This is a genomic window from Mycobacterium sp. (genome assembly GCF_965229105.1).
Classification (GTDB): Bacteria; Actinomycetota; Actinomycetes; order Mycobacteriales; family Mycobacteriaceae; genus Mycobacterium.
Genome location: NZ_OZ245858.1, coordinates 6,054,269 through 6,110,133 on the forward strand (window position 1 = coordinate 6,054,269; position 55,865 = coordinate 6,110,133).

The following is a 55,865-nucleotide window of genomic DNA, read 5'->3' on the forward strand; positions in this document are numbered from 1 at the left end:
GGGGTTCGAGGATCTGACCGATATCACCTATCACCGCCAGGTCGCCGAGGGCGTGCGGCAGCCGACCGTGCGCATCGCGTTCGACCGGCCCGAGGTGCGTAACGCGTTTCGCCCGCACACCGTCGACGAGCTGTACCGCGCACTCGATCACGCCAGGATGAGCCCCGACGTCGGCGTGGTCCTGCTGACCGGTAACGGTCCGTCGGCCAAGGACGGCGGGTGGGCGTTCTGTTCGGGAGGAGATCAGCGCATCCGGGGGCGCAGCGGGTATCAATACGCCGCCGGAGAATCGGCCGAAACCGTCGACCCGGCCCGCGCCGGCCGGTTGCACATCCTGGAGGTGCAACGGCTGATCCGATTCATGCCGAAGGTGGTGATCTGCCTGGTCAACGGGTGGGCCGCCGGGGGTGGGCATTCGTTGCATGTGGTGTGCGATCTGACGTTGGCCAGCCGCGAGCACGCCCGGTTCAAGCAAACCGATGCCGATGTCGGCAGCTTCGACGGCGGCTACGGCAGCGCTTATCTGGCCAAGCAGGTCGGGCAGAAGTTCGCCCGCGAGATCTTCTTCCTCGGCAAGCCCTACAGCGCTGAGCAGATGCATCAGATGGGTGCCGTCAACGAGGTCGTCGATCACGCCGATCTGGAGAAGGTCGGCCTGGAGTGGGCGGCGTTGATCAACGGGAAGTCCCCGCAGGCCCAGCGCATGCTCAAGTATGCGTTCAACCTGCTCGACGACGGCCTGGTCGGGCAGCAGATGTTCGCCGGGGAGGCCACCCGGTTGGCGTATATGACCGATGAGGCCGTCGAGGGCCGCGACGCGTTCCTGGAGAAACGGGACCCAGACTGGAGCCCGTACCCCCGCTACTTCTAGGGATTTGGGCGCGCTAAGCCGCGGTGACCGCGGGTTTCCGCGCCCGAATCACAGGGACCTAAACTCCGTGGGTGAGTAGTAACCCCTTGCGACGCAAGCTGGCCGAGGCCATCTCGCTGACCGCGATGCGCCCGCCACTGAGTCTCGCTTCATTGTCTATCGGCACCAACATCGACCTGCGCGGTAAACGCATCCTGGTCACCGGCGCCTCGTCGGGGATCGGTGAGGCCGGCGCCGAACAGTTGGCCGCCGCCGGAGCGACGGTGATCGTCGTGGCCCGGCGGGTCGACCTGTTGGACGCACTCGTGGAGCGCATCAGCGCGGGTGGTGGCGACGCGCAGGCCGTCCCGTGCGACCTCGCCGACCTCGATGCCATCGACGAGTTGGTGGAAACCGTTGGGGCGGTGGATATTCTGATCAACAACGCCGGTCGCTCGATTCGCAGACCGGCCGCGGAATCGCTGGACCGCTGGCATGACGTCGAGCGCACCATGACGCTGAACTACTACTCACCGCTGCGGCTGATCCGCGGCTTTGCGCCCGCGATGATCGAACGCGGTGACGGCCACATCATCAACGTCGCGACCTGGGGCGTGATGACCGAGGCCGCTCCCCTGTTTGCGGCGTACAACTCGTCGAAGGCCGCGCTGTCGGCGTTCAGCAGGGCGATCGAGACCGAGTGGTCGCGCTACGGGGTGCACTCCACCACGCTGTACTACCCGCTGGTGTCGACGCCGATGATCGTCCCGACGAAGGCCTATGACGGCATGCCCGCATTGACACCGGCCGAGGCGGGCGAATGGATGGTCACCGCGGCCCGGACCCGGCCGGTGCGAATCGCGCCGCGGGTGGCGGTCACCGCCCGCGCCCTCGACCTCGTCGCCCCCGGTTGGCTCAACGGAATCATGAAACGGCAGAACGTTCAGCCGAACCGCTGACCCGCTTCGCCGAGATCGACGACATGGTGCCGAGCACTCGCACAAAATGACCCAAAGGTACGTTTGGGCGATGGAAATCCTGGCCAGCCGGGTGCTGTTCCGGCCGGCGGACTACCAACGTTCGCTGACCTTCTACCGCGACGACATCGGCTTGGCCATCGCCCGCGAATACGAGGGCGGCACGGTGTTCTACGCCGGCCAGTCACTGATCGAGCTTGCCGGTCACGGCGCACCTGCCGCGGGCGCCCCGCCGTTCCCCGGCGCACTGTGGCTACAGGTCCGCGACCTCTACCAAATCCAGGCCGAACTTTGCGGCCGCGGGGTTGCCATCGCACGCGAAGCCCGGCGGGAACCGTGGGGTCTGCACGAGATGCACATCACCGATCCGGACGGCGTGAACCTCATTTTTGTTCAGGTCCCTGAGATGCATCCATTACGGCACGACACCAGAGGTTAACAACAGGCGAACATCGCACGGCGAATGCAAGTTCACCTGCGAATTCTTTGTCCATTGGTTTTACAGAAGACCTCACGAACCGCCACAATTCTCGGCGTGGACCTTCAGCTTTTCCTCCTGATCATTGTCGTCGTCACGGCGCTCGCCTTCGACTTCACCAACGGCTTTCATGACACCGGAAACGCCATGGCGACGTCGATTGCCAGCGGCGCCCTTGGCCCTAAGACTGCGGTGACGCTTTCGGCGTCGCTGAACCTCGTCGGCGCCTTCCTGTCCACCGCGGTCGCCGCGACAATCGCCAAGGGCTTGGTCGACGCCGGCCTGGTCACTTTGGAGATCGTGTTCGCCGGCCTGGTCGGCGGCATCGTCTGGAACCTGCTGACCTGGCTCCTGGGCATCCCGTCCAGCTCCTCGCATGCGTTGATCGGCGGCATCGTCGGCGCCATGCTCGCCGCGGTCGGTGGCCACGGCGTGATCTGGAAGGGCCTGGTCTCCACGGTCCTCATCCCCGCCGCACTGGCGCCCTTCATCGCCGGCCTGGTCGCCACCGTCGGCACCTGGCTGGTGTACCGATTCGTCCGCGGCGTTCCCGAAGCCCGCACCGACAAGGGTTTCCGCTACGGACAGATCGGCTCCGCCTCGCTGGTCTCACTGGCCCACGGCACGAACGACGCGCAAAAGACGATGGGCGTGATCTTCCTGGCGCTGATCTCCTACGGCGCCGCCAGCAAGACCGACACACTGCCCCCGTTCTGGGTGATCCTGTCCTGCGCGGCCGCGATCGCCGCCGGCACCTATCTGGGCGGCTGGCGCGTCATCCGCACCCTGGGCAAGGGCCTGGTCGAGATCAAGTCCCCGCAGGGCATGGCTGCCGAAACCTCTTCGGCCGCAATCATTCTGCTGTCCAGCCACTTCGGCTACTCGCTGTCCACCACCCACGTCGCCACCGGCTCGATCCTGGGCAGCGGCGTCGGCAAGCCCGGCGCCGAGGTCCGCTGGGGCGTGGCAGGCCGGATGGCGGCCGCCTGGCTGATCACCCTGCCGTCGGCTGCGCTCGTCGGTGCCATCACGTACTGGATCACACACTTCATCGGCGGTTTCGCCGGTGCGACCGTCGGGTTCCTGATGCTGGTCGCCGCCGCCGGTGCCATCTACCTGCAGTCGCGCAAGGCACCGATCAACCACAACAACGTCAATGACGAATGGGAAGGCAGCCTGACGGCCGGCACGAGCGATACAGCCGCCCCGAAGACCGCCAAAACCACCGTTTAACGATCGACGACCTAGACAGACTGAAAGGCCTTACATCGTGAACGGCTGGATCAACCCCACCGCCATCTTCCAGATTATCGTCGTCGGGCTCATCCTCGGCGCCGGACTGCCCTCCCTGTTCTCCCTCGGAGTGCGGCTCAATGCCGAAGGTGTCGGTGTCGTCTCCCATGGCGGCGCCACCAAGAAGAACCCGGCATTGCTCGCGCTGAGCTATGTGTTGTTCGCCCTCGTGCTCGCTGCGGTCATCATCGGTGTGTTGTTCATCGCCCGTGATTTCATCGGCCAGCACACGGGTATGTACATCCTCGGCGCGAAGCACAAGTAAAATCGCGACCCTGCAAGTCTCCAGGCTGACTGGACCGCCCCCGTGGGGAAGTTGAAGGCGTGAACGGATTTATCAGCAAGATCGTTTCGTGGGTTACCGCCGGTTACCCGGAAGGCGTGCCCGGCCCTGACCGGGTGCCGCTGTTTGCACTGCTGTCCCGGCGACTGAGCAACGACGAAATCCAAGTTGTGGTGCAGGAACTCATCGACCGCCACGAGATCGATGATGTGGACATCGGGGTGCTGATCACCCAGATGACCGACGAGCTGCCGACACCAGAGGATGTCGAGCGCGTTCGGGTGACGCTGGCTGCGCACGGTTGGCCGCTGGACGATCCCCGCGACAGCGAGGCAGCCGAATAACGGTCCTGCGCACGCTCGTCGTCCCGCCGGGTCCCTCGGCGCTGTCGATGTTGGCTGCGCTGGAAGGTGTGCTGGATGGGCGTGAGGCCGCGGTCCTTCCGGTGCCTGGCCACGATCCGCGCCAATCCGAGCTACTGACAACGGCTTTGCGGGTCGGCGAGCCCATCGACGACGATGTGGCGGTTGTCGTGTCGACGTCGGGGACCACAGGTACCCCTAAGGGCGCAATGCTGACCGCCCCGGCCCTGATCGCGAGCGCATCGGCCACCCATGACCGCCTCGGCGGACCTGGCTCGTGGCTGTTGGCGCTGCCGCCCTACCACATTGCCGGTGTGCAGGTCCTGATCCGCAGCGTGCTGGCCGGGACGGTTCCCGTCGAACTGGACGTCTCGGCCGGCTTCAACATCGCCGCACTGCCCGCTGCGGTGCAGGCCATGGGCTCAGGGCGTCGCTACGCCTCGCTGGTGGCCGCCCAACTTGCCAAGGCGCTGTTCGATCCCGCTGCGACGGCGGCGCTGGCCGAGCTGGACGCGGTACTCATCGGGGGCGGGCCCGCTCCCCTACCGGTCTTGGAAGGTGCTGCCGCCGCCGGTATTTCGGTGGTCCGCACCTACGGCATGAGCGAGACTGCCGGCGGATGCGTGTACGACGGGTTACCGCTTGACGGTGTGACGGTACGGATCGACCCCGACGGGCGAATTGTGCTCGGTGGCGCCCCACTGGCGAAGGGGTACCGCAATCCGCCCGACCAGGACCCGTTCGCCGAGGCGGGCTGGTTTCACACCGACGATGCTGGTGTGCTTGATGATTCGGGGGTGTTACAGGTGTTGGGCCGACTCGACGAGGCGATCAGCACCGGCGGGCTGACCGTGTTGCCGCAGCCCGTGGAGGCGGTACTGGCCACCCATCCCGCCGTGGCCGACTGCGCGATTTTCGGCCTGCCCGACGACCGGTTGGGCCAGCGGGTGGTCGCGGCGATAGCCGTCGCCCCCGGCGCGGTGGCCCCCACCCTGGCCGAACTCCGCGAACACGTCGCGGCGTCATTGGATCCGACGGCCGCACCGCGTGAGCTGCACATCGTCGACGAACTCCCCCGCCGCGGGATCGGCAAGCTGGATCGGCGCAGGCTGGTCGAGCACTACGGAGGCTGAATTTTGCGGCCCGCGTGGCGCAGAATGAAGCGATGCGGCATGAAGTCAGCAATGTCGAAGACCTCCGCGCCATCGTCGGCCACCCGGCCAAAATGGTGGCCGAGAAAGTGGTGGACACCCTGGCGCCGATCCATCAGGACTGGCTGCGGCACTCGCCGCTGGGCTTCGTCGCCACCACCGATGCCGATGGCCGACTTGATGTGTCACCCAAGGGCGATCCGTCCGGGCGGTTCGTGCACGTCATCGACGAGACCACCATCGCGATCCCCGAGCGACCGGGCAACAAGCGGGTCGACGGGTTCCTCAACATTTTGCAACGCCCGCACGTCGGCACGCTGTTCGTGATCCCTGGGCGCGGTGACACGCTGCGCGTGAACGGACGCGCGACCGTGTTGTCCGACGCCGACTACTTCGACGAGATGACGGTCAAAGGGAAGCGGCCGATCCTGGCCCTGGAGATCGCGGTCGAGGAAGTGTTTTTCCACTGCCCCAAGGCTTTTCTGCGATCCGACACCTGGCAGCCCGACACCTGGAACCCCACCGCGCTGCCGAGCGTCGCGCAGATGATCCACGCGATCGACCAGGGACTGAGCCTGGCCGAATGGGAACGTGAGCTCAGTGAGGAGAAAATCCGCAGCCAGCTGTACTGACCGGTTCTCAAAGATCGTGGCGGATCGCGACCTCTATAAGGGCAGGTTTGCAGAATTCTCATCACGATGGCGGAAGTGTTTTTCTCACCTCTGTGGCGGATCCGACAACGAGACGGTTGTATAAGACGTCCGGTTGCGCAGGTCGGGGTGACTTTTTCCTGTGCCAGGTCGTGGGTGAATGTTGCTGCTTGGTCGTCGTTGCTCATAGTGACTGTCCCCACCCTGTTCTCACACCGTTAATTGCAGAATGGCCAGATGTCAGTCGCTGTTCAACAGGAGGAAGAACTTCGGTCGGCGAGCAGATCGGACAGATACCGTCGGCCGGCGATTTGCGCGGTCAGTCCGTCCCCGCCGTACTGCTCGATGCAGATCGGCCCGGTGTACCCGTACTCCAGCGCCATTGTGAGGAGCAGGCGATAGTCGAGGTCGCCGTCGGCCAATTGCGTCGGCCACGCCAGGAACGGCCCATCTGGGTATCCTTCGGTCCGTCGATAGTTCTTGACGTGCCAATAGTTCAGGTGCGGCAGGCACACGCTGAACGACTCGAGCCAGCTCTCAGTCAGCCGCCGCGGAACGCGGTACAAGTTGGCCAGGTCGGCATTTATTCCCAGTGCCTGCGAACCGACGTCCTCGACAAGCCTGGCGGCCAATGCACCGCTGCCGAGCAGTGTGTCCTCGTAGAGTTCAAGCGACAGTTGGACATTGACGTCGGCGGCATGTCGGGACAGGTCGCGGAGCCGCGCAATGGCCACTGTCCACACCTCGGGATCCTCGGGGTCGTCGCGCGGACAAGGCACCGACCAGAACGCCCATTCCCTTTGCAGTGGCGTCAGGGGACGGTGAAAGCCGATCGACAACACCGGCGCGTCGGACGCGGCGGCGACGTCGAGTGCGCGATGGGTGTAAGCCAGGTTGGCATCGCCGTCAATCGGGTCGATGACACTGCGCCTAATGGCAGACATTCCGGCAAGCTGCAGTCCAGCTTCTTTCACGCTCTGCCCGAATAAGGCGCCCTGTTCGGCGGACAGGTCACCGAACGGTATCCACGAGTCGACGACGTCGACCCATTCGAATCCGCCACGGGCCAGTGCCGCCAGTCCACGATGCCAGGTATGAGAGTCCGCGACCGCGACCGACGGTAAGGGCAGCGTGCTGCCCGCAATGACGGGACCTGTTGGTGCTTGAGTCATGAGGCTCCTCTCAACTGGTATGACAGGCTAGACCAATATATGGCCGGCGCGCTAGACTTATCCTGACTCCCCGTCCGCGCCCCATACGGACGATCCACGCCGAGGATGGCGCAAAGTCCCAGTTCAGCTGGGCAAGAAGGAGACGAATAACGTGACTTCGACTACCACCACGCCGTCGATCAACGACTATCTGACGCGCACGCCACAGTCACGCGAGCTTTTTGTCCATGCCAATCTGGTAATACCGGGCGGGGTTTCCCGCGCAACGCTGGCCTACCAGCCCTACCCGTTCTATGCGGCTACGGCAGCTGGCGCCGTGATCACAGACGTCGACGGTAACGACTACCTCGACCTGATCAACAACTTCACCAGCCTCCCGCACGGTCATGGCCACGCCGGCACGACCGCAGCCGTCGTCGCCGAGCTGTCGACCTCGTCGGCCATCGGCACGGCTCATCCGCGCGAGGCGCAGTACGCGTCGGAACTGCAGCACCGGGTGCCCGCCATGCAGCGCCTGCACTTCACCACGACCGGATCGGAAGCGGTCGAGTTCGCGGTACGGGTCGCCCGGGCGAACACCGATCGCAGTCGGATCCTGAAATTTGAAGGCGCTTTTCACGGCTCGTACAACGAGCTCTACCAGGACATCGGGCAGCCGCCGCTGCCTTTGGCTTCCAGTGCGCCCGCACGCCCCGAGTCAGCGGGTCTGGAACCCACACACACGGTTACCGCCATCTACAACGACGTGGCGTCGGTCCGGGATGCTTTCGCACGCTGGGGAACTGAGATCGCCGGTGTCGTCATCGAACCCTTCCTCGGTAATTCTGCGCTCATCACGGCCGAGCGGGACTTCCTCGACGCCGTGTTCGAGTCTGCCCGTACGCACGGCGCACTGGTCGTCTTCGACGAGGTGCAGTCGCTGCGGGTGGGCTACCACGGCGCGCAAGGCCGATGGGGTTACGCCCCTGACCTCGTCGCGGTGGGAAAGATCATGGGCGGCGGCTATCCCCTCGCCGCGTTCGGTGGCCGTGCCGACCTGATGGAAGTGCTGTCCGGCGACGGACCGCGCGTGCTGCAGACGGGTACCTTCACTGCGTCGCCGGTGTTCCTCGCCGCGGGCCAAGCGGCGATGCGCGACCTCGGGCAGGCCGACTACGACATTCTCGAAACCCGCACCGAGCGGCTGCGCGTGGCCATCCGGGAGGAGTTCGGGCGTGCTGGTGTTCCCGTGCACGTCAACGGGATCGGTTCGATGTTCAATATCGCCATCACCTCCGAGCCGGTGACGTCGTATCGTGCCCACCGTCGCACGGATACTGCGAAGTTCGCCGACCTACGGCTCGAACTGTTGTTGCGCGGGGTGCTGGTAATGCCGCGAGGCACCGGTTGCCTATCCACCGCCGTCACCGACGATCACATCGACCACTCAATCGCCGCACTGCGCGAGGGCCTTGCGGCAATCAAGCGCTAACAGTCAGCGCGGCTCAAGTGCGATCGCGCGCACCGGCGACCCGTCGAGCCCGACCAGCGGCAGCGGCAGGCACACCAGCCACGTCTCGGCACGGAGGCTACCGAGGTTGACGAGGCACTCGGTGATCACCACCTCCGCGCCCAACAGCACCCGATGCACCTCGTGCAGATCTGTGAAACTCGGCGTCGGAGTGTCTAACCCGAGGAAGACGACACCAAGGTCGACCAGATAGCCGGCCGCGGCGACAGAAACCTCAGGGATGGCGGTCCAGTATTGCGCGGTACCCAAGTGCACGTCCCACCCGGTGCGGATCAGTACCCGACGAGTGCGGCGCAGAGACTCCTCGTAGGGTGCCAAGTGGTGCACTTCGATGACCGCGCCCGCCGAGGCCGGGTGGTCGATCACCAACGCCGGTCCGATGCAGCGACGCAGGTCGAGCGCATCCACTCCTGCGCCACCGACTACGAAGTGGCAGGGCGCGTCGAGATGCGTGCCGAGCTGGCTGAACATCTCGACACTCCACATCTCGATACCGGTGTCGTCGTACACCGAGGAGAACCGCGAGAAGCGCGCAGTTGGTTCTCCCGGAAAGGCGTCCATACCGTCGGCTATCGGCATGGTCAGATCGACAATGCGGCATGGCCCGGTGGGGCCCGACGTAACGAGTTGATCTTGCCCGAATGCATTCGAGGATGGCATCCTTGAACAATACGGGTCTGGTATTACCAGTCAAACCGACGAGAGGGAGCCTTGGTGGCCGAGAATACGGTGACCCAACGGTCGCGGATCGCCGACGATCTGCTGCGCGCGATTCGCGACGGGCAGTATCCGGTCGGCACCAAGCTGCCGTCGGAACGCCAACTCGCCGAACAATATTCGGTCAGCCGCCCAGTGATTCGTGAAGCTCTCGGCATGCTGTCTACCCTCGACGTCATCGAAACGCAGATGGGCCGGGGCGCTTTCGTCACCAACGCCGACGTCGAGATTGAGCCGACGCAGACCTTCGGACTGCTCGACATCGTCGATACCCGCGAGGTTATCGAAGCCGGCGCGTTGCGACTCGCCTCGGCCCGCGCCGACGACGGGGACCGGCGGAAGGTCGGCGCAGCGTTCCAGGCTCTCGAAGAGGCGGTGTTGGGTGGGAAAGAAACCACCGAGCCTGATATTGCCCTGCATCTGTCGATCGTCGAGGCCGCCCGCTCAGGAATGCTGTTGAAACTCTGGTCGGACATGACCGGGGAAATTGCCCAGACGGTTCGCATCAGCCCCCACGGCAAGGCCATGAGCAAGGATATCCTCGAAGACCACCGCCGCCTCGCCGCGGGCATCACCGCGGGCGAACTCGACGAGGCGCTGCACGCATGCTCCGGCTTATACAACGACCACCGACAGTTCCTGCGGTCACTTCTCGGCTGACCCTGCCTCACGCAGGAAAGGCGATAGTCGACATCGTCGCGTTCGCCGACTGCCGGGTGTCAACCCGGGTGTGCTGCACCACTATTGGCTGATCGCTGGTCACCACGATGCAATAGTCGACTCCCAGTTCGATAACTTCGGGATCGTCCAGGTCGTTGATCCGTTGGTGCAGCGCCCGTTTGGGGGCGATGGTCAGATGGAACGGGCCCGCAGGCTCGCGGTCGGTGAAGTAGAACGTCAGCTGTAGACAGGCCGGAGTGGGGTTGGCATTCAGCATGCAGAGGCTCTCGTGGCTGGTCATCGCCGGTGCCGGGCCGGTGCTCGTCGGCGGGATGAAGCCATCGCCAACGACCCAGCGGTACGCACCCACAGGGGTCCGTACCGCCAGATCATTCTCGGCTTTAGCCACGGTCACTTCGCGGGGTCGACGACCGGACCGGTGTGGTCTTCGGCGGTATCGGGCTCCAACTCGGCCATGCTGTCGCCGGCGCGCTTGAGCCAATCCTCATGCTTGAGCAGGCGCATCGCGATCAGGATGCCGACGCCGATGACGGCCCAGACACCGACGGCTACGGGTGCCCAGCCGATGGGCTTGGCCGGCAGCGGAACAAGTGAGAAGTACCCGACTGCCAGTAGCGAGACGGTGCTCACGATCGGCAGGATCACCTGAGTGAGGATGTTGCGGTCCGGTCGGCGCCAGAAAAATCGGATCACCCCGATGTTGCCGAGGCTGTAGACGAACACCATCACCACGGTCAGCGCAAGCCCGAAGAAGAAGAACTCGTTTTCCGGCCCAATGAGGGCGCCGACGCCGAGACCGACGATGACGACCAGAATCGCTTGCAGGACAACGGCGTTGATCGGCGTGCGGTACTTGGGGTGCAGTTTGGCGAAGGTCTTGGGCAACGAGCCTGATCGGGCCATGGCGTACCACATTCGCGTCGAGACATTGTTCGACGCCACTGCGACGGCCAGCACGGAGTTCACCAGTGCAAACAGCACAAGCACCCATCCCCCACCCCAGAACTTCTGGGCCAGGACCAGGGCCGGCGATTCGGTAGAGGAACCGAAACCGGCGGCATCGTTTACTCCCCATCCGACCTGCAGGCCCCAGGTCACGAAAACGAAGAACACGCCCGTGACGACGACCGCGGCGATCAGCGCGCGGGGAATGTTGCGGCGCGGGTTGACTGTTTCCTCGGCCGCCGGGGCGGCGCCTTCCCATCCGGTGATCGCGAAGATCGAGAAGATAATCCCCAGGAGCAGGGCGTTGGCTGACGGAGCATTCGTCGGCACCAGCGGCGCGGCGGAGAAGCCGCCGTCGCCGGGCACGATCATTCCCCAGACCGCAAGTGTGACCATGATCGCGATCTCGGCGCCCGCCAGGATCATCAACACCTTGGCGGACAGTTCGACGCCTCGCCAACCCATGAAGACCAGGAACACCGCACCCAGCAGAATGCCGAGCCACCAGGGAAACCCGAAGCCGAAGTGGGCCTTAAGGGTGTTGTCGAGGATATAGCCGAGCACGGCCAGGTTGAAGGCCGGTGCGACCGGTGTGTAGAACAGCCATAGCCAGGACACCAGGAAACCCAGCCGGGCACTGAGCGTCCGACTGATGTAGGTGTAATAGCCGCCGGCCGAGGGCATCTCGCGGGCCAGCTGACCAAGCGGGATGGCGGCGACCAGCATCAACAGGAACCCGACCAGGAACGCGAACGCCCCGGCCGTACCCGCGATGCTGACGATGAATGGCGTGGTCATCAAGGCACCGATCGCCGGCCCAATGAGGCCAACGCTCTGCACCGTCACCCCGACCACGGACACTGCGCCGGCTTTGAGCCCGCCGGCCTCCCCAGGGGAGACTATGTGCTCTGCGTCCCTTCCGGTGGACGGCGAGGTGAGATCTGAGGTCATCGACCCGTTCCCTTCCAACATCTTCGATAGTGGGTAATACGCGGTGGCCGCGTCAAACGGGACAATAACAATCAAACGGTCAACTGGCTAGACCAGTAATGCCAATTTAACACGACTCTATAGACCTCATCCGGGCGCTGCACGTCTTGAGCAGTGCTTTTAAGACTCCCCTTCTGGTATTACCAGTATTGCCGTAGAGTTGCGTCGAACGCCCCGCCCCACGATCGACACCGGAGGATTTGCTGTGATCGCCATCGACCTATCAGGACGCTCTGCGATCGTCACGGGGGCCGCCGCCGGCATCGGCGAGGCCATCGCCCGCAGCCTGTCAGACGCCGGTGCGCGGGTGATTGGCGTTGACCGCCAACCATTCTCGACGTACGCACCCAACGTCGAAATCGTCGGCGACATCACTGATGCGGCCATTCGCAAGCACGCCCTGAACAAGCTCGCCGAGCAGCCCCTGAATAACGCCATCTTGGTCAACAACGCAGGCATCCAGTACGAGGAGCGGTTGTCAGCCACCTCCGACGAACGCACCCGCGCCCTGTTTGACGTGAACGTCTTCGCGGCGCTGCGGATGACGATCGAGTTCGCCGAGCGCATCGACAAGGGTGTCATCGTGAACACCGCCTCCATCCTCGGCTTCACCGGTGACCCGTTCCTCGGTGTCTACAGCGTCTCCAAGGGCGCGGTAGTCAACCTGACCCGCACCAGTGCGCTCGAATACGCCGGCCGCATCCGCGTCAATGCGATCTGCCCCGGCGCCATTCGGACGCCGCTGACCACGCGAGCCTGGGAGAACGCCGACGACCCCAGGGAAGCCGAACGCCGAATGTCGGCGGTCTACCCGGCCGGCCGGATCGGTGAACCGGCAGAAGTGGGGCCACTCGCGGCGTTCCTCGCCAGCGACCTCGCCTCCTTCATCACCGGCAGCTTCTTCAACGTCGACGGCGGAATTCTCGCCGCAAACCCAGAATGGGCACTCGAACGCATTTGAGACGGCCAGGCCGCCATCCCGACCATCAAGAACTCCAACGATCCGGCGTAGATGACGGCGGCGAACACCGGAGCCCACCACCACGCCAGTCCGGCGTGTACGACCAACAGCCCCAACGCCATCCCCAGCGGGATGAACGCCAAGCCGATCGGCGCCGAGATCTCCAGCACCCTGCGCAACGAATGGTCGGGGGGCTCGGGGATGTCCGCGCGCGCCATGGGTGTCAGTTTCGTACGGGGCCGTCACCGAAACGTCAGCGGGTGCCCGGCCGGTGGGCAATAAGGTGGAAAGGCGTGACGCCCCTCAAAGCCCACCGCCGCGAACTCGTCGCCGTCCTGTTGGCCGTAATTCTGGTGGTGGCGGCGTTCGTGGTCCCGCATCTGCATCTGGGCATCGTCACCCCGCTGATCAACATGACGCCGCAGCAGATTCACGATTTCGCCAATACCGCGCCCATCTTCGGGTGGTGGAACGCCCATGCCGGCTGGGGCACCGGACCGGCAATCCTGATCGGCGTCGCCGCGGTTCTGTGGGGCCCCGTGGTGGCGCAGCGCCTGGGTTGGCGGGCGCTGACCCTGCTCACCTGGGCGACGTCTGGCGCCTGGGCGTTCTCGCTGGCCATGGTCGACGGCTGGCAACTCGGTTTCGCCGGCCGCCTCACTGCGCGGCACGAATATTTGCGCCAGGTGCCGACGATCACCGATATCCCGGCCGCACTGCAGAGCTTCTCCCGTCGCATCATCGACTTCCAGCCGGACTCCTGGATCACCCATGTCTCCGGCCATCCGCCAGGTGCCCTGCTGACGTTCGTCTGGCTGGACCGGATCGGGCTGGGCGGCGGCGCCTGGGCGGGCGCCTTTGTGGTGCTGGTCGGGTCCAGTGCGGCCGCTGCCATCATCGTGACGATCCGCGCCCTGGCCGATGAGGACACCGCCCGCCGGGCTGCCCCGTTCGTCGCGGTGGCGCCGACGGCCATCTGGATCGCGGTATCCGCCGACGGCTATTTCGCCGGGGTGGCCGCCTGGGGCATCGCGCTACTGGCGTTGGCGGTCAGCGCGACGGTGCGGTTCCCGGCTCTCGCGGCCGCCGCGGCGGGTCTGGTGCTGGGCTGGGCCATCTTTTTGAATTACGGCCTTGGGCTGATCGGGTTGCTCGCGGTGGCGGTGCTGGTGTGTGCCAGGAACTGGCGGGCCGCACTGCGGGTAGTGGCGGTGGCGGTGCCCGCCGCGTTGGCGGTGGTGGCGGTGTTCGCACTGGCCGGGTTCTGGTGGGTCGACGGTTACCATGCTGTGCAGCAGCGCTATTGGCAGGGCATCGCGGTCAACCGCCCGTTCCAGTACTGGAGCTGGGCGAACCTGGCGTCGGTGGTCTGCGCCATCGGACTCGGCAGTGTCGCGGGGATCGGACGGGTCTTCGATATCACCGCAATCCGGGCGCGGGCCGGGCTGAACCTGTTGGTGCTGGGCGCGCTCGCGGCCATCGTATGCGCCGATCTGTCCATGCTGAGCAAGGCAGAAACTGAACGGATCTGGCTGCCATTCATGATCTGGCTGACGGCCGCCCCTGCGCTACTCCCGCCGCGCTCACACCGGTGGTGGCTGGCCGTCAACGTGATCGGCGCCCTGGCGCTCAACCATTTCATCCTGACGAACTGGTAGCCAGCGGACGGCGAGCAGATACACCGGCACGCAGACCCAGACCAGCCCAAGCGAAATCCAGAGTCCCAGTGGATAATTACGGTCCAGCACGGTCATATTGTCGGCGTGCGCGCCCGGCCGACTGAACACCGGAATCGCCAGCAGTGCCAGTACGACGCTGCACAGCGCGGCCACCGCGATCGGTGGCCGCCACGTTAGCGGAATCAGCCGCCGCCCGGCAAAACCTGCGGCCGCGCTCAGGGGCGCGAAGACGAAATCGTGCAGGAGAACCCCGGCCGCGGCCCAGATCGCGATCCGGATGATCACCTCGGCCGGGTTATCCCAGAGCAACGTCAACCCGTAGAGGCCGAGAGCGACGCCGATCAGTCCCAGTGCGGCACGAATGACGGTCACGACACCACCTCGATGCGGGTCAGCCATTTGGTCTGCAGCACACCGGGTCTGGTGGGCGCGATCAGTCGGCACGGGTACCCGTGGTCGATATCCAGCGTCTCGCCGTTGACCTTGAGCGCGATGAGGGTTTGAGAATCCCTGGCATGGCGGGCCGGCAGCGTCGTTCGTGAATACGGCCCCGGCGGCTCGAGGGAGATCATCCTGACATCGGCACTATCCGAGCCGCCGACCGCGGCCACCAGGTCGGCCAGCACGATACCGGTCCACTCGGCGTTGACGCTCCAACCTTCGACGCACGCAATCGGCAGCGACCGGGTGCGCTGCGGCAGCGCGGCCAACTGCTCGACGGTGAATGTCTTGGTCACCGGGCCGTTGACCACGGTCAGCCGGTAGTCAGGCGAGCGCGCACTGCGCAGCACACCGGCGGCGAGCGCCGACCTGTTCACCGGCACTCCTTGCGGCCCGTCACCGGAGCGCGGCGCCAGCACCGATACCTTGCGCAGCCACGGAATCGTCTGGCCCGCAGTGACAACCGAGGCCAGGCCGACTGCCAGCCAGGTACCACGCAGCACCGTCCGTCTGCTCGGGCCAGGCCCGGCCGGTTGCTCTTCCAGCGGTTCACCCAGCGCCCGGCGAATGACCGGCAGTTTGACCGCGATGTGCACCACGACGGCACCGATCGCGACGTAGGCCATCGCGTAATGCACCGTGGTGAAGAAGAAGTTGAACTTGTACCACTGCGCGATATTCATCAGCCCGGTGGAAAGCTGGAAGATCATCGCCGCGACGAGCACCAGGATCGAACCGCGCTCCAACTGGCGGGTGATACCGCCAAATATGGGGCGCTCAAAAAGCTTGGGCCACACCGACCACAGCTTGACGACGAGAAGGGGGATCGCCGCGATACCGGAGATGACGTGCAGGCCCTGGGTGACGCGGTACAACCAGACCGGTCGGGTGGGCCAGACGGCCAAAAACCATGGCTGCGGGTGCTGAATGAAATGACTGATCAGCCCGGTGAGGAAGCACACCGATACGGCGATTCCGAGCCAGACTCCGACGCGGGCAGTGACGGCTGTTGAGCGCAGGCTGGAGAAGGTAGGCGTCGTCATGATGGCGCCATCAGCCGAAAGGTGAAGGCAAAGAACAAATCCCACTCCGACATGGTGAATCGGTGGGGCCATTCGCGGGTGGTCACGTCCTACCCTCGTTTCCTTCGGTATAGGCGCCTTCTGCTGGTCGAGGAGCACCGCGTGACATCTCGAAGCCGCTGGTCATCACTAGTCTGTTCCCCAGAAAAAGGACTGTCAAGTCCTCTTCATTACGGGTCTGTGACACCTTCGGCCGCGTGCGCGCGGACGTGATCAATCGCCATGGCAACGGCGATCTCCATGGGAGAGGAGTCGTGGGCGGCCTGCGCCAACAGATAGCCGCCCTGAATGGCCGCGAGCACCGCCACCGCAAGACGCATCGAGTCGAGATCTCTTCTGAGCAAGCCTCGGTCCCGCATCCGGTCGAACGCTTCGGAGAGCAACCTCTCCCACTGCTGAAAATGGTGGGCGAGCCGACTGCGGGAGAACTCGTCGGTATCGGCGAGCTCGACCGACAGCGACCCCAGTTCGCAGCCCCAGGCGCCACGTCGCAGGGCGCTGCGTTGGACGAAAGCGTCGCCCCATTGCCGCAATCCACGAAAGGAGTCGAGATGACGCAGCCGTTCGGTCTGCTTAGCCATCGTCTCCTCGGCACGTAACGCGATCACCGCGTGCACCAGATCGGCCTTGGCCTCGAAGTGCCGGTAGAACTGCGATTTACTCGCCGCGGCCGCTGTCAGTACTTCGTCCAGGCTGGTGGAAGCGACTCCGTTGACATACATGAGTTGGGCCGCAGCCTGCACGATCGCAGACCGGGTGGCCGCCCCGCGCGGGGTGAGCTTGACCGGCGGACGCTCCACACCGTCATCAACCACACCGTCATCAACCACGGACCAACTTTAGCGTTGTGGACCGTTCATGGGAAAAGGACCGGCCGGTACCGTTTAACAACTTCCCAGACCGAAGACGGGCCAACCCGAGGTGGTTTACGCCAGCGCCAGCGACGCGACCACCCGTCCGCCGATGGGGTGCACATCGACCACAGCGAGGCCGACCTCCTTGGCCAGCTCTGCGGCGGCATCGATTCCGACTGTCGCCCAACGGAACCACGGGCCGATGGCCTTCTTGGACTCCAGCCGGACCCAGTCGACGCTCACACCGGTGAGTGCGGCGTCGAATTCGGCCAGACAGCGGCCGCCGTTCCCAAGTAGCTCAGCCGCGCGCCGCAGCACCCGCCACGGGTCACCGCCAAGGCCGACATTGCCGTCGGCCAGTAGCACGGTATTCCACCGCCCCATCCCCGGCAGCGGACCGAACAGATCACGGTGCAGTGCAGGAGCGCCGCTCTCGCGTGCCAGACCGATCGCGGTCGGCGACAGATCGACACCGAGTGCCGGGATCCCCCGCTGCACCAGGCTGACCACCAAACGCCCAGGGCCACAACCTAAGTCGATCGTCGGACCGGCACACATCCCCACCAGCGCCTCATCGAACGCGGTGTCGGCCCAGCGGCCGCCGAGCCAACTGTGCACCGGCAGCCGTTCCACCCGCCCGTCCCTGTGCCGCAGGGAACATCGTTCGCCGGTCAAGGCGCGCTCGTAGAGATTGCCGAACATGGCTACACCCCAGCCAATCTGGTGATCTGCGCAAACCGGCTGCCCGGCATGCATGCGGCCCGCACGATATCGACATCCTCGATGGTGTCGACATCGTGCAGCTCATCTACCAGTGTCACATCAATTCCGTTGTGCTCCAACGCCATATGCGTCAGGGCACCCGTTTCCGCGGTGGACATCGGCACTGCGCGCAGGCACGCCGCCATCGCCGCCGACCGCACCCCCAGTACCCACCACCCGCCGTCGCGGGCCATTCCGAGGACAGCGGGCACGTCGATCAGGGTGTCAGCGCAGGAACCCAGCAGGTCCGGGGTGACCTGTGGGGTGTCCATCCCGATCTGCAACACCGGCCGCTCACCGGCCACGACGGCGGTATCGACATGTGCACATGCCAGGCGCTCGGCAAAGCCGTCACCACGTTGGTCGACGACAGTGAAATCGGCCAGTCGGCAACGAATTTCCTGCGACTTGCTGGCACGGTCCAGGTCGCCGGTCATCGCGACGACGCGTGCGGCAAACGGCGTGGCCGCCACCGCGTCCAGGGTGTCCAGCAGGGCGGCCGCGGCGATATCGGCGGCGGCCTGATCGCCGAGGGTCGCGGCCAGCCGGGTCTTCGCCAGACCGGGGATCGGCGCCTTCGCCACCACCAGCGCGGTCACGGGCATCGTCATCAGCTGATCGCCTTCCAGAAGTCGATTGCCGCGGTGAAGCTGCCGCGTACGGAACCGCTCACTTTGGACTTACCCCCGGTACGTGGCCCGTAGTCGATATCGAGCTCGACCACCCGCCATCCGGCGGCCGCAGCGCGGACCAGCAGTTCCAGCGGATACCCCGAACGGCGGTCGCTAACCCCCAGCGCCAGCAAATCCGCGCGGCGGCTGACCCGCATGGGCGCGATGTCATGGACCGGCAACCGATGCTTGGTGCGCAACCGCCAACACACGGCGGCGTTTCCCAGTCTGGCATGCCAGGGCCAGTTCAGCCCCGCCACCGCGCGGCGCCGACCGGCCACCAGGTCGGCACCGTCGAGGGCGGCCACCAGGCGCGGCAGTTCCCGCGGATCCATCGAACCGTCCCCGTCGATGACCGCCACGATCGGCGTCGTCGCCGCGAGTACCCCGGCGTGTACTGCGGACCCATAACCCGGGACAGGTTCGGCAACCACGTCGGCACCGTGGCGCCGCGCCACCTCGGCCGTCGCATCCGTGCTGTTGTTATCGACCACCAGGGCTCGATATCCCGGCGGCATCGCGTCCAGCACCCCAGGTAGAGCGTCCGCCTCGTTGAGACACGGCAGCACCACCGTCACGGGACACTCGGGCATGGAACCCGACGTTATCAGCGCAAAGAGTCGTCAACGGTGACGAATGCGTGACATTCACGCTGGTAGTGGCGTTTCGAACGGGGCTGCGGCGGCTAGTGTAGGGGCGTGGCCGCCCGGGTATTGATCGCCGATGACGACGTCGTCGTGCGCGACGTGGTGCGCCGCTACCTCGAACGCGACGGGTTGGACGTCTCCGTCGCCGACGACGGTACGGAGGCCCTGCGGCTACTGGGCAGTGAACGGATCGACGTCGCGGTGCTCGATGTGATGATGCCGGGGCCGAACGGACTCGCGTTGTGCCGGAGCCTGCGGCAGGCCGGCGACTTCAGCGTTCCGGTGATCCTGTTGACCGCACTCGGCGAAGAAGACGATCGCATCGCCGGTCTGGAAGCCGGCGCCGATGACTATCTGACCAAACCGTTCAGCCCGCGCGAGCTGGCACTGCGCGTGCGTTCGGTGCTGCGCCGCGCACCGTCACCGTTGGGCGTGCTTCCGTTGGAGATCACCGTCGGCGAACTCACCGTGTCGACCGCGGCCCGCACCGTCTACGTCCTCAACGAACCCGTCGGGCTGACCAATCGAGAGTTCGACCTACTGCTGTTCTTCCTGACCCATGCCGACACGGTGTTCACCCGCGAGGAACTGCTGCAACGGGTGTGGCACTGGGATTTCGGCGATATGTCCACGGTGACCGTGCACGTCAAGCGCCTGCGCTCCAAGCTCGGTGACAACCACCGCGTCCAGACGGTGTGGGGTCGGGGTTATCTGTGGCGCGGTGCTGACGGGGGTGACCGTGCCGCCGGATGATCTCGCCGAGATCGTCGGCTGGGTACTGGTGTGTTCGGTTCCCGTAGTTCTTGCCGGCGCCATCATCATCCGGCTGGCGAGGTCCTGGTCGCTGGCCGTGAGCATGGTGGTGCTGGCGCTGATTCCGGTGGTCGCCACCTTCACCGGGATCCTCGGGGCCAGCGGTTTCATGATCACCGAGACATTCGAGAAGACCGCCGTCGTACTGGTGGTGGTCTCGGTGGTGACGGTTCCCGCCGCGGTGATGCTGGGCCGGTACCAGGCCAGGCGCACTGTCTGGGAACGGCAGATCCGAGATTCCGAGCATGCCGCCGAGCAGTCTCGGCGCCAGCTCGTCGCCTTCGTCAGCCATGACCTGCGCACTCCGCTGGCCGGTATCCGGGCAGTGTCCGAAGCCATCGGCGACGGCGTGCTCAGCGAGGACGAGATCCGCGAACATGCCAAACATATTGAGCAGGAATCGATCCGACTTTCCGAGATGGTCGACGATCTGTTCGAGATGTCAAAGATCAACGCGGGCGCGATCATGCCTGCCTACGACAAGGTGGCGCTTGACGAGGTCGTCGACGATGTGGTGGCTGCGCACCGGATCGCCGCCGAGCGCTCCGGCGTACAACTTCTGGCCACCCTGCCCGACCAGCCGATCCGGGTGATCGGTAGTGATCGGGCGCTGGTGCGCGTGCTGTCGAATCTGGTGGCGAACGCGATCGCCCACACTCCCACCGGCGGTTGCGTGAAATTGGAGCTCGGCGCCGACGAGAACGGTGCGTGGGCCCGAGTGGACGATACGGGTGTCGGTATCGACGAGGCAGATCTGCCACGCGTCTTCGACGTCGCCTACCGTGGCTCCAATACCCGTGTGCCGCGCGCAGATTCGTCGCTGCCGAGCGGGTCTGGTCTTGGGTTAGCGATCGCCGCGGGGCTGATCCAGGCCCATCGCGGCACGTTGTCGGCGCACAACCTGGCCACCGGCGCGCGCTTCGAGGTCCGGCTACCGCTGGCTGCCGCGGACTGACGATTTAGAAGTCGGCCAGGACGGCGGCGAACTCGGTACAGAACCAGTCCACATCGGAGTGCGAAAAAACCAGCGGTGGACGGATTTTCAACACATGCCCGGCTGAACCACAGACCGAGAGCAGTACGCGGCGTTCCCGCAACACGTTGACCAACCACCGGGCCCCGCCCCGGTCCGGCGTCTTGGTATCCGGATCGGTCACCACCTCGACGCCGATGTACAACCCGGCCCCGCGGATATCACCGATTCGGGGATGCCCGGCGGAGGCCGTGGCGAGATCGCGGCGCAACGCAGTACCGACGGCGGCCGCGTTGAGCAGCAGCCGCTCCCCTTCGATGACGTCGAGCACCGCCGAGGCCGCCGCCATCGATACCGGATTGCCGGCAAAGGTGTTGAAGTACGGCACACGTGAGGCGAACGGTTTGAGGACGTCGGAGCGGACGGCCATCGCCGCGACGGGTAGTCCGTTGCCCATCGGCTTACCCATGGTGACCAGTTCGGGGACCACCTGATGCCGGGTGAAACCCCACATCGTTTCGCCGGTTCGGGCGAAGCCAGGCTGCACCTCGTCGGCGATGAACACTCCCCCGGCGGCGCGCACGATATCGACGGCGGGGCGCAGCACCGACGGGTCCGGGTAGATCCCGTCGGAGCTGAAGATGGTGTCGGCGATCAGGGCGCTGACCCCGTAACCAGCCGCCTGCAGGTCATCGATCGCCCCGGCGACACCGGCGGCAAAGCGGGTCGCCACCTCCTGCGGCGGCGCGCGATAGCTGTCCGGGCTGGGCACGGCGCGCACATTCGGGCCCAGTGTGGTCGCACCGCCGAGTGAGGGTGAGATAGCCGTCAACGCCGTGGTATTGCCGTGATAGGCATCTGCTGTGACGATGACACCGGTTGCCCCGGTGTACATTTCGGCCACTCTCAGGGCGAGGTCATTGGCTTCGGAACCGGTGCAGGCATACATCACCTGATCGATGTCGGCGGGCATCGAGGCCAGCAGCCGCTCGGAGTAGTCCAGGATGCCGCCGTGCAGGTAACGGGTGTGGGTGTTCAGCGTCGAGAGCTGCCGGGCCACCGCGTCGGTGACATGCGGGTGGCAGTGGCCGACGCTGGCGACGTTGTTGTAGGCATCCAGGAAGCACGCCCCGTCAGCGTCGAACAGATGGCTGCCCTGTCCGCGGACCAGGTGCACCGGCCGGTCGTAGAACAGCCGGTTGGCGGGGCCAAGTAGACGCGAACGTGCCTCGATGAGCGGCGCGGAAGCGCCAGGGGAAGCGGAGTCACCCTGGTAGCTGTTCGAGTCCATGATGTTGGAGAACGTCATCGGCGCTAACGATGCCATCGATCGGCTCACCGTGCCGTGCCAGGCGTCCTGGTTCACACTGTGCACATGTCCGGTGTGCCGCCCAACCACGAGTCGCTGGCCCGCGCCGCGCTGCCCGCCTACGGACGCGACCCCGATACCCGGGTTCGGCTACTCAGCCTCTCGGAGAACGCCACCTATCTGGTCGAGCGCCCCGATGCACACGGCGACCCGATGGTGCTGCGGGTACACCGTCCCGGCTACCACTCGCTGGATGCGATCCGCTCCGAACTGTCCTGGATGGCCGCGCTGCGCGGCGAAACACAGGTCACGACACCGCAATTGATCCGGGCCTCGTGCGGTAGCGATGCAGGAAAAGAAGTGGTGTGCGCCACCGCGGGAAACACCACCGTGCACGTCGACGCGGTGACCTTCGTCGCGGGCTGCACCGCGGAGGAGGCGCCCGACGCGGTCGGTTTCGACGAGCTCGGGCGGATCACCGCGATCATGCACGACCACGTGCAGAGCTGGGCGGCCCCGGAGTACTTCACCCGTTTCCGCTGGGATCTCGACACCATGCTGCGTCCGCAGGCCCGCTGGGGTGACTGGCGCAACGCGCCAGGACTGACCGAGGACGGCGCCGAGGTGATCACCAGGGCGGCCGCGGAGATCGATCACCGACTCACCGAATTCGGCTGCGGTCCAGATCGTTTCGGTCTGGTGCACGCCGACCTGCGGCTGGCGAACCTGATGGTGGACCCGAGTACTCCCGGCTCACCGATCACCGTCATCGACTTCGACGACTCAGGCTGGTCCTGGTATATCGCCGACGTCGGCGCGGTGGTGTCGTTCATCGAGGACACCCCGGAGGCCGAGCGGATCATCGCCGACTGGTTACGCGGCTACCTGACCGTGCGCGATATGCCCGAGGAACATCGTGAGTTGATCCCGACGATGGTGATGTTGCGCAGGATCATGCTGTCGGCATGGATCGGGACCCATGTCGATGCGGGTGCGGCCATCTCCGTCACCGACAATTTCGCCGCGGGCACCGCCGCGCTGGCCAGGCGCTATCTCGAAGACCAGTCCTGGCTGCGGGACGCACTTTTCTCCCGCGAGCAGACGTAAAGGGGTACCTCGACTCGGCGTGTTGCTGGACTTTTCCGTCTGCTCGCGAAATATAGGGTGACTCATGCCTGTGCCCCCTGACCGGCCGGCCTCGCCAGCCGGGGCTCGATCACCGGCCAATCCGATCGGTGGTCTGTTCACCATTCGCCCGGCACACCACCGCTGGCCGTTCGGGCTCAAGTCGGCACTCGGCTCGGGGATCATGGTCACCGCCGGGGTGGCGGCGGGCAATGTCGGTGCGGGGCTGATCGGCACCATCGGCACGTTCACCTCGCGCTACGGCAACAGCCGCCCCTTCCTCAACCGCGGTGCGCAGCTGGCCGTCATCGCCGTCGCGCTGGCCGGGGCCGTCACGCTCGGTGTCTGGGCCGCACCCGTGCCATGGGCGGGGGTGCTGGTGGTATCCCTGGTCTCGGTGGCCGCCGTCTGGCTGTGCAACACGCTGTCAGTCGGGCCGCCGGGGGCCTACATGTTCGTCGTGGCCTGCGCGGCCGGGATCGGGGTGTCCGCCTCGGGCCTGACCCCGTGGCGGATCGGCCTGCTGGTCCTCGCCGGCGGGGTGGTCGCGTGGTTGCTGCAGATGTCGGTCGTCGTGCGGGGATTCCGGCGCCCGGAACGCTCCGCGGTGGCGGCCTCGGGGGCGGCGGTCGCGGAGTACATCACCGCGGTGGGCAACCCTGCGGTGGGCGACCCTGCGGTGGGCGCCCCGGCGATAGGAGCGGCCCGCAACCACGCCGCCGCGACGCTGAATGAGACCTGGCAGGTGCTGGTGAACTTCCAGCCGGTCAACCCGCCGGCGGACAGTGAGCTCAATCGGCTGCGGGCCACCAACCACGCCTTGCACGTATTGTTCACCGATGCCCTGACGGCCGCGGCGCGCCACGAACCCCAAGCACCTGGCGCGGCGGCTCAGGCCCGGGCGCTTGGCGATGGGGAGCTGTCCCCGGACACCGTCGCCACCCGCGATATCGACCGGGTACCGCTGGGTCGACCACCTGCCAGGCAGCTGCTGCGCGAAGCGGTGATTCCCGGCTCTCAGATCCGGTACGTGATGCTGCGCGTCGCGATCGCGGTACCGATCGCCGGAGCGATCGCGGCGGTGCTCGGCATTGGGCGCGCCTACTGGGCGATGGCCGCCGCGGTACTGGTGCTGCACCAGGGCGCCGACTGGCTCCGCACCCTGAAACGCGGCACCGAACGACTGCTCGGCACCTGGATCGGGTTGGGGCTGGCCGCGGTCATTCTCCTGATCCACCCGCAGGGGTGGTGGCTGGTGTTGGTGATCGCGGCGCTGCAGTTCACCATCGAACTGCTGGTGGTTCGCAACTACACCCTGGCCGTCGTCTTCATCACCGCGACGGCGCTGACCATTGCCTCAGGTTCGCGCAAGGTGGACGTCGGCGAACTACTGGTGTCCCGCGGCGTGGACACCGCGATCGGCTGTGCGGTGGCGATCGCGGTGTACCTGCTGGCGGTGCGTCAACAGGAAACGACCCGGTTCACCGACGCCATCACCCGCACGTTGGACGCCACCACGGCCCCGTGCGTCCACCTCGCGCGCGGTGACGCCGCCACGCTGCCCGCGCGGATGGCCCGCCGGGACTTGCAAGTGGCGACCATCGCCATGGTCGATGCCTATGACGCCATGCTGGGTGGCTCGGCCAGCGTGCGCACATCTGCCGAACCCCTGGGGGCGGTGGTGACGGGAACCGAACAGCTCGCCTACCGCATCATCGCGGCCTGCTGGGCGATGGACCGCTACGCCGATGCGCAGAACCCGGCCGGTATCGACGTCTCCGATTTCGAGGCCGAGGAAGCGGCGTTGCGGGAGGCTATTCCTGCAGTGATCCGCCCAGGCGTTCGGCGGCGGCAACGTAATCCTCGATGAACTCCACAACGACGTCGCGGGCAGGCTTGACCTTGTTCATCAGGCCCACCCCCTGGCCGACGAAGTAGGTCGCCAGCGCCTGCGCACCCGGGTGACCGGTGGCCGCCAGCTTGTCGATTCGACGCAGCGTCGGTTCCACCAGCATCGACTGCAGCGGTAGCGGCAGCGGTTTCTGTCCGCCGTCGTTGGGCGCCCAGGCGTCAGTCCAGTCCGAAACCAGTTGGCGCGACGGCTTTCCGGTGCGCCCGGCTGAGCGGATGGTGTCCCGGGAGCTGGCGGCGAGGAACTTTTGCACGGTATGCGGCGCGGTCTCCGCCTCCTCGGTGGTCAGCCACACCGACCCTGTCCAGGCACCCGCAGCACCCATCGCGACACAGGCCGCCATCTGCCGCCCGGTGACGATGCCGCCCGCGGCCAGCACCGGCACGTCGCTGCCGATCTCAGCGAGCGCGTCCAGCACCTCAGGTACCAGCACCAGCGTTGACACCTCACCGCAGTGCCCACCGGCCTCGGTGCCCTGCGCGATGATCAGGTCGACGCCCGCAGCGACCTGTTTGACGGCGTGCTGGCGGGCGCCCACGAGGGCGGCGACCGGGACACCGGAGGACTGCCCGGCTTCGATCATGTACTTCGGCGGGACCCCGAGCGCATTGGCCATCAATTTGATCGGGTGTCGCAACGCCACCTCAAGCAGGGCCTCCCCGGTGTCACCGGAGAGGCTACTGCCGCCGACCCGGCGCTTCTCGTCAGCCGGGATGTCATGGGAGGCAAGCAGTTCGGTGACAAACGTGCGGTATTCGGTCGGGATGCGGTCGACCAAGGCACCGGCTGTGAGGTTCTCGCCCTTGCCCTCGAATTTGGCAGGCACGATGATATCCACGCCGTAGGGCTTGCCGCGGACCTGCTCGTCGATCCAGGCGAGTTCGGCTTCCAGCTCCTGCGGGCTGAACGCGGTGCCGCCCAGCACGCCGAGCCCGCCGGCGTTGGTGACCGCGGCGACGACGTCGCGGCAGTGACTGAAGGCGAACAACGGGAAATCGATGCCGTACTGGTCGCAGATCGGTGTCTTCACCCGTTCAGTATTACTTGACGGGTGTCAACCAGGAAAGGTCAGGTCCGCAGCGGGGCGAACGCGAACTCCCGCAAGCCGTCGGCGGGGTCCACTGCGGCCCGGAAACCCAGCAGCTCAGCCGCCCGCGCCGGGTCGGCGACGATATGCCGGACATCGCCGCTGCGGTACTGACCGGTGACTTCCGGCGGCAATCCACCGCGGGCCTCGCAGATCAGCGTGGCCACGTCCAGGATCGACACCGGCCGTCCCGAGCACACATTGGCCGCGTGGAAGCCGGGGTGGTCAGCCTCGATCGCCGCGACGTTGGCGGCTGCGATATCGTCGACGTGCACGAAATCGCGCATCTGCCCGCCGTCCTCGTAAACCTTTGGTGCTTCGCCTCTTTCAATCGCCGACCGAAAGATCGCGGCCACTCCGGAGTAGGGCGTGTCGCGCGGCATCCCCGGTCCGTAGACGTTGTGATAGCGCAGTGCGACCACCGAGCCGCCGGTGGCTTCTGACCAGGCCAGCGCGTAATGCTCCTGGGCGGTCTTGCTGGCCGCGTACAGGCTGCGGGGGCGCAACGGCGCATCCTCACCGACCAGGCGCCAGCGCACCTCTTCGCCACCGACCGGGCAACGGTGCTCGAAGATCCCGGCGTCGAGATCTTCCTTGCGCCGCGGCAGTGGGTCGACGGATCCGTGTGCCGGACAATCGAATCCGCCCTGGCCGTAGACCACCATCGACGATGCCAACACCAGCCGGGTGATACCTGCGGCATACATCCCGGCCAGCAGCACCGTCGTCGCGTAATCGTTGTGGCTGCCGTAGGCCGGTGCGTCAGCAGCGTCGACGCCCGCCCCCACCATCGCCGCCTGATGACAGACGACGTCGATCTCCGACAGCACCGGCGTCAGCCGCTCGGCGTCACGCAGATCCAGCCGCTGCACTCCCGGCGGGAGTTCCGCACCGGGCCCGTGGGCGGCATCCAACATGACATCGACGCCGACGACCTGATGACCGCGGGCCACCAAGGCCGCACTGATCCGGGCGCCGATGAAACCGGCGGCACCGGTCACCAGCACCCTCACGGCAGGTCGATCGGCAGTGTCACTCCGGCGTGGGGCAGGCAGTGCGTGCAGGTGCGCTCGCTGGGCGTGTTGTCCAGCGCTTCGAGAACCACTTGCTTGAACGGCACCAGGTTCTTCTCGAACTCGGCGAAGACGTCCACCGCCCGCACCCCGCCACCGTGGTCGATACCCGCATCCAGATCGGTCACCAAAGCAATTGCCGCATAACACATTTCCAACTCGCGGGCGAGTACCGACTCGGGGTAGCCGGTCATGTTGATCAGTGAGAAACCGGCACTGGCGAACCACCGACTCTCTGCCCTGGTGGAGAACCGCGGACCTTCGATGACCACCATGGTGCCGCCGTCGACCACGCCGGGCAGTCCCGCGGCCGTCGCCCGCAACTCAGGGCAGTAGGGATCGGCGAATTCGACGTGGATACCGCCATTGTCGAAATACGTGGCGTCACGTCCGCTGGTGCGGTCCACCAATTGGTCGGGCACCACCATCGCGCCGGGGCCAAGATCGGGCGTGAGGCTGCCGACCGCGCACGGCCCGAAGATCCGCCGGACCCCCAATGCCCGCAGCGCCCACATATTCGCCCGGTAGGGCACCGTATGCGGCGAGTACTCGTGGTTGAGGCCATGGCGTGGCAGAAACGCCACCTCATGGTCACCCACCTTGCCGACCGTGATCGCTGCGCTGGGCGCACCGTAGGGGGTGTCCAGGCTGACACTGCGGGCGTCGGTTCCGAAGAACGAATAGAAACCGCTGCCGCCGATAACTCCGAGCATCAGACCATTGTGGGGTATCGGCAGCGGGGTATCCCCAGGGGTCGGCCGCCCGCGGCGAATCATGACGTTGGTATGACGGGCCCGCCCCCGCCGCGTCCAGCGGGGCGGTCAGCGGGCAATCTGGCAAGCACCCATGTCGTATTTGCGATCGACTGTCCTGTTGCTGATCGCCATGATTGGAGTGCTCAGCGCGCTCGCGCTGCCGTTCGCCCCGGTCCTGGCCAGCCAGACGATGCTCACCTGGCCCGCCGATAACGCAGCCGTGGCGTCAAGCAGCGCGGTGTTCGCGCCGTACCGGCCTGCAGAATTGACCGCAACCGTGCCGTGCGCAGCATTGCGCGCCGGGATGGCCGGGTCGGCCACCATTGTCGCCACCTCCGACGCAGGAGGAGCCGGCCTGATCGTGCGCGCGGGACCCGACGGAGCCCGCCTGGTCCTCGGCGACCGGGTGGTCGAGCTACCACTGCCGTCCACCGCGACGCCGTGTACCGTCACGATTCTTGCTGGGCCCCAAGGTGTTTCGATCACTCAGGCCGACGGGTCAGTGACAGTGCTGGCCGGTGAGGGCGTCCCCGAGGTATTCGGGTTTCACACCGAGCTCAGTGCCCGCCAGGCCGAGGGCATGTCCGTCACCGCCACGGTGGACAGCCCGTTCGGCACCAGCCCGAGCACGCGCAAGCGGCTGCTGATCGGTCTGCAACTCCTCGCCGCGGCCGCCGCGCTGGCCTTGTTGCGACGCCGCCGCGGGGTGCGTCGGTCGATGGCACCGCGGGTGCGCTGGCGAGCGACGTTGTTCGTCGATGCCGGCGTGATCGGCATCCTCGGCCTCTGGGCGGTCATCGGGCCGCTGGCCGTCGACGATGGGTGGTCGACGATGATCGCGCGCAATGTCGCCGCGACCGGCAATCCGGGGAACTACTACCGCTGGTGGAATGCCTCGGAGGTGCCCTTCGCGCTGGGTCAGCAACTGCTGGCCCCGCTGACCGACATCAGCCTGGCCCCACTGTGGTTACGGCTGCCCAGCACCGCATTGGCCGTCGCGACGTGGCTCGTCCTGAGCCGGGGAGTGCTTCGGGCTGCGATGCCCAGTTTGGCGGCAACCGGTCGGCTGCGGTTGTTGGCTGCGCTGTTCTTTCTGCTCGCGTGGTTGCCGTTCAATCTGGGCACGCGGCCGGAATCGTATGTCGCCTTCGGGGTGACGACGGTGCTGTGGCTGCTCTGGCGGTCCAGCACCCCCGCCGGCATCGGATTGGCGGTACTGGTTGCGGCACTGACGATTCCGATCAGCCCGACCGCGATCATCGTCGCCGCACCGTTCCTCGTCTTCGCCCCGCGTGTGGTCACGATCCTGCGCCAGGGTGCCCCAGCGCGACTCGACGTCGCGGCACAGGCGGGGCTGCTGGGGGCTATCGGCGCGGTCGCGCTGACGGCGATCTTCGCCGACGAGACGTGGGCGGCGCTGGTCACTGCGACCGACTGGCATAGGTTCTTCGGGCCGTCGCTGCCCTGGTATGACGAGATCGACCGGTACCGCTACCTCCTCGGCGACGATCAGCAGGGCAGCTTCGCCAAACGCGCGCCGATACTGCTGGCGGTGGCGATGCTGCCGGTCGTCGCCTTCCTGCAGTGGCGTACCCGCCGGGACGGGTTGCGTCGCTCGGCGCTGCGACTGTCGGTCGTCCTGGTGCTCAGCCTGCTGCTGCTCGCGCTGTCACCGTCGAAATGGTCGTATCACCTCGGCTCGATAGCCGGCGTGGTGTCCGCATTCCTGGTGACGGCCGTGGTGCTGGTGGCACGGCGCTCCGGCAGCAAGCGGGTGGCGGGCGCCGCTGGTGGCGCGCTACTGGCCGGTGCGGCGGCGCTGTCCTTCGCAGGTGACAACGTGTGGTGGCTGCCCGCGGTCTATGACGTGCCGTTCGCGACGGGTGCCTGGCGGCCACTGGGTATTGGGTTCGTCGTCGTCCTTGCGGTGTCGGTCCTGGCATGTCGGCGCGCAGCTGCCTCGGCACCGGCCATCGTGGCGGTGAGTGCGGCACTGGTGGTCGTCGTGTTCCTGGTGGGCTCCTTCGCCCTCGCGCCGGTGCGCCGGTCGGCGGGATCGTTGACGGTGGCCAACGTGCACCGGGTGAGCGGCGGACCGGTATGCGGGCTGGCCGACGATATCGAGGTGCTGCCCGACGGCGCGCCTTTGGTGTCGGCCGATCTGGGGGGTCAACTCGACGGCTTCACCGCCGGGGGCGGCTTTTTTCCTGGCGCCCCTCCCCCGGATCCGCCGGGAACTGGCGCGTCGGCCTCGCTATGGGGCAGCTGGTCCAACACTCCGCAGCACAGCGGAACCCTTGTCAGCCCGTGGTTTTCGCTACCACCACTCGGCGTGCGCGACGGGTTGGCGGTATCGGTGTCCGGCCGCATCGACGACGGGAACAGCCTCCACTTCGAGTTCGGCCGGACTGCGGTCGGCGGTATCGAGACCGTCGGTGACGGGGTGGCCCCGGTCGATCGCGTCGCCCCTGACGAGAATCCTGAGCATCCGTTGTGGCGCTCGATCGGCATCGACTCCGCACAGGTAACGCCCGGCGCGGATCGGGTCCGGCTGCGGGCCGTCGACGGCCGGACCGATCGCGATGGCTGGTTGGCCGTCACCGGTCCCCGGCTGCGATCTGTGGTGCCGCTCAACGACTTCCTGACCGCGCACGGCCCGGTGCTGATCGGCTGGCCGATAGCATTCCTGTTCCCATGCCTCCGCGATATCCCCGTGGTTTCCGGCGGGCTGGCCCAGACACCCGGTGCGGTGATCGCCGGGCCCCGGCCGCGCTTCGACGAGGAGCGCGACCGCGGTATCGGTGGCACCTTCGCCGAACTCGACGTCTTCGGCCAACTCGGCGAGATACCGACCCGGTTGGTCGGACATCCAGACGTCGACTGGGGCGCACTGTTCGTTTCATTCGACCCTACCGCGCGAGACACCTACCAGCGCAGCATAATTCGCGTCCCACGGTCCGGCCTGGACACCACCGGACGCGAACGCCCGCAGCGCTGACGACCGACCGGCAGGTTGGGGGTGTTTACTCACCGGGATGAAGATCTTCGGTGCGGACGCGCCGGCCGCGGTCCGCCTTGGCGTCGCGGTGGCCGCCGCTGCGGTCGCCACCGCAGTGGTGGCGACAACAGCAGGCTGGCCCTACGCACCAGCGGCCGGGTGGATTGCCGCGGCAGCCGTCTACATCGGCTGGACCTGGATGCTGGTCGGGCCGATGGATGATGCGCAGGCCAGATATCACGCCACCAGGGCACATGAGGAGGACGCCACCCGCCGCGTCTCGCAGGTGGTGGTGCTGCTGGCCAGCCTGGGTAGCCTGGCCGGGGTCGGCTACCTGCTGGTCGCCGAATCCGCGAAAGGCGGCGACGTCTCCGCGGCGACCGTCGGGATCCTCAGCGTCGCCGCGTCGTGGTTCTCGGTGCACACCATCTACGCACTGCGCTATGCCCGGCTGTATTACACCGGGCCGGCCGACGGGATCGACTTCAATCAGCACGAAGAACCCAACTACGTCGACTTCGCCTACCTGGCCTTCACGATCGGGATGACCTACCAGGTCTCCGATACCAATCTGCAGACCCGCAGGATCCGGTCGACCGCGTTGAGCCAGGCCATGCTGTCGTTCCTGCTCGGCGCGATCATCCTGGCCATCACGATCAACCTGGTCGCCGGACTGGTCAACCTGGGCCACTGAGCGGCCCCCGTTTTCGACACCATGGCACGATTTGACGATGGCAACCGTCGCGCAGTGGATCGAGGGCGCCCGTCCGCGCACGCTGCCCAATGCCGTGGCGCCCGTGATCGCCGGAACCGGAGCGGCGGCCTGGCTGGGCGACGCGGTCTGGTGGCGCGCACTGTTGGCGCTGCTGGTCGCGGTCGCGTTGATCATCGGGGTGAACTACGCCAACGACTACTCCGACGGGATCCGGGGCACCGATGACGTGCGGGCCGGCCCGTTGCGGCTGGTCGGATCGAAGGTCGCATCGCCGCGGGCGGTACTGACCGCCGCGATCATCAGCCTCGCGGTCGGTGCGGCGGCCGGCCTGGCACTGGCTCTGTTCAGCAATCCCTGGTTGATCGTGGTCGGCGGCGCCTGTATCGCCGGTGCCTGGCTTTACACGGGCGGCTCAAACCCCTACGGCTATCAGGGTTTCGGCGAGATAGCGGTCTTCGTCTTCTTCGGTCTCGTCGCGGTACTGGGCACGCAGTACACCCAGGCGTTGCGGGTGGACTGGGTTGGGCTGGTGTTGGCCGTCGTGCTGGGCTGCCTGTCGTCGGCGGTACTGGTGGCCAACAACCTGCGCGATATCCCCACCGATACCGAGTCCGGCAAGATCACGTTGGCCGTACGCCTCGGCGATGCGGGCACGCGACGGCTCTACGTGGCGCTCCTCGCCGTGGCCGGGTTGCTGACCGTCGCCTTGGTGTTCGCCTCCCCGTGGTGCCTCGCCGGGCTGATAGCCGCCCCGCTGGCGGTCCGGGCGGCCAGGCCGGTGACCGGCGGTAAAGGCGGGCCGGCGTTGATCCCGGTGCTACGCGATACCGGCCTGACGATGCTGGTGTGGTCGATCGTCGTCGCCGTGGCGCTCACGCTGGCTTGAGACAGAACTGACTGCGATCGCTTCTCGCACTTTGTCGCAGTGAGCTCTGGGTCAACTGGCCTGTGGATGACGGTCTGCGCGCAAATATCTACTTCTGACACCGTCACCCCTCGTGGGCGTGTTCATTGGCAGCGAGGCACTGGCTTCGGGAGTGCTCACCCCCTATGAGCTCCGCACGCATCACGCCCGGGTGCTGCCCGACGTCTATACGCCGAAACGGGCACAGCTGCTGCTGCGGGACCGCACGGAAGCGGCCTGGCTGTGGTCGCGGCGCCGAGGAGTGATCGCGGGGATTGCTGCGTCGGCACTCCACGACGCCAAGTGGGTCGACGACGACGTGGCGGTCGAGCTGATCCACCCCAATTGCAAACCGCCCGTGGGCGTCATCACCCGAGAAGACACTGTGCCCGATGACGAAATCGTGACGGTTGCGCGCATGCGCGTCACCAATGCTGCCCGGACGGCTTTCGACCTGGCGCGCCGCGGGCCCGCTGACACCGCGATCGCGAGACTCGATGCACTGACTAGAGCCACCGATCTGAAGACAACTGAGGTAATGCAGTTGGCGCAGCGCCACCGTCACGTGCGGGGAATCAGTCGATTGCCGACCGTGCTGGACCTCGTCGATCCCGGCGCCGCGTCGCCGAAGGAAACCTGGTTGCGACTGCTGCTCATCAGCGAAGGGTTTCCGCGCCCGCAGACGCAGATTCCGGTGCTGTCCCCCACCGGACGTCCCCGGTACTACCTGGACATGGGCTGGCCCGAGATCAAAGTGGCGGTCGAATACGACGGAGAGCAGCACCGCATCGACGGGTACCAGTTCAGGAAAGATATTGAGCGCCTTGAGTACATCCAGAATCAGGGCTGGATCAACATCAGGGTGGTCGCCGGCGATCGCCGGGCAGATATCGTCCGGCGGGTGCGGTACGCATGGCAGTTGAGACAGAACTGACTGCCATCGCTTCTCGCACTTAGTCGCAGTGAGCTCTGGATGAACCTGGCCCTACGTCGGTGGGTTCTCGCCTTTGAGCCGCGCCCGCAGCTGTTCGCGGTCGGCGCGGCGCCGCTCATCGACTGCGGCGATACTGGCGGTGGCCCGTAGGCGCAGCGGCTTGAACAGCCAGATGCCCAACGGCAGGGCGATCACAATCGCGAACAGCATGGCAATCACCAAGGGGAACTCGTCGATCCCGAGCAGGTGCGCACCGTAGAAGATGACGACAGTGAGCGCGGCCACCAATAGCAGCCGGGCCAGCAGGTACGTGAACATGTCGACCAGCATTCGGCCGGTGTGACGGTCATCGGGCACCGCCCGAGCCTACCGACGCGCGTATATTTGCACCAAGGAGGTTCATCCGTGCTTTACCTGATCCTCATCTTGGTGCTCGCAGGCCTGGTCTACACCGGCTGGCGGCTCACGAAGGCGTATGCCGAACGGCCGAGGACTCGCGTGATCGGTCCGGACGACGATCCGGACTTTTTGTGGCGTCTTGGCCGTGACGACAACAGCCCGCGCTAGAAGGACCTGTGGTCGCCCTTGCCGGGAAATGCGTCGGCCACCACCGCAGCCAATTCGAGCAGCGCGTCGCGGGTTTCCCGTTTGAGCCGATCGAGATCGACCTCGGCACCCTCTTCCAGATGCGGGTCGAATGACACCAGGCGCACCGCCCGGCAGCGCCGCGAAAAGTGCTCGACCACCTTCTGCAGATCGACCTTCCCTGAGCGCGGCCGCACGGCGTTGATGACGGCGACCGAGTTGCGCACCAGATCGTCATGTCCGTGCGCGTCGAGCCAGTCCAACGTCGCCGAAGCACTGCGGGCGCCGTCGACCGAACCGGAGCTGATGACGATCAGTGCATCGGCTTTCGCCAGCACCGCCGACATCGCCGAATGCATCAGCCCGGTACCGCAATCGGTGAGCACCAAACTGTAGAAGCGGTCCAGCACCTCAAGGGTGCGGGTGTAATCCTGCGCACTGAACGCCTCCGATACCGCGGGGTCGCTCTCCGAGGCAAGCACCTCGAGGCGGCTCGGGCCCTGCGAGGTGTAGCTGCGGACGTCGCTGTAGCGCGCGATACCTTCGGCATCGCGCAGCAGATGCCGCACCGTCGCCGAGGTTTCCAGGGGCACCTTCTGGCTCAGCGTGCCCCGGTCCGGGTTCGCATCGACGGCGACGACGCGGTCGCCCCTGATGGAAGCGAACGTCGCACCGAGTGTCGCCGTGATCGTGGTCTTGCCGACACCACCCTTGAGACTCAGAAGGGCAATGCGGTAGCACCCTTGAATCGGCTGGTTGACATGCGCGACCAGGCTGTTGTGGTGGTTGGCCCGCGGGCCTTCCCCCACGTTGATCAACTTGCCCGACATCAGGTAGAGCAGACGGCGCCAGCCATCTGACGGCGGCGGTTTGATCTGACGCAGCAGCGCGCTGGTGGATAGGTCGGGATAGGGCGTGGGCGGCACAGCCGGCCGGTGCAGCGGGGCTGGCGCGGGCGGCTGATGGCGCGCGTAGGGATCGAGCGCGGGGATGCCCGTCGGCGGCGTTGCGTCGTTCCACACCGGCGGCTGCGGGACCACAGGAATGCCGGTGGGATCGGTGAACCGCTGCTCGGAGCGGAATCCGCTGACCGGACGCGGTGCACTGTCGGTGGGTATCGGCGTGCCGTATCCAGGGGTGTGGAACTCCGTGTACTCCGCGGGGAGTGCAGCCGCGGGCTCAGCTCGGCCATGGGCGGGCGGCTTAACCTCGGAACCACGATCTGGCGTCGTGCGGTCGGTCAACCAGGCTGGCAGATCGGCGTTCTCGCGGCCATGTCGGGACTCGGCGCCGTGCGCAGGCTGGTCAGCCACGCCTTACCCGACGCCCGCGTAGGAGTGCAGACCGACCGTCACCAAGTTGATGAAGAACAGGTTGAACACCATCGCGACGAACCCGACGACGTTGATCCAGGCGGCCTTTCGGTCACGCCAGCCGGCGGTCGAGCGGGCATGCAGATAGGCGGCGTAGACCACCCATGCGATGAACGCGACGGTCTCCTTGGGGTCCCAACCCCAGTACCGACCCCACGCCTCCTCGGCCCAGATGGCACCGAAGATGACGCCAAAACCGAATACCGGGAAGGCAAAGATCGTCGTCCGGTAGGCGATGCGATCCAACGTCTGCGCATCGGGCAGCCGCTGCACAATGCGGGCCACCGTGCCGTCCCGGTCCGGGGCGCCCAACGGTGACATCTTCAGCAGGAACAAGATGCTGGCCACCCCGGCGACCAGGAACACCCCCGAGCCCAGGCTCACCACCGACACGTGGATCGGCAGCCAGTACGACTGCAGGGCCGGCATCACCGGCGCCGCGTTGGTGTAGAGGTATTTCACCGAGACGGCCAGCAGGATCAGCACCGGCAGCAACACGAAAACCCACAGGGTGCGGTATTGCGGTTTGCGCAACATGATGGCGGCGGCGACCAGACCGCAGAAGCACGTCAGGTTGATGAACTCGTACATGTTGCCCCAGGGCACCCGCTCGGTCGCCAGTCCGCGCAAGATGATGCACAACAGCAGCAGTCCGGTGCCGAGGTAGACCAGGGCCAGGCCCGCGGTGCCGAAGCGTTCGTCGGCGGATTTGCGTGGTGCCGCGGCGATGACGCCGGGGGTGGCACTGTTCGAGGCAACTCCGCCGCCGCCGGCGGCGACGAGTTCGCGGGCGTCACTGCGGCGCCCGCGGGAGGACGCCAGTTCCACCGCCAGGAGCACCAGTGCGACCACCAAGACCACCAACGCCGAGGTGAAGGCCCAGTCGGAGTAGCGGGCCAACCCGACGTCGACGTTAATGGTGTTCATCAGACCTTCTCTCTCGACGACTCGGCGGCGGCAGTGCCGGCGGCCGGGCCCTGCAACCCCGCCAGCAGCCTGTCGGTCAATCTTTCGAACTCGTCTCCCCAGCCCGAGTTGTCGGTACGCGCCAGGCCGCCCAGTTCGACGTCCACGGTACCGGCGGCCTGGCCGTTTGTGCTGGCCGGGGAGAGCCGCACCCAGATCCGCCGCCGCCGGATCAGCAGGGACACGATCAACCCGCCCATCATCGTCAGCGCGAACACCAGCACCCAGAGCTGGCCAGGATCGTGCGAGACCTGCAGGTTGACGAAGGGGGTGGCGGAATCGAACCGCACAATGGTGCCGTCGGCCAGGCGTACCTGCTCACCGGCGCGCAGGTTGACCCGGTCCTGCTTGGTCAGTCGGCCCTGTTCGATCAGCCGCGAATCGAGGGTGAACAGCGATTGCGGGCGGCCGGTGTCCAGACCGGCATCGCCGCGGTAGATATCGATGGCGACGGCAGGGTCACGCATCGCCGGGAAGCCCGACGACAACAGCTTGCCGTCGAGTTGTTCGGTCGGGGCGAACAAACCCTGAATCGCTATCTGGTGTTTGCGTCGTTCGTCGGCGTCGGGATAGGTGCCTCCGGGCGGATCGAACCGGACCACTCCTGACGACAGCAGCGTCAGCGGATTGTCGGGGCGGAACTGCATCGTCTGGGTCCGGGTCTGACCGTCGGGGAAGGTCACCGTGAACGTCGGTGCATAACCGTGGCCCTGCAGGTAGACCCGGTCACCACCGACCCGCAGCGGGTGGTTCACCTCGAGGCGGTACGGCTGCCAGGTGTCGCTGGAGAGGTCCTTGCCCGCCTGGTAGTCGATATTCGCGGCGAAGGATCGGGCCTGCCCGCTTGGCAGGTACTCGGCCTGAAAATCGTTGACCCGCACGCATATCGGGTACAGCGAGGTGCCGTCGACGGTATTACCCGCCCGGAACGAGTCGAACGCTGCGGGCGAGGCCGAACAGAAGCCGGGGCCGCCGTCGGCGATGACGATGACGTTGCCCTCGTAGCCGAACATTTTGCCCGCGGCCACCGCGACCAGCAGACCGAGCAGGGAGAAGTGGAAGACCAGGTTGCCGAACTCGCGCAGATATCCCTTCTCGGCAGAGATTTCGGTGGCGCCGTCGGGTTCGGTGCGCACTACCTTGCGCCACCCGCGCAGCCGCTCGGCCATCGCCGCCGCGACCTGGTCTGTGCTGCCCACAGCTTCGGCCTCGGCGTGTTTCGGCAACCGCGCCAGGTTGCGCGGCGCCGGTACCGGCACTGCCCGCATGCTGCGGGCGTGCTCGATGATGCGTGGCGTCAGGCACCCGACGAGTGAGATGAACAGCAGTGCGTAGATCGCGGTGAACCAGAAACTGGAGAACACGTCGAAGAACTGCAGCCGGTCCAGCCACGGCCCGATCAGCGAATGTTCGGCGATGTACTCGTCGACCTTGGCCGCGTTGAGGCTGCGCTGCGGGATCATCGCACCCGGTACCGCACCCAGCGCGAGCAGGAACAGCAGCACCAGGGCGGTGCCCATCGACGTCAGACCCCGCCAGGTGTTGCGCAACCACTGGCCGAGCAGACGCAAAGTTCCCTTTTTCTGACCCTTTTGAGGGCTGTTTGCGTCTGCTCGCGGGGAGAGGATGCTCACAGCGGCAACCTCACGTCGCTGACGAAGGCGTCGCGCACCCAGGAGACGAACTCGGCCCATACACCGGTGACCAGTGCAATACCCACCAGGATCAGCAGAATCCCGCCGACGAGCTGGATGGTGCGGGTATGCCTGCGCAGCCAGCCCAATCCCCCGACAGCCCAGGATGATCCGAAGGCCAGCAGCAGGAACGGGATGCCCAGCCCGAGGCAGTAGGCGATGACCAGTATCACCCCGCGCGCGACGCTGGCGCCGTCGGTGGCCGATGCGACGGTGATCACCCCGGCCAACGTCGGGCCAAGGCACGGCGTCCAGCCCAGGGCGAAGACCGCGCCAAGCAGCGGCGCACCTGCGACGGTCGAGAGTTGCTTGGGGGTGAAGCGGGCCTGGCGTTGCAGCGCGGGAATGAACCCGACGAACACCAGACCCATGATGATGGTGATCACCCCGCCGACACGTTGCAGCAGTAGCTGATTGGTGATCAGCGACGTCGTCATGCCGAGTACCGCGACGGTGCCGAGGATGAAGACGACAGTGAAGCCGGCGACGAACAACAGCGCCGACCCGGTCACGCGCAGCCGGGTCCGCGCCTGGGTTTTGACTGTCGCGCCATCCTGATCTACCCCGACCACCGCGGCCAGATAGGACAGGTAGCCGGGTACCAACGGCACCACACACGGCGATGCGAACGACACCAGTCCGGCGAGTACGCACGCCCCGAGCGCGAACAGCAGCGGGCCGGACGCGGCGAGTTCGGTTATTCCGCTCATGCTTTCGGCTCGGGTTCAGCCACCAGCCGGGCCACCACCGGCTCCAGGTCCTCGGCGAGCAGCTCACGCAGGAAGACCGCGGCGACCCGGTGCTGGCGATCGAGCACAATCGTCGACGGGATGACGGTGGTGGGGTACTTGCCGCCGAAGGCGATCATCGTGCGCATCGACGGGTCGTAGATCGACGGGTAGGTGACTTTGCGGTCGACGATGAAATCGTGCGCGGCATCGCGGTTGTTATCGCGGACATCGATGCCAAGAAAAGCCACGCCCTGAGAGCGGGTGGCGTCGTACACCTTCTGCAGCTGGCCGATTTCCGAGCGGCACGGCGCACACCACTGGCCCCAGACGTTGATCACCACGACCTTGCCGGCGAAATCGTCCAGCGATAGCGTGCGATCGGGCGCCATCAGGTCGGGTCCGCTCAACGGTCCCGGCCGGCCACGACTCTCGGGCGGATCGTAGAAAATATCGGTCTTACCACCGGGCGCGACGAATTCGAACGTGCCACCCTGGGCCACCGCATCGTCACCGGTGGAGCAGCCGGAGATCAGCAGGGCGAGAATCGCCACCACCGCAATCACCAACCGCCGCATGAGTTATCGACCCGCGGGCTCGGAGTAGGACACGTCGATCAGCTCGTCGCCGTGGTAGGTGAGCGTCGTCAACGAGGCCAGCTGGGTCTGTCGTTTACGCGGATCGTGCGGCAGGCCCTTGCCGGTCAGCGATCGCCACAGGGTTTCCACCGGCAACTGGTGGCTGACACACACCACTTCGTGGCCTTGCCCCTGCACCCGGGCCCGGGCGATCGCGGCGGTCATCCGCGCGGCGATCTCTTTATACGGTTCACCCCAGGACGGTGTGAGCGGATTGCGCATCTGCCACCAGACTTTTGGATCCCGCCAGGCACCGGCCCCCGGCGAGACACGTTTGCCTTCAAAGTAATTCGACGATTCGATCAGGTCCTCATCGACGCCGATGATCAAGTTGTGTGCGGCAGCGACGGGCGCCGCGGTCTCCTGTGCCCGCTGCAGCGGCGAGGCGATGACGGCCACGATGTCGTTACCGGCCAACGCATCCCCCACCGCCTGGGCTTGCGCCCTGCCCTTCTCGGACAGGTGATAGCCGGGCAGCCGGCCGTACAGGATGCCTTCCGGGTTGTGTACTTCACCGTGGCGCATCACGTGGACCTTAGTAATCACCCCGGGGATCGGACCGTTATCGTTCGCCACTCAGGCTCCTGGATTTTCAGCGCTGGCGGCAGCCTGGGCCGCGACCGGGAGTGCGGCGGCGATCCGGTCGAACGCCTCGTCGTCGAGGGCCGCCGAGACGAACCACGCCTCGAACGCACTCGGCGGTGGGTATACCCCGGCGTCGAGCAGGGCGTGGAAAAACGGCGGGAAACGCCAAGTCTGGCTGGCCTTGGCCGACGCAAAATCGGTGACCGGGGTGTCGGTGAAGAACACGCTGAGCATATTGCCTGCGCGCTGAACCTGGTGTGCCACAACGGCATCGGTGAGCGCATCGGCGAACAGGCCGGCCAGCCGATCGGCATTGGCGTCGAGGGCGGCGTAGACGGCGTCGTCAGCGGTGCGCAGCGTGGCCAGCCCGGCGGCCATCGCCACCGGGTTACCCGAAAGCGTGCCCGCCTGGTAGACCGGCCCGAGCGGCGCGAGGCGCTCCATCACGTCGCGCCTGCCACCGAAGGCCGCGGCAGGCAGTCCGCCACTCATCACCTTGCCGAAGGTGAACAGGTCGGCCTCTACGGGATCGATTCCGTACCAACCACTTCGGCTGACCCGGAACCCCGTCATCACCTCGTCCATGATCAGCAGCGCACCGTGTTCGGCGGTGATCCGGCGCAGCGCGGCGTTGTAGCCGGGCAGCGGCGGGACGGTGCCCATGTTGCCGGGGCTGGCCTCGGTGATGACCGCGGCGATCTGATCGCCGAATGTCGCGAAGCTCTCCTCGACGGCGTCGACATCGTTATAGGGCAGCACAATGGTGTCAGCGGCCGTCGCACCCGTCACGCCCGGCGAGGACGGCAGGCCCAGGGTGGCCACACCGGAGCCGGCGTCGGCGAGCAGCGCGTCCACATGGCCGTGGTAACAGCCGGAGAACTTCACCACCTTGGCGCGACCGGTGAACCCGCGGGCCAGCCGGACCGCACTCATGGTGGCTTCGGTACCGGAGTTGACCAACCGGACCCGCTCGACGGGGGCAACCCGGTTGATGATCTCGGCAGCCAGTTCGGACTCCGACGGGGTCGGCGCACCGAAGGACAGTCCGTGCGCGGCGGCGGCAATGACCGCCTCGACCACGGCAGGATGGGCGTGCCCCAGGATCATCGGGCCCCACGAGCAGACCAGGTCGACGTAGCGGTTGCCGTCGGCGTCGGTCAGCCAGTACCCCTTGCCCGAGGTGATGAAGCGCGGCGTCCCGCCCACGGAGTTGAAGGCACGGACCGGGGAGTTCACGCCGCCGGGGATAACGGCGCAGGCATCGGCGAAGAGCTTGGCTGACAGCTCGGTACTGCTCATGGCAACCAGTGTCCCAGCCATTGCTGATGGGACCGACTACAGGGTGTAGTTGTCAGGCGGGGGTGAGGGCGAAAACGGGGTGATCAGCGGGGTTCGGCAGCTTGGCGAAGTACCCTTCGACGGTCTTACCTGCCTTGATCCGGTAGGCCGCCAGCACAGGTTCACGCTGGTCGACGGGGATTTCTCTGGACAGGAACTCGACCGCACCGGCCTGGGTGGTCAACGTCACCTTCGGGGTGGCGCGCACATTGCGGACCCACTGCGATTCCCCCCGGGTGGAGACCAGATATTTGGTGCCACCCACCTCGACGGTGATCACCGGAATCTGCTGGTGGTGGCCCGAACGCCGGGTCACGGTCAAGGTCTCACAGCCGGCGACGCCGGTGGCCATCGCGACCTTGTTGAAGATCTTGGCGGTGAACCACGGCGGCTTGAGGTAGGCCATCGCCTGAGTCTGCTCAGTTCGGACACCATTGGCAACGAGGACCGCGATGATGGTGAGCCTGTGGCTGCCCTTCAGCAGGCCGTCGTGCTCAGGCGTGCCAGCTCAGGACGTCGCCGGTGCCTGCCGTCATCACCGTGCCCGGCATCACCCGCAACCGACGCGGGGTCAGATGCAGCGCCGCGAACGCCGGCGAGGTGGGCCCGTCGCGCCACGGTTCGATGATCGCCGGGTCGTAGCCGACCGGTGCGGGAGCGTTTTTGAACTTGTCCCACACGGCGATCCGTGTCTCGTCGTCGAAGTACCACTGGACCGAACAATCTGCGGCGGCGGTGTCCTGCGTGGTGGTCCAGTAACTCACCGACACATCGGGGTGTAGCGCCAGGTCGGCATGTTTGATCGGGGTGGGCGAGGTGGCGATCCAGCCGACGAGGTCGGTGCCGTCCCACTCCCAGATCGGATGCAGGATGCGACTGCGCGGCCGTGCGTCTCGGTCCACTGTCGCCACCGACGCCCAGACAATCGAATGGGCCATCTCGACAAAGGCGGGGGCGATCACCTCCAACGGCGTCATCGGTACAACGCTACCCAGCAACCCCGGCGTTTGGTACCGACCCGGACAGGAAACACCAGGACCACACCAAACCAACCAGGGAGGCACCCCGATGTCCTTTGTGGGAGCACAAGACCAAGCCGACAGGGCCGTGGCCAAAGCGGCTGAGGCCGCCGGCCACACCGACGACGAAGCCCAGAAATTGTTGGCCGAGGCCGTCGGGCACCTCGGGATGGCGATCTCGGCGATCGCGGTGGAGCTCAACAGCCGCTGAGGGCTCAGACCGGCGCGCCGACCTTGCCGGCGTGCAGGGCAGTGGGCAGGCTCGGCACAAAGTGCGCGACGGCGAAGGCGCGAATATCCTCTGCGGTCTCCAGCGGTGCCGGCCCGGGCATCAGCAGCGCCATCATCACGTAACGCAGGGTGGCGTCGGCCAGCCCGGTGACCGCGGCGGGGCCGATCCGCTCGGCGAAACCCGGCGGAAAGATCACCCGCAGCGCGTCGACGATCCGTAGAACGGCGGCGTGGTAATGCTGGTGTGCCAGTTCAAGGGCCAGAGCGGGCTCATCGACGACCAACTGGTTCAGGACGCGGTGCTCACGGAACCGCAGGATCGCCGAGGTGAACGCCTCGACATAGTAATTCGATTGTGGGCCAGCATTTTTCAATTCTTCGGCGATAGCGGCATATAGCGTCGCATTCTCCCGGTCGATGACGGCGATAACCAGTTCGTCCCGTCCGGCGAAGCGCCGGTAGATGGTGGTCCGGCTGACCTTCGCGCGCCGCGCCACATCGTCGAGTGCGGCACGACGGAAGCCGAACCGTTCGAATTCGATGATGGCGGCGTCCAGGATCGCCGTGGTGGCCGGATCAGGATCGGGCATAGCCGACCTGGGCAAAGGTGTTGTAGCGCACACGCATCGGCAGCCGATCCCAGATCCAGTTGACCGGCCGGGTCCGCCACAACGCGGCGAAGCGCTGGTAGCGCCGCTCCTGGCGGTCACTCCACGGCAGCCCGAGCATCGGCCGCGTCTGGGGCGGCATGCCGCCGGTGGTGATGAAGGCCGCCACCGGGTTGAACACCGGCGCCACCAGTCGCCACACCAGGGGCGATACGCCCTTGGGACGGGGAAAGCCCTTGGTGACGTAGCCGACGCCGTACTTGGCGGTCTGGTGCGGCACGATGACGCGATCCAGCATGTCGTCCCAGTACTTCTTGAACGCCGCGTAGTCCTGCGGCATCGGTCGGTCACTCACGCCGTAACGGCGGTACCACGTTTTCGATTCGGCATAGATCTGTTGCTTCTCGGCATCGGTGAGCCGCTTGACGAAGGTGTCGGCGAAGTACAGCACCTGCTCGACGAAGGTGGCGTGGGCCCAGTAGTAAACCTCGGGATCCAGTGCGTGGTAACGCCTTCCGTCCGGCATATCGCCCTTGATGCTGCGATGGAAATCGCGGACCTGGGTGCCTGCGTTATCGCCCTCGGCGCCGTACACCGTCATCATGATCGGGGGGATCGACCGCTTGACGCGGGCGGCGGTATCGGCGAAGAACACCGAGTGGTCCAGCACGCCCTGGCCGAGCTCGGCGAGCATGTTCTGCAGTACCGCGGGCCGCGGGCCGATCAGATACATCCGGTTGTCGCCGAAGTACTTCCACACCAAGGATTGCGGGCCCAGTGGCAGCGCATCTTCTGCGGTGCCAGGTTCGGAGGTCTCGGTATTGGCGAGATCAGTCATTGGCACAGTGTTACATATTTTGAACTCTGTACCAACCGGGGAATGCTAGGCTCGCGCCCAACAAGCCAGCGGAGTGCGACATGTCCTGCCGAAAGAGCTTCTCCCCATTCGCCCACGGGTTCGGATGAGCGATAAGCAGAGTGCCGAATTGGCGGCTGTCGTTGCCGCGCTTGCGCCGACAGGGCCTGACCCGGCGGCCGGGCCGGTGACGTCAACCCAACTGCGCGCCGGAGAGCTCCTTGGGCCGCGCGTGGTCGCCTGGGCGGCAGAGGTCGCCGGCGAGGTGGCTTCTGGCACGAAGGCCAGACCCCTCGGTAAGGCGGCGCCGGTAGGCGATATCGCCGCCCAAACTGAGATCCTGATCCTGCGTATCTTGTTCAAGCTCACCGATACAGAGGATGTCGTCGGCGCGGCGGAGCTGGCCGACCGCACAGAAGACTCGATAAGACAGCTGATCGCCACCGGGGTTCCGTTCGACCGCATCGCTGAAACAATCAGGCTGGCAAACGAACTCGTGATACGAGCCCTCCTCAGTGTGGCGATCTCCCACCAAGTATCAGCCGCAACACTGACCACCATCACCCTCACGGTGGCAACGTCGGCGGACGCGGTGCTCGATACCATGGCCAATCAGTATCTGACTGAGAGGCAACGCTTCTCGTCCTCCGGGGTACACGCGCAGCAGGAATTGATCGAGAGGCTGATCACCGGCCGTCCGGTCGACCCGCGCCTGACCAAGAGTGTCTTGAAGATCGTCGTCGACGACCACCACCTGGGGTTCGTCGTTTCCGGAACCGATTCCTCACCCCTGAGCCTCCGCACGCTTCGACGCTCGGTGGAGATCATCAGTGGCCAGCTACAGGTGTCCACCGTCGTCGTCCGGGAACACCCCGACTCACTCTGGGTGTGGGCCACCTTCCCACGGCAGGCACGCCTGGACGACATGCGGCTTGCCGCCGAACTGGACACCGCGGTGCGGGTGGGCGTCGGAACAGCACAACCGGGGGCGGCGGGATTTCGCCGAACTCATCTCGAAGCTCTTGCCGCCAATCACTTCGCGCAAACGCGGACGAGTCGCGTCATCGACTACCACCGGCACGGATTGCCCATCTTGATCAGCCGCGACCAGGAGAAGGCCGACTGGTTCGTGACATCGGAACTCGGCGAGCTGGCGGTGCCGAGTCCGCGCAACCGGGACCTGGTGCTGACACTGCGGTGCTACTTCGACTCGAAGCTGCGTATCGCGGTCGCCGCCGAACGCCTGCACGTCCACCGAAATACCGCGATCAGTCGGTTGGCCACACTGGAAACGATCCTCGGCCATCCCGTGACCGAACGGATGGCCGAAGTCCAGGCCGCGCTGGCGATTCTCGACTTCGGCCATCTCGACGACGGCCAGTCCTAGACCGACTGCGATGACAGGGCGGCCTCGATCACGCTGCCGTCAACCCAGTTGCCGTGGAAACCCATCGGAACACGCTGATTGAGCTTCACCCGGGCGACCGGTTCGGCGCCGAAGTGCAGCGCGTCGTGGATCAGTAGCTCCGACAGGCGGGTGAAGGGGTTCCACCACAGCGACATCATCCAGCCGTCGTCCTCACCCGTGGCCGACTCACGCGCGACGAATACCGGCTCTGAGGGCGAGATGAGCTCGCCATTGGAAATGATCGCCGTCTGGTCACCCTGGTAGTCATGCTTGGCCAGACCGTCCGTCAGCCACCCGTCGACGCCTCTGGTCGTGGCGTAGTAGCCGAAGCGGTGCTCCCGGAGCGCATAGTCGTCGTTGATTCTCGGGAATTCACCCACCACATCGGTGATCTGGTGGTCGGTCATCAGGCCGGTACCCAGGTCGATCACCCAGCGCCACGGCGTGGCGACCATCGTGTCGAACCATTTGTTGAAATCCTGCCCCGGCTGGATGGAGTCTGCCTCCTCCTTGAGCCTGCCCCACCGCTCGGTACGGTGACCGTCGACGACGATCTGCTCGCCTTCGGAGTACGCGTTGTAGAAGTGGGTCGCGGAGTACGCCCCACCGCCGTCGATCCAGGTGATCGCGTGAGTGTGGCGGTTGAGCACCGCAAATCGAGTTCCGTTGGACGCCAATGGGTCCCAGATGGCGCCGGGTAGCCCAGCCATGATGTCTTCTGGGCGGTACACAGTGGGATTGATGACGAATATGGCGTAGTCGTCGGTGGCGGCGAAGTCGTGCATGAAGCAGGAGACGCCCATGTCGAACTTATAGCTATCCAGCAGCTTCCCATGGGAATTAGCTTGATACCACGTCAGTTCCGAGCCGCTGACGCCGTAGAACAACATGTCCCCGTTGCGGGGGTCCGTCTTCCAGTGCGCGGTGACAGGCCCGGCGACACTGCCGTGGTAGTCGTAGTGGCCGCGCGTCTCCAACGTGGTGGGATGCAGTTCATGTGGGAGGTCGATCTCGGTGAAGACCAGGAGCCGGTCATCAAACAAGGTGACATGCGTATTGGCGGGGTTCTTCATCGGCGGGTCAAGCGAAAGGTCAGGAATCACACCACCATTGAGGATGCTGCCGTAGACGGCCTTGCCGTTTTCCTCCTCGATCTTGAACCCCGCCGTCTTGACCCACCGGTTCGCGGCATGGGCCCGACCGTCGCGGAGGAACACCGCGTAGACCATCCCGTCGCCGTCGAACCAGTGATAACGGTCTGGATTGCTTGGGCGCACATGCGGGTTGGAACTGGTGCGGTACAGCGCCCCGTTGAGTTCGCGCGGGATCTCGCCCACCACCTCCAGATCAAAGGTGTTGGCCTCCTGGTGCCACGGCTCGAATGGTCCGTTCAATGACCTGTTGTTGTCGTCCCACATGGGGTTCTCCTCGTCGGATTATGAGTTCGGGCGGGCCTGCCCGGCTCCTGCATCCAGTGTGGGGGACGAGGAAGCGACGATCATCGGCCAGAGCGCACACACTTGCGCGCACACAGTGGGCACTCTGTCTGGCGCGCTCGACGAGTGATTTGGGCGCGCATACCCGCGCACACCGCGGGTTTGCGCGCCCGAATCGCTAGGAGAACCGGCGCAGGCGCAGGCTGTTGGCCACCACGAGCACCGACGAGCACGCCATCGCGGCCCCGGCGATCATCGGATTGAGCAGACCGAACGCGGCCAGTGGGATCGCCGCGGTGTTGTAGGCGAACGCCCAGAACAGGTTCACCCGAATCGTGTGCAGGGTGCGGGCCGACAGCCGCAGCGCCAGCGGCACGGTCCGCAGGTCACCGCGAACCAGCGTGACATCACCGGCTTCGATGGCCGCATCGGTGCCCGTGCCCATCGCCATCCCGATATCTGCGGTAGCCAGCGCCGGGGAATCGTTGACGCCGTCGCCGACCATCGCCACCCGTTTGCCTTCGGCCTGCAGGCGCTTGATTACATCGGCCTTACCGCTGGGCAGCACGCCGGCGATCACATTCGCCCGGCCGATTCCGACCTCGTCGGCCACCTTCTGCGCGACGGCCTCGGTGTCCCCGGTCAGCAGAACCGGCGTGATCCCCATGGCGGTCAGTTCGGCGATCGCCGCCGCGCTGCCTGGCTTGGCCTTATCGGTCAGCCGGATCACGCCGCGGACCTGACCGTCCCACGCAACCTCGACACCGGTACCGACCTCAGGCGGCGCCAACAAGTCGACACCCTTGATCGACCCCTCGCGGGAGACTGACACCCGGCTGCCCTTCACGACTCCGGACACCCCAATCCCTGGTTCGTTCACGAAATCGGTGACATCCGCCAGCGAGAAACCCCGCCCCCTGGCCTCAGCGACGATCGCTGCGGCGACGGGATGTTCGGAGGCGGCCTCGACCGCGGCGGCGTACGCCAGCACGACGTCGGGGTACTCGAACGGTGCTGCGTCGATACTGCTGACGCTCATCACGCCGGTGGTGATGGTGCCGGTTTTGTCCAGCACCACGGTATCGATACCGGTAACGGTCTCCAGCACCTGCGGGTCTTTGATCAGCACACCCAGCTGCGCGCCACGGCCGGTGCCGACCAGAATCGCCGTCGGCGTGGCCAGCCCGAGCGCGCACGGGCAGGCGATGATCAGCACGGCGACCGCCGCGGTGAACGCGGTCGATACCGGCGCCCCGGCGATCAGCCAACCGATGACCGTCAGCGCGGCGACCGCCAGCACCGCGGGCACGAAGACAGCCGACACCCGGTCGGCGAGCCGCTGAATCGACGCCTTGCCATTCTGCGCATCGGTGACCATCCGGCCCATCCGCGCCAACTGCGTATCGGCACCGACCTGGGTTGCCCGCACCTGGATGCGGCCATAGGTGTTCACCGCGCCACCGAGTACCCGGTCACCGGCCCGCACATCGGCGGGCACGGATTCACCGGTCATGGCCGATATGTCGAGCGCGGAGGCGCCGTCGATGACCACACCGTCGGTGGCCACCCGCTCCCCCGGCCGCACGACGAACACATCGTTCACCCGCAGGTCGTCGATCGGGACCCGGACCTCAAGACCATCGCGCAACACCATCGCGTCCTTGGCGCCCAGCGACAGCAGTGCCCGCAGCGCCGAACCGGCAGAGCGCTTCGCGCGGGATTCGGCGTACCGGCCCGCGAGCAGGAACACCGTGACTGCCGCGGCAACCTCGAAGTACAGGTGGCCGTGCGCGTGACTACCATCCCGCACGAGCGCCTGCTGCACCACCGTGAAGGCCGACCACAGGTAGGCGGCCAGAGTGCCAAGGGAGACCAGGGTGTCCATCGTGGACGCGCCGTGGCGGGCGCTGCGCACGGCCGCCCGGTGGAACGGGAAGCCACCCCACACCACGATCGGCGTCGTCAGGGCCAGGACCAGCCATTGCCAGCCGGTGAACTGCCAGGCCATCACCATCGAGAACGCGACGACGGGGACAGCGAGCACCGCGGACACGATCAGGCGTGCGCGCAACTCGGTATCAGCGGACCCCTCGTCGGGCAACTGTGCATCCGGGCTGCCGAGCACCTCGGCGTGGTATCCGGTGGCCTCGACCGCGTCGACCAAATCGGCGGGTGACACCGTCGCGTCATGTTCGACGTGCGCGCGTTCGACGGCGAAGTTCACCGTGGCTCGGACGCCGGCGATGTCGTTGAGTCCCTTTTCGACCCGCGCCGCGCACGACGCACACGTCATACCGCGCAATTCGAGATCGGTGGAAGTGCGGCCCGATACAGAAGTAGCCATCCCGCCATGGTACCCCCAGGGGGTATCTTGGCAAGGGCTACTCCGGGGCGGCTGCCGAGATGATCACCTGGCTGCGGGTGATGCGCCGCCACGCTGCCGCCGCGATGATGACCAGCACGGCGGACACCGTCACCAAGAACAAGGTCAATATCAACATCGGGGGGTCATACGCCGCCGAGGTCGTGGCCCGCTCACCAGCGATGATCGGTGCCACATCGACGATCGACCGGACGTTGCACGCACTCCAGACCGCGCCGGCCAGGGCCAGGACTGCCAACACGAACACGGCCATGACCCGACGCTTGGCCGCGGTAACCGTCACAGTTGCGCCCCCGTCACCCCGTCGCGTTCCTCCACCAATCCGGTCAGTACCGCCCGCAACTGCTGGTGGTTGCGCGCCCAGGCCTGGACGGTGCGACCACGTTTGAGCTTGAGGCCGATGCCGGTACGCCCGCGCGGAACGCCGGTCAGCTCGCCGAGGGCGTGCGCCGACTGCCACTTCTCCAGCTCTGCCTTCTCTGCTTTGTTCGTCGACCCCAGATACTTGCGCTCGAAATAGCTACCGGGGCCGGACGACGTCTGCGGGGCCGGGTAGATCTTGGTGATCTCGTCGACCCGGATCGTCTCGGTGCCCTGGCGCAGATACTCCCGGGTCAGCTCGACCGAGGTATGGATCCGGGCCGCCTTGACCTGCACGGTGACAAAACCCGAGACCAGGACGAGAAAGGCCAGCGGAACGATCACCTGCACCCCGACGCCACTGGTGATCTGAATCAGCAACATCGCCAGTGCTGCGGCCGGTCCGGCCAGCACCCAGTTCCAGCTGGCACCGCGCTCGACGAACAGCAGCTCCGCGGGCACCTCCGACGCCACCGGCGTACCGGTGTCGGAGCCGGGATCGCGATCAGGCACCGGACGGTTCTCCGGTTTTACTCGCCCCGAACCAGGCGGCCGCACTCGCCGAGCGCACCGCCAACCCGGAGGCGACGATCAAGAACAACACCACCGGGGCGACCAGCAGGCCCAGCATCTGAATTGCCAACAGGACGCTCAGAAACAGCACCAATGCCATCGACAATGCCACCGCTGCCCTGGCGTAGCGCCAGTCGCCGGTGCGGACGCGACCGGCTAGATAGCCGAGGGCTATCCCGGTGACGATCAGGATGGCGCCGCTCAACCGAAGAAAAAGCGCAGGCCCGGCGATCGGGACAGACACCACAAAGAGACCATAAAACACCAATAGCACTACTGACAGCAGCCACAACCAAAACGCGGCGGTGACCGTGCGGGGACGATCGGCGGGGGTTGCTGTCATGGTCGGGCCAGCCTAACCGGTCACCTGGTGAAGAACTCCTGGGCGTCCTTACGGTGCAACAGGAAGATACCGCCGGCGATCAGGACCGCACCGACAATGCCGGTGACCGCGAAAACCACCGCGGCGACCGCCGGTCGTTCGGTATTGAACAACCCACTCACCACCGAGACGATCCCGACGAGCCCGCCACCGGTGAGCACCGTCCTGGTCCATCGGTAGCCGTGCCGCATCAAGATCAGGAACGTCACCACCACCGCGGCGAGCACGGTGACGAACAAACCGGTGATCACCAACACGACCGCCGAACTCCCCGTCGGCAGCGTCGCGGCGTCGACGATGTAGCCGATCACCAGGAGCGGTAAGGCAATCACCCACAGCCAGAAACCGGTGTCCACATCGGCCGGGCGCGGCGGCGGCGACTCGGGATGGCCAGGAGGGGGTGGGGTGTGCGGTGCCGTCACGCGAGCCAGCCCGCAACATCGGCCGCCCAGTAGGTCAGCACGATATCGGCGCCGGCGCGTCGGATGCTGGTCAACGTCTCCAGCGCGGCGGCCCGACCGTCTATCCAGCCGTTGGCCGCGGCGGCGGCGATCATCGCGTACTCACCCGAGACCTGATAAGCGGCGACGGGCACCGGCGACACCTCGGCGGCAGCCCTGACCACATCGAGATAGGCCATTGCCGGTTTGACCATGATGATGTCGGCGCCTTCGGCGAGGTCGAGTTCGATCTCGCGCAGCGCTTCGCGTCCGTTGCCGCTGTCCTGCTGATAGGTGCGCCGGTCCCCCTGCAGACTCGATGCCACCGCCTCGCGAAACGGTCCGTAGAACGCCGAGGTGAACTTCGCCGCATAGGCCAAGACGATGACGTCGGTGTGCCCCGCGGCGTCGAGCCCCTCGCGGATAGCTGCCACCTGACCGTCCATCATCCCGCTGGGGCCGACCACGTGCGCCCCCGATTCCGCTTGCGCGACAGCAAGTTTCACGTATTGCAGATTGGTGGCGTCGTTATCGACGCGACCCCGCTCGTCGAGCACACCGCAATGCCCGTGATCGGTGAACTCGTCGAGGCAGGTATCGGCCATCAGCACCGTGTCATCACCGAGGTCCTTGGCAAGATCACGCAGCGCCACGTTCAAGATGCCGTGTGAGTCGATACCCGTTGAGCCGAACGCGTCCTTATCGGCATCGCGCGGGACACCGAACAGCATCAGACCGCCGACTCCGGCGGCCACCGCATCAGCGGCGGCGCGGCGCAGCGATTCCCTGGTGTGTTGAAAAACCCCCGGCATCGACGAGATGGGCGTAGGTTCGTCGATCCCGTCGGCGACGAACATCGGCAGGACCAGATGCCTTGGCTCCACAGTTGTTTCGGCGACGAGCCGACGCAACGCAGGGGTGGAACGGAGCCGGCGTGGACGATGCGTCAAAGACGACACAGCGAAGACTCCCTAACCTAGCGCCGCCGACTCTTCTTACGCGGCGGCGGCAGCGCACCCTCGGCACGCAACCGGGCGGCATGCTCGGCCAGTGCCTCCACCAACGGTCCGACGGCGGCGGTCTCCGGCTGGACATCGACGCGCAACCCGAATTCGGCTGCAGTTTCAGCGGTTTTAGGCCCGATGCAGGCAACGATGGTGCGCGCATGCGGTTTACCGGCGATGCCGACGAGGTTGCGCACCGTCGAGCTCGAGGTGAAGCAGACGGCGTCGAACCCACCGGTCTTGATCATCTCGCGAGTCTGCGCTGGCGGCGGTGCGGCCCGCACCGTCCGGTACGCGGTGACATCCTCGATCTCCCAACCGCGTTCACGCAGCCCCTCGGCGAGGGTCTCGGTCGCGATATCGGCCCGCGGCAACAGCACCCGGTTGACCGGATCGAAAATATCGTCGTAGTCCGGGAATTCGTCGAGCAGGCCGAGCGAGGACTGCTCACCCGAAGGCACCAGCTCGGGGCTGATCCCGAAGGCGCGCACCCGATCTGCGGTGGCCTCACCGACGCAGGCGATCTTCACTCCCGAGAAGGCACGGGCGTCCAGACCGAATTCGCCGAACTTCTCCCAGACCGCACGCACGGCGTTGGTCGAGGTGAACACCACCCACTGGTAGCGGCCGTCGACGAGACCCTTGACGGCGCGCTCCATCTGGGCGGGGCTACGCGGCGGTTCGACGGCGATCGTCGGTACCTCGATCGGCAGGGCGCCGTGAGAGACCAGCTTGTCGCTCATCTCGCCGGCCTGATCCTTGGTGCGCGGCACCAGTACGGTCCAGCCGTACAGGGCGCGGCTCTCCCACCAGTTGAGCTTGGCGCGGTGAGCGACGGTCTTGCCGATGGTGACCACCAGCGGACCGGTCATCGGGCCGGCGGGATCGGAAGCGCCGATGGCGGCGCGGTCGGTCAACTCATGCAGGGACGCCTCGATACTGCGCTGGGCGCAGGTGGTGCCCTGTGAGGTGACCACGCACGGGGTCGAATCGGCCAGTCCGTACTCGATCAGCGTTCGGGCCGACTCGGCCAAATGCGATGCCGTGGCGTGCAGGATCAGCGGGCCGGGTGCTGCGGCCAGCGCAGCCCAGTCGACATCACCGCGCACGTCGGCGACGGTGTGCGACGAACCCAGCGGCAGGCCGGCGTAGGTCGGAACCGCGGTGGTGGCAGGCAGTCCCGGCACGATCTCGAAGTTCAGCTGCGTCTTGGCCACGGCGGTGACCTCGGCGAGCACCGAGTCCACCGACAGCGGGTCGCCGGCCACGAGCCGCACCACATCGACACCGAGTCGCGCCTCATGCGCCAGCGTCTTGGCCACTTCGGCCGGATCACCAAGGGCGGGCCGAATATCGGGCCCCTGCGAGACGGTGGCGGACGCGACGACAACCGCGACCTCGTCGGCGACTGGGGCATCAAGTGACGGCGAGCCGTCGGGGTTGGGCGCCGCTTCGGTTGGTGCGGCACGGTTCTCAGGGGCGCGCGCGGGCCCCGAGGTCGGCGGCAGTTCCGAACCAACAAGGCTCAGTACCTGTTCGGGCACATCGGGGTCGGTGAACACCAGCGCGGCATTGGCCAGCACTGCCCGCGCTCTGGTCGTCAGCAGTCCCGGGTCACCCGGTCCTGATCCGACGAACATGATGCGGCCAGGCTTCGGCTTGCGTCGCACACCAGCTTGGGGGGTCATCTTGTGAACTCCTGCTCTCATCGCGCGTCCGATATGAGCTCGCGCGCACCCAGTTCGAACAACTCCCCGGCCACGGAGAGCCCCAGCTCCCGTGCCCGACCGGGGGTTCCGATCCCGGACGCGCGGATCACGTCAGATCCGTCCACCGCCGCCACGCATCCGCGCAGTGACAGCTCTTCGAAGATGCGACCGTCCTCATCGATGGACTCGACCACTTCCGCGATCGCGCCCACCGGTGCGGAGCAACCCGCTTCCAGTTCGGCGAGCAGGGCCCGCTCTGCGGTGACGGCCTCCCGGCTGTCGGCGTGATCCAACTCCGCCAACAGTTCGGTGAGCCAGGTATCGCCGGAACGGCACTCGACCGCCAACGCTCCCTGTGCCGGCGCCGGCAACATCTGAACCGGCTCCAACGTCTCTGTGACATCGCCGAGGCGACCGATGCGAGCTAGACCCGCCCGGGCCACCACGATGGCGTCAAGATCACCACTACTTACCCTGTTCAACCTGGTATCTAGGTTGCCTCGTAGGGGGCGAATTTCCAAACCGAGACCCAGTGCTCTAAGCTGCGCCGCCCGCCGCACGGACGACGTGCCGATCACCGAACCCGCTGGCAACTCCCCAAGCACCAGTCCGTCGCGGGCGACCAGGGCATCTCTGGCGTCCTCGCGCGGCGGTATGGCCGCGATGACAAACCGGGAATCCTCGGCCGTCGGCAAATCCTTGTAGGAGTGCACAGCCATATCCACCCGGCCGTCGTCGATGGCTTGACGCAGCGCGGCAGTGAACACTCCGACGCCGATATCGGCAATCGGGGCCGACGACTGGTCGCCCGCGGTGGAGATGATCACCAGTTCCGCGGCCTGCCCGCGGGCGATGAGAGCGTCCCTGATGGTGCCCGCCTGCGTGGTGGCCAGCAGGCTGCCCCGGGTGCCGATTCGTATCACTCGGCTCTCAGTGTCAGGCAAGTGCTACTCGGGCGTTTCGATGATGATGTCGAGATCCGTTGACACAAGCGGTAATTCACCGGCGGTGGCGACGGCGTCGACGGCAGTCGGGTCGAGCTCGAACAGTTCGCGCAGCGCTTCGGCGTAGGTGTCCCCGCCGGGGGCGCTGGCCAGTTGCTTGACCCGCACCGTCGGCGCGTGCAGCAGCTTGTCGACCACGCGGCGGACCGTGCGGGCGACTTCGTCGCGCTGGGTGATGTCCAGGCCGGGCAGCCGATTGTCCAGGCGCAGCAACTCCGCCTCGACGACGTCGGCGGCGCGCTGGCGCAACGCGGTGACCGTTGGGGTGACCTCGGCCATCCGCTGGCCGGCCAGGTAGGTGGCAACTTCGCCGGCGACCATCTGGCGGGCGGCGTCGGCGTCGGCGGCGGCCGCGCGAGCTGACGGCTCCCGCTGGATACGGTCCATATCGACGACCCAGACCCCAGGCAGACCGGCCACCGCGGGGTCGACATCGCGTGGCATTCCGAGGTCACAGACGACCAACTGGCGCTGCTGCCCGACCCTGGTAGTCCGCTGGGCCAGGGCAAGGTGCACATCGGCCAGCGAGACCACCGGGCGGACCGCACCGGTGCTGCTGATCACCACGTCGGCGTCGGCCAGGGCCACCGCGAGGTCGTCGAGGCTGTGCGCGTGAGCGATCACACCCTGCTCACGCAGGTTCGCCGCGAGGCGCTGCGCCCGCGGCACCGACCGGTTGACCACGTGCACGGTGCTGATCCCGGCCCGCACCAGATGCGCTGCCGACAGCGCGCCCATGGCACCTGCGCCGACCACGGCGGCCGAGCGGCCGGCCAGGCCCTCGAGTCGGG

The 55,865-nt window shown here is 66.3% G+C and carries 60 protein-coding genes (2 of these 60 running past the window's edge); 24 read left to right on the forward strand and 36 right to left on the reverse strand.

Annotation, left to right across the window (positions count from 1 at the left end; genetic code table 11):
- The 8 genes from ADBZ9O_RS28560 to ADBZ9O_RS28595 all read left to right on the forward strand — a co-directional run.
- Positions 1-871, forward strand: the 3' portion of a protein-coding gene (locus ADBZ9O_RS28560; protein WP_526526640.1) for a 1,4-dihydroxy-2-naphthoyl-CoA synthase. Its footprint begins 47 nt before the window's first position; 871 of the gene's 918 nt are visible here — the last part of the coding sequence; its start codon lies beyond the left edge, outside the window; it ends in the stop codon at positions 869-871.
- A 71-nt stretch (positions 872-942) separates the two neighbouring features.
- Complete coding sequence (locus ADBZ9O_RS28565) at positions 943-1,809, forward strand: SDR family oxidoreductase (RefSeq protein WP_526526642.1); 867 nt, start codon at positions 943-945, stop codon at positions 1,807-1,809.
- A gap of 70 nt (positions 1,810-1,879) precedes the next feature.
- Positions 1,880-2,266: a VOC family protein gene (locus ADBZ9O_RS28570; RefSeq protein WP_526526644.1), complete on the forward strand. Its 387-nt coding sequence runs from the start codon at positions 1,880-1,882 to the stop codon at positions 2,264-2,266.
- Between the two features lie 96 nt (positions 2,267-2,362).
- Positions 2,363-3,538, forward strand: coding sequence for an inorganic phosphate transporter (locus ADBZ9O_RS28575; protein WP_526526646.1), 1,176 nt, complete (start codon positions 2,363-2,365; stop codon positions 3,536-3,538).
- Positions 3,539-3,575: 37 nt separating this feature from the next.
- Positions 3,576-3,863 (forward strand): hypothetical protein, encoded by a 288-nt coding sequence (locus tag ADBZ9O_RS28580; protein WP_526526648.1) that lies wholly within the window; start codon positions 3,576-3,578, stop codon positions 3,861-3,863.
- A gap of 59 nt (positions 3,864-3,922) precedes the next feature.
- On the forward strand, positions 3,923-4,225 hold the full coding sequence (locus ADBZ9O_RS28585; protein WP_526526650.1) for a DUF3349 domain-containing protein: 303 nt from the start codon (positions 3,923-3,925) through the stop codon (positions 4,223-4,225).
- A 47-nt stretch (positions 4,226-4,272) separates the two neighbouring features.
- A complete protein-coding gene (gene menE, locus ADBZ9O_RS28590) occupies positions 4,273-5,376 on the forward strand; it encodes an o-succinylbenzoate--CoA ligase (protein WP_526526652.1) in 1,104 nt (367 codons plus the stop codon).
- Between the two features lie 32 nt (positions 5,377-5,408).
- Positions 5,409-6,026 (forward strand): pyridoxamine 5'-phosphate oxidase family protein, encoded by a 618-nt coding sequence (locus tag ADBZ9O_RS28595; RefSeq protein ID WP_526526654.1) that lies wholly within the window; start codon positions 5,409-5,411, stop codon positions 6,024-6,026.
- A gap of 269 nt (positions 6,027-6,295) precedes the next feature.
- On the opposite strand, the gene ADBZ9O_RS28600 is transcribed toward ADBZ9O_RS28595, so the two are convergent.
- Complete coding sequence (locus ADBZ9O_RS28600; protein ID WP_526526656.1) at positions 6,296-7,216, reverse strand: sugar phosphate isomerase/epimerase family protein; 921 nt, start codon at positions 7,214-7,216, stop codon at positions 6,296-6,298.
- 151 nt (positions 7,217-7,367) lie between these two features.
- On the opposite strand from ADBZ9O_RS28600, the gene ADBZ9O_RS28605 reads away from it, so the two are divergent.
- Positions 7,368-8,687, forward strand: a complete 1,320-nt coding sequence (locus ADBZ9O_RS28605) for an aspartate aminotransferase family protein (protein ID WP_526526658.1) — start codon at positions 7,368-7,370, stop codon at positions 8,685-8,687.
- A 3-nt stretch (positions 8,688-8,690) separates the two neighbouring features.
- Here the strand turns inward: ADBZ9O_RS28605 and ADBZ9O_RS28610 are convergent, their stop codons facing one another.
- Positions 8,691-9,386: a cyclase family protein gene (locus tag ADBZ9O_RS28610; protein ID WP_526526660.1), complete on the reverse strand. Its 696-nt coding sequence runs from the start codon at positions 9,384-9,386 to the stop codon at positions 8,691-8,693.
- Between the two features lie 54 nt (positions 9,387-9,440).
- On the opposite strand from ADBZ9O_RS28610, the gene ADBZ9O_RS28615 reads away from it, so the two are divergent.
- Complete coding sequence (locus ADBZ9O_RS28615) at positions 9,441-10,103, forward strand: FadR/GntR family transcriptional regulator (protein WP_526526662.1); 663 nt, start codon at positions 9,441-9,443, stop codon at positions 10,101-10,103.
- Positions 10,104-10,110: 7 nt separating this feature from the next.
- On the opposite strand, the gene ADBZ9O_RS28620 is transcribed toward ADBZ9O_RS28615, so the two are convergent.
- Both ADBZ9O_RS28620 and ADBZ9O_RS28625 read right to left on the reverse strand, forming a co-directional pair.
- The gene (locus tag ADBZ9O_RS28620; RefSeq protein ID WP_526526664.1) at positions 10,111-10,512 is read right to left on the reverse strand and encodes a sensory rhodopsin transducer; all 402 of its coding nucleotides are present in this window, start codon (positions 10,510-10,512) and stop codon (positions 10,111-10,113) included.
- Between the two features lie 2 nt (positions 10,513-10,514).
- Positions 10,515-12,020, reverse strand: coding sequence for an amino acid permease (locus ADBZ9O_RS28625; RefSeq protein ID WP_526526666.1), 1,506 nt, complete (start codon positions 12,018-12,020; stop codon positions 10,515-10,517).
- A gap of 244 nt (positions 12,021-12,264) precedes the next feature.
- Between ADBZ9O_RS28625 and ADBZ9O_RS28630 the strand changes: the two genes are divergently transcribed.
- From ADBZ9O_RS28630 to ADBZ9O_RS28640, 3 genes are read left to right on the forward strand one after another with little or no spacing between them, the layout of a single operon-like run.
- Complete coding sequence (locus ADBZ9O_RS28630) at positions 12,265-13,020, forward strand: SDR family NAD(P)-dependent oxidoreductase (protein WP_526526668.1); 756 nt, start codon at positions 12,265-12,267, stop codon at positions 13,018-13,020.
- Positions 13,021-13,071: 51 nt separating this feature from the next.
- On the forward strand, positions 13,072-13,302 hold the full coding sequence (locus ADBZ9O_RS28635; protein ID WP_526533810.1) for a hypothetical protein: 231 nt from the start codon (positions 13,072-13,074) through the stop codon (positions 13,300-13,302).
- 11 nt (positions 13,303-13,313) lie between these two features.
- Positions 13,314-14,678: a hypothetical protein gene (locus ADBZ9O_RS28640; RefSeq protein ID WP_526526670.1), complete on the forward strand. Its 1,365-nt coding sequence runs from the start codon at positions 13,314-13,316 to the stop codon at positions 14,676-14,678.
- Here ADBZ9O_RS28640 and ADBZ9O_RS28645 read toward each other — a convergent pair.
- The 6 genes from ADBZ9O_RS28645 to ADBZ9O_RS28670 all read right to left on the reverse strand — a co-directional run bounded on the left by ADBZ9O_RS28645 (position 14,604) and on the right by ADBZ9O_RS28670 (position 19,102).
- Positions 14,604-15,071, reverse strand: coding sequence for a hypothetical protein (locus ADBZ9O_RS28645; RefSeq protein ID WP_526526671.1), 468 nt, complete (start codon positions 15,069-15,071; stop codon positions 14,604-14,606). The genes ADBZ9O_RS28640 and ADBZ9O_RS28645 overlap by 75 nt on opposite strands.
- Entirely contained in the window at positions 15,068-16,183 is a 1,116-nt protein-coding gene (locus ADBZ9O_RS28650) for a molybdopterin-dependent oxidoreductase (protein WP_526526672.1), read from the reverse strand. The genes ADBZ9O_RS28645 and ADBZ9O_RS28650 overlap by 4 nt, the downstream gene beginning before the upstream one ends.
- Positions 16,184-16,392: 209 nt before the next feature.
- Entirely contained in the window at positions 16,393-17,052 is a 660-nt protein-coding gene (locus ADBZ9O_RS28655) for a TetR/AcrR family transcriptional regulator (protein WP_526526674.1), read from the reverse strand.
- Positions 17,053-17,148: 96 nt separating this feature from the next.
- Complete coding sequence (locus tag ADBZ9O_RS28660; RefSeq protein WP_526526676.1) at positions 17,149-17,778, reverse strand: methyltransferase domain-containing protein; 630 nt, start codon at positions 17,776-17,778, stop codon at positions 17,149-17,151.
- A 2-nt stretch (positions 17,779-17,780) separates the two neighbouring features.
- Positions 17,781-18,452: a TIGR04282 family arsenosugar biosynthesis glycosyltransferase gene (locus ADBZ9O_RS28665; RefSeq protein ID WP_526533600.1), complete on the reverse strand. Its 672-nt coding sequence runs from the start codon at positions 18,450-18,452 to the stop codon at positions 17,781-17,783.
- A complete protein-coding gene (locus ADBZ9O_RS28670; protein WP_526526678.1) occupies positions 18,449-19,102 on the reverse strand; it encodes a glycosyltransferase family 2 protein in 654 nt (217 codons plus the stop codon). Before ADBZ9O_RS28670 ends, ADBZ9O_RS28665 begins: the two co-directional genes overlap by 4 nt.
- Before the next feature lie 105 nt (positions 19,103-19,207).
- Between ADBZ9O_RS28670 and ADBZ9O_RS28675 the strand changes: the two genes are divergently transcribed.
- Together ADBZ9O_RS28675 and ADBZ9O_RS28680 are read left to right on the forward strand one after the other, a co-directional pair.
- The gene (locus tag ADBZ9O_RS28675) at positions 19,208-19,909 is read left to right on the forward strand and encodes a response regulator transcription factor (protein ID WP_526526680.1); all 702 of its coding nucleotides are present in this window, start codon (positions 19,208-19,210) and stop codon (positions 19,907-19,909) included.
- A complete protein-coding gene (locus tag ADBZ9O_RS28680; protein ID WP_526533602.1) occupies positions 19,896-20,924 on the forward strand; it encodes a sensor histidine kinase in 1,029 nt (342 codons plus the stop codon). Before ADBZ9O_RS28675 ends, ADBZ9O_RS28680 begins: the two co-directional genes overlap by 14 nt.
- Positions 20,925-20,928: 4 nt before the next feature.
- On the opposite strand, the gene ADBZ9O_RS28685 is transcribed toward ADBZ9O_RS28680, so the two are convergent.
- Positions 20,929-22,251 (reverse strand): class-III pyridoxal-phosphate-dependent aminotransferase, encoded by a 1,323-nt coding sequence (locus ADBZ9O_RS28685; RefSeq protein ID WP_526533604.1) that lies wholly within the window; start codon positions 22,249-22,251, stop codon positions 20,929-20,931.
- Positions 22,252-22,317: 66 nt separating this feature from the next.
- Here ADBZ9O_RS28685 and ADBZ9O_RS28690 point away from each other — a divergent pair, with 66 nt between their 5' ends.
- Positions 22,318-23,358: a phosphotransferase enzyme family protein gene (locus ADBZ9O_RS28690; RefSeq protein WP_526526681.1), complete on the forward strand. Its 1,041-nt coding sequence runs from the start codon at positions 22,318-22,320 to the stop codon at positions 23,356-23,358.
- Positions 23,359-23,422: 64 nt separating this feature from the next.
- Positions 23,423-25,246 (forward strand): FUSC family protein, encoded by a 1,824-nt coding sequence (locus ADBZ9O_RS28695; RefSeq protein WP_526526683.1) that lies wholly within the window; start codon positions 23,423-23,425, stop codon positions 25,244-25,246.
- Here the strand turns inward: ADBZ9O_RS28695 and ADBZ9O_RS28700 are convergent.
- The 3 genes from ADBZ9O_RS28700 to ADBZ9O_RS28710 are packed head-to-tail and all read right to left on the reverse strand — an operon-like array spanning position 25,191 to position 28,164.
- Positions 25,191-26,318 (reverse strand): nitronate monooxygenase, encoded by a 1,128-nt coding sequence (locus ADBZ9O_RS28700; protein ID WP_526526685.1) that lies wholly within the window; start codon positions 26,316-26,318, stop codon positions 25,191-25,193. The genes ADBZ9O_RS28695 and ADBZ9O_RS28700 overlap by 56 nt on opposite strands.
- A gap of 38 nt (positions 26,319-26,356) precedes the next feature.
- Positions 26,357-27,388 (reverse strand): NAD-dependent epimerase/dehydratase family protein, encoded by a 1,032-nt coding sequence (locus tag ADBZ9O_RS28705; RefSeq protein ID WP_526526687.1) that lies wholly within the window; start codon positions 27,386-27,388, stop codon positions 26,357-26,359.
- Positions 27,385-28,164 (reverse strand): S-methyl-5'-thioadenosine phosphorylase, encoded by a 780-nt coding sequence (locus ADBZ9O_RS28710; RefSeq protein ID WP_526533606.1) that lies wholly within the window; start codon positions 28,162-28,164, stop codon positions 27,385-27,387. The genes ADBZ9O_RS28705 and ADBZ9O_RS28710 overlap by 4 nt, the downstream gene beginning before the upstream one ends.
- Before the next feature lie 130 nt (positions 28,165-28,294).
- Between ADBZ9O_RS28710 and ADBZ9O_RS28715 the strand changes: the two genes are divergently transcribed.
- The 4 genes from ADBZ9O_RS28715 to ADBZ9O_RS28730 all read left to right on the forward strand — a co-directional run bounded on the left by ADBZ9O_RS28715 (position 28,295) and on the right by ADBZ9O_RS28730 (position 33,754).
- Positions 28,295-31,201 carry an arabinosyltransferase domain-containing protein gene (locus ADBZ9O_RS28715; protein ID WP_526526688.1) on the forward strand — a complete coding sequence of 969 codons (2,907 nt, stop codon included), beginning with the start codon at positions 28,295-28,297 and terminating at the stop codon, positions 31,199-31,201.
- A 37-nt stretch (positions 31,202-31,238) separates the two neighbouring features.
- The gene (locus ADBZ9O_RS28720) at positions 31,239-31,895 is read left to right on the forward strand and encodes a DUF1345 domain-containing protein (RefSeq protein ID WP_526526689.1); all 657 of its coding nucleotides are present in this window, start codon (positions 31,239-31,241) and stop codon (positions 31,893-31,895) included.
- Between the two features lie 37 nt (positions 31,896-31,932).
- The gene (locus ADBZ9O_RS28725; protein WP_526526691.1) at positions 31,933-32,802 is read left to right on the forward strand and encodes a 1,4-dihydroxy-2-naphthoate polyprenyltransferase; all 870 of its coding nucleotides are present in this window, start codon (positions 31,933-31,935) and stop codon (positions 32,800-32,802) included.
- A 112-nt stretch (positions 32,803-32,914) separates the two neighbouring features.
- The gene (locus ADBZ9O_RS28730; RefSeq protein ID WP_526526692.1) at positions 32,915-33,754 is read left to right on the forward strand and encodes a type IV toxin-antitoxin system AbiEi family antitoxin; all 840 of its coding nucleotides are present in this window, start codon (positions 32,915-32,917) and stop codon (positions 33,752-33,754) included.
- Between the two features lie 51 nt (positions 33,755-33,805).
- On the opposite strand, the gene ADBZ9O_RS28735 is transcribed toward ADBZ9O_RS28730, so the two are convergent.
- Positions 33,806-34,084, reverse strand: a complete 279-nt coding sequence (locus ADBZ9O_RS28735) for a DUF4229 domain-containing protein (RefSeq protein ID WP_526533608.1) — start codon at positions 34,082-34,084, stop codon at positions 33,806-33,808.
- A 75-nt stretch (positions 34,085-34,159) separates the two neighbouring features.
- Between ADBZ9O_RS28735 and ADBZ9O_RS28740 the strand changes: the two genes are divergently transcribed.
- Entirely contained in the window at positions 34,160-34,321 is a 162-nt protein-coding gene (locus ADBZ9O_RS28740; protein ID WP_526526694.1) for a hypothetical protein, read from the forward strand.
- Here the strand turns inward: ADBZ9O_RS28740 and ADBZ9O_RS28745 are convergent.
- From ADBZ9O_RS28745 to ADBZ9O_RS28785, 9 genes are all read right to left on the reverse strand, one after another.
- Entirely contained in the window at positions 34,318-35,583 is a 1,266-nt protein-coding gene (locus ADBZ9O_RS28745) for a MinD/ParA family ATP-binding protein (RefSeq protein ID WP_526533610.1), read from the reverse strand. The two genes, ADBZ9O_RS28740 and ADBZ9O_RS28745, sit on opposite strands and share 4 nt — an antisense overlap.
- 72 nt (positions 35,584-35,655) lie before the next feature.
- The gene (ccsB, locus tag ADBZ9O_RS28750; RefSeq protein WP_526526695.1) at positions 35,656-36,639 is read right to left on the reverse strand and encodes a c-type cytochrome biogenesis protein CcsB; all 984 of its coding nucleotides are present in this window, start codon (positions 36,637-36,639) and stop codon (positions 35,656-35,658) included.
- Positions 36,639-38,198 (reverse strand): cytochrome c biogenesis protein ResB, encoded by a 1,560-nt coding sequence (gene resB / locus ADBZ9O_RS28755; protein ID WP_526533612.1) that lies wholly within the window; start codon positions 38,196-38,198, stop codon positions 36,639-36,641. The genes ccsB and resB overlap by 1 nt, the downstream gene beginning before the upstream one ends.
- 110 nt (positions 38,199-38,308) lie before the next feature.
- Positions 38,309-39,082 carry a cytochrome c biogenesis CcdA family protein gene (locus tag ADBZ9O_RS28760; protein WP_526526697.1) on the reverse strand — a complete coding sequence of 258 codons (774 nt, stop codon included), beginning with the start codon at positions 39,080-39,082 and terminating at the stop codon, positions 38,309-38,311.
- Positions 39,079-39,678 carry a TlpA disulfide reductase family protein gene (locus ADBZ9O_RS28765; RefSeq protein ID WP_526526698.1) on the reverse strand — a complete coding sequence of 200 codons (600 nt, stop codon included), beginning with the start codon at positions 39,676-39,678 and terminating at the stop codon, positions 39,079-39,081. Before ADBZ9O_RS28765 ends, ADBZ9O_RS28760 begins: the two co-directional genes overlap by 4 nt.
- A gap of 3 nt (positions 39,679-39,681) precedes the next feature.
- A complete protein-coding gene (locus tag ADBZ9O_RS28770; RefSeq protein WP_526533614.1) occupies positions 39,682-40,263 on the reverse strand; it encodes a histidine phosphatase family protein in 582 nt (193 codons plus the stop codon).
- A gap of 51 nt (positions 40,264-40,314) precedes the next feature.
- The gene (hemL, locus tag ADBZ9O_RS28775) at positions 40,315-41,622 is read right to left on the reverse strand and encodes a glutamate-1-semialdehyde 2,1-aminomutase (RefSeq protein WP_526526700.1); all 1,308 of its coding nucleotides are present in this window, start codon (positions 41,620-41,622) and stop codon (positions 40,315-40,317) included.
- Between the two features lie 52 nt (positions 41,623-41,674).
- The gene (locus tag ADBZ9O_RS28780; protein WP_526526702.1) at positions 41,675-42,067 is read right to left on the reverse strand and encodes a nitroreductase/quinone reductase family protein; all 393 of its coding nucleotides are present in this window, start codon (positions 42,065-42,067) and stop codon (positions 41,675-41,677) included.
- An 88-nt stretch (positions 42,068-42,155) separates the two neighbouring features.
- Positions 42,156-42,638, reverse strand: a complete 483-nt coding sequence (locus ADBZ9O_RS28785) for a pyridoxamine 5'-phosphate oxidase family protein (protein ID WP_526526704.1) — start codon at positions 42,636-42,638, stop codon at positions 42,156-42,158.
- A gap of 91 nt (positions 42,639-42,729) precedes the next feature.
- On the opposite strand from ADBZ9O_RS28785, the gene ADBZ9O_RS28790 reads away from it, so the two are divergent.
- On the forward strand, positions 42,730-42,891 hold the full coding sequence (locus ADBZ9O_RS28790) for a hypothetical protein (RefSeq protein ID WP_526526706.1): 162 nt from the start codon (positions 42,730-42,732) through the stop codon (positions 42,889-42,891).
- Positions 42,892-42,895: 4 nt separating this feature from the next.
- Here the strand turns inward: ADBZ9O_RS28790 and ADBZ9O_RS28795 are convergent, their stop codons facing one another.
- Together ADBZ9O_RS28795 and ADBZ9O_RS28800 are read right to left on the reverse strand one after the other, a co-directional pair.
- The gene (locus tag ADBZ9O_RS28795) at positions 42,896-43,501 is read right to left on the reverse strand and encodes a TetR/AcrR family transcriptional regulator (RefSeq protein ID WP_526526708.1); all 606 of its coding nucleotides are present in this window, start codon (positions 43,499-43,501) and stop codon (positions 42,896-42,898) included.
- A complete protein-coding gene (locus ADBZ9O_RS28800; protein ID WP_526526710.1) occupies positions 43,488-44,357 on the reverse strand; it encodes an oxygenase MpaB family protein in 870 nt (289 codons plus the stop codon). The genes ADBZ9O_RS28795 and ADBZ9O_RS28800 overlap by 14 nt, the downstream gene beginning before the upstream one ends.
- A gap of 124 nt (positions 44,358-44,481) precedes the next feature.
- Here ADBZ9O_RS28800 and ADBZ9O_RS28805 point away from each other — a divergent pair, with 124 nt between their 5' ends.
- Positions 44,482-45,762 (forward strand): PucR family transcriptional regulator, encoded by a 1,281-nt coding sequence (locus tag ADBZ9O_RS28805; protein ID WP_526526713.1) that lies wholly within the window; start codon positions 44,482-44,484, stop codon positions 45,760-45,762.
- Here the strand turns inward: ADBZ9O_RS28805 and ADBZ9O_RS28810 are convergent.
- The 10 genes from ADBZ9O_RS28810 to ADBZ9O_RS28855 form a co-directional block, all read right to left on the reverse strand.
- Positions 45,759-47,201: a carotenoid oxygenase family protein gene (locus tag ADBZ9O_RS28810; protein ID WP_526526715.1), complete on the reverse strand. Its 1,443-nt coding sequence runs from the start codon at positions 47,199-47,201 to the stop codon at positions 45,759-45,761. The genes ADBZ9O_RS28805 and ADBZ9O_RS28810 overlap by 4 nt on opposite strands.
- 196 nt (positions 47,202-47,397) lie before the next feature.
- Positions 47,398-49,563 carry a heavy metal translocating P-type ATPase gene (locus ADBZ9O_RS28815; protein WP_526526716.1) on the reverse strand — a complete coding sequence of 722 codons (2,166 nt, stop codon included), beginning with the start codon at positions 49,561-49,563 and terminating at the stop codon, positions 47,398-47,400.
- Between the two features lie 37 nt (positions 49,564-49,600).
- Positions 49,601-49,855, reverse strand: a complete 255-nt coding sequence (locus ADBZ9O_RS28820; RefSeq protein ID WP_526526718.1) for a hypothetical protein — start codon at positions 49,853-49,855, stop codon at positions 49,601-49,603.
- 26 nt (positions 49,856-49,881) lie between these two features.
- A complete protein-coding gene (gene mce1N / locus ADBZ9O_RS28825) occupies positions 49,882-50,436 on the reverse strand; it encodes a transport-regulating membrane protein Mce1N (protein WP_526533616.1) in 555 nt (184 codons plus the stop codon).
- Between the two features lie 31 nt (positions 50,437-50,467).
- The gene (locus tag ADBZ9O_RS28830) at positions 50,468-50,878 is read right to left on the reverse strand and encodes a hypothetical protein (protein WP_526526719.1); all 411 of its coding nucleotides are present in this window, start codon (positions 50,876-50,878) and stop codon (positions 50,468-50,470) included.
- Between the two features lie 20 nt (positions 50,879-50,898).
- Positions 50,899-51,339, reverse strand: coding sequence for a hypothetical protein (locus tag ADBZ9O_RS28835; protein WP_526526721.1), 441 nt, complete (start codon positions 51,337-51,339; stop codon positions 50,899-50,901).
- Complete coding sequence (gene hemB, locus ADBZ9O_RS28840; RefSeq protein WP_526526723.1) at positions 51,336-52,316, reverse strand: porphobilinogen synthase; 981 nt, start codon at positions 52,314-52,316, stop codon at positions 51,336-51,338. The genes ADBZ9O_RS28835 and hemB overlap by 4 nt, the downstream gene beginning before the upstream one ends.
- Before the next feature lie 17 nt (positions 52,317-52,333).
- Positions 52,334-54,049, reverse strand: a complete 1,716-nt coding sequence (locus ADBZ9O_RS28845) for a bifunctional uroporphyrinogen-III C-methyltransferase/uroporphyrinogen-III synthase (protein WP_526526724.1) — start codon at positions 54,047-54,049, stop codon at positions 52,334-52,336.
- Between the two features lie 17 nt (positions 54,050-54,066).
- A complete protein-coding gene (gene hemC / locus ADBZ9O_RS28850; protein WP_526526726.1) occupies positions 54,067-54,993 on the reverse strand; it encodes a hydroxymethylbilane synthase in 927 nt (308 codons plus the stop codon).
- A gap of 24 nt (positions 54,994-55,017) precedes the next feature.
- Positions 55,018-55,865, reverse strand: the 3' portion of a protein-coding gene (locus ADBZ9O_RS28855; RefSeq protein ID WP_526526728.1) for a glutamyl-tRNA reductase. Its footprint extends 523 nt past the window's final position; the window shows 848 of its 1,371 coding nt (coding positions 524-1,371); its start codon lies beyond the right edge, outside the window — the gene reads right to left on this strand; it ends in the stop codon at positions 55,018-55,020.

What these genes read in the sequence shown, in the direction of transcription:
- ADBZ9O_RS28570 (WP_526526644.1), top strand. Translation starts at nt 1,880, where the DNA reads ATGGAAATCCTGGCCAGCCGGGTGCTGTTCCGGCCGGCGGACTACCAA.
- menE (WP_526526652.1), top strand. Translation starts at nt 4,273, where the DNA reads ATGTTGGCTGCGCTGGAAGGTGTGCTGGATGGGCGTGAGGCCGCGGTC.
- ADBZ9O_RS28595 (WP_526526654.1), top strand. Translation starts at nt 5,409, where the DNA reads ATGCGGCATGAAGTCAGCAATGTCGAAGACCTCCGCGCCATCGTCGGC.
- ADBZ9O_RS28600 (WP_526526656.1), bottom strand. Translation starts at nt 7,216, where the DNA reads ATGACTCAAGCACCAACAGGTCCCGTCATTGCGGGCAGCACGCTGCCC.
- ADBZ9O_RS28610 (WP_526526660.1), bottom strand. Translation starts at nt 9,386, where the DNA reads ATGCCATCCTCGAATGCATTCGGGCAAGATCAACTCGTTACGTCGGGC.
- ADBZ9O_RS28625 (WP_526526666.1), bottom strand. Translation starts at nt 12,020, where the DNA reads ATGACCTCAGATCTCACCTCGCCGTCCACCGGAAGGGACGCAGAGCAC.
- ADBZ9O_RS28635 (WP_526533810.1), top strand. Translation starts at nt 13,072, where the DNA reads ATGACGGCGGCGAACACCGGAGCCCACCACCACGCCAGTCCGGCGTGT.
- ADBZ9O_RS28650 (WP_526526672.1), bottom strand. Translation starts at nt 16,183, where the DNA reads ATGACGACGCCTACCTTCTCCAGCCTGCGCTCAACAGCCGTCACTGCC.
- ADBZ9O_RS28660 (WP_526526676.1), bottom strand. Translation starts at nt 17,778, where the DNA reads ATGTTCGGCAATCTCTACGAGCGCGCCTTGACCGGCGAACGATGTTCC.
- ADBZ9O_RS28670 (WP_526526678.1), bottom strand. Translation starts at nt 19,102, where the DNA reads ATGCCCGAGTGTCCCGTGACGGTGGTGCTGCCGTGTCTCAACGAGGCG.
- ADBZ9O_RS28685 (WP_526533604.1), bottom strand. Translation starts at nt 22,251, where the DNA reads ATGACGTTCTCCAACATCATGGACTCGAACAGCTACCAGGGTGACTCC.
- ADBZ9O_RS28690 (WP_526526681.1), top strand. Translation starts at nt 22,318, where the DNA reads ATGTCCGGTGTGCCGCCCAACCACGAGTCGCTGGCCCGCGCCGCGCTG.
- ADBZ9O_RS28695 (WP_526526683.1), top strand. Translation starts at nt 23,423, where the DNA reads ATGCCTGTGCCCCCTGACCGGCCGGCCTCGCCAGCCGGGGCTCGATCA.
- ADBZ9O_RS28715 (WP_526526688.1), top strand. Translation starts at nt 28,295, where the DNA reads ATGTCGTATTTGCGATCGACTGTCCTGTTGCTGATCGCCATGATTGGA.
- ADBZ9O_RS28720 (WP_526526689.1), top strand. Translation starts at nt 31,239, where the DNA reads ATGAAGATCTTCGGTGCGGACGCGCCGGCCGCGGTCCGCCTTGGCGTC.
- ADBZ9O_RS28725 (WP_526526691.1), top strand. Translation starts at nt 31,933, where the DNA reads ATGGCAACCGTCGCGCAGTGGATCGAGGGCGCCCGTCCGCGCACGCTG.
- ADBZ9O_RS28735 (WP_526533608.1), bottom strand. Translation starts at nt 34,084, where the DNA reads ATGCTGGTCGACATGTTCACGTACCTGCTGGCCCGGCTGCTATTGGTG.
- ccsB (WP_526526695.1), bottom strand. Translation starts at nt 36,639, where the DNA reads ATGAACACCATTAACGTCGACGTCGGGTTGGCCCGCTACTCCGACTGG.
- resB (WP_526533612.1), bottom strand. Translation starts at nt 38,198, where the DNA reads ATGGGCACCGCCCTGGTGCTGCTGTTCCTGCTCGCGCTGGGTGCGGTA.
- ADBZ9O_RS28760 (WP_526526697.1), bottom strand. Translation starts at nt 39,082, where the DNA reads ATGAGCGGAATAACCGAACTCGCCGCGTCCGGCCCGCTGCTGTTCGCG.
- ADBZ9O_RS28765 (WP_526526698.1), bottom strand. Translation starts at nt 39,678, where the DNA reads ATGCGGCGGTTGGTGATTGCGGTGGTGGCGATTCTCGCCCTGCTGATC.
- ADBZ9O_RS28770 (WP_526533614.1), bottom strand. Translation starts at nt 40,263, where the DNA reads ATGCGCCACGGTGAAGTACACAACCCGGAAGGCATCCTGTACGGCCGG.
- hemL (WP_526526700.1), bottom strand. Translation starts at nt 41,622, where the DNA reads ATGAGCAGTACCGAGCTGTCAGCCAAGCTCTTCGCCGATGCCTGCGCC.
- ADBZ9O_RS28780 (WP_526526702.1), bottom strand. Translation starts at nt 42,067, where the DNA reads ATGGCCTACCTCAAGCCGCCGTGGTTCACCGCCAAGATCTTCAACAAG.
- ADBZ9O_RS28785 (WP_526526704.1), bottom strand. Translation starts at nt 42,638, where the DNA reads ATGACGCCGTTGGAGGTGATCGCCCCCGCCTTTGTCGAGATGGCCCAT.
- ADBZ9O_RS28790 (WP_526526706.1), top strand. Translation starts at nt 42,730, where the DNA reads ATGTCCTTTGTGGGAGCACAAGACCAAGCCGACAGGGCCGTGGCCAAA.
- ADBZ9O_RS28795 (WP_526526708.1), bottom strand. Translation starts at nt 43,501, where the DNA reads ATGCCCGATCCTGATCCGGCCACCACGGCGATCCTGGACGCCGCCATC.
- ADBZ9O_RS28800 (WP_526526710.1), bottom strand. Translation starts at nt 44,357, where the DNA reads ATGACTGATCTCGCCAATACCGAGACCTCCGAACCTGGCACCGCAGAA.
- ADBZ9O_RS28805 (WP_526526713.1), top strand. Translation starts at nt 44,482, where the DNA reads ATGAGCGATAAGCAGAGTGCCGAATTGGCGGCTGTCGTTGCCGCGCTT.
- ADBZ9O_RS28810 (WP_526526715.1), bottom strand. Translation starts at nt 47,201, where the DNA reads ATGTGGGACGACAACAACAGGTCATTGAACGGACCATTCGAGCCGTGG.
- ADBZ9O_RS28815 (WP_526526716.1), bottom strand. Translation starts at nt 49,563, where the DNA reads ATGGCTACTTCTGTATCGGGCCGCACTTCCACCGATCTCGAATTGCGC.
- ADBZ9O_RS28820 (WP_526526718.1), bottom strand. Translation starts at nt 49,855, where the DNA reads ATGGCCGTGTTCGTGTTGGCAGTCCTGGCCCTGGCCGGCGCGGTCTGG.
- ADBZ9O_RS28830 (WP_526526719.1), bottom strand. Translation starts at nt 50,878, where the DNA reads ATGACAGCAACCCCCGCCGATCGTCCCCGCACGGTCACCGCCGCGTTT.
- ADBZ9O_RS28845 (WP_526526724.1), bottom strand. Translation starts at nt 54,049, where the DNA reads ATGACCCCCCAAGCTGGTGTGCGACGCAAGCCGAAGCCTGGCCGCATC.